Here is a 57671-nt window from a genome sequence, read left to right as displayed (position 1 = left end):
GTGGGCCGCCTACCCCTGGCACTCGGCCTGGTCGCGGGCCTCATCGCCGACCGTCCTCATTGGACTCTGGCCGACCACCTCCTCCGCCTGACCGAGCGGCACGAACACCGGCACCTGGACAGCGGCGTGGAACTGGCCCTCGACCTGTCCTACCGCACCCTGCCCGCCGGACACCAGCGCACGTTCCGGCTGACCGCACTGCACCCCGGCCCGGACTTCGACTCGGGGGCCGCCGCCGCGCTGGCCGACGTGGACTTGGACGTCGCGCAACGCCACCTCGACGACCTGCTGGCCGACCACCTCCTGCAACTGAAGACACCTTCGCGGTACGAACTGCACGACCTCGTGCGCGTCTTCGCCGCCGCCCGCGTGGTCGACGAGGAACCGAAGTCCGCGCAACGTCTGGCGCTGACCCGTCTCTTCGACCACTACTTGGCGTCGGCCGCAGCTGCACGCAACACTCTCAACCCCGCCGAACGGCACGAGTGCGTCCGCGCCGCCTCCGTAGCCGACGCCAGGGCGTGGCTGGAGGCAGAGCACACGAACCTGGTGGCGGTGGCCGACCACACCGCCCGGCACGGCTGGTACAGCCACACCGCGCGGTTGATGACGACGCTGGCGAAGCACCTCGACATGACGGGCCGGCACCACGACGCCATCACCCTCTACCACCACGTGCTCAACACGGCCGACCGCCACAACCAGGGCGTAGCGCTGCACAACCTCGGCCGGGTCTTCTGGCGGCTGGGCGACCACGAAGCCTCACTGCACCACTTCGCGCGAGCTCTGGAGATCCACCGCGACACGGGCAACGGCGCCGGCGAGGCCGCCGCGATCAACAACATGGGCAACGTCCACCAACGCCTGGGCCACTACGACCTGGCCCTGCAGCTCTACCTGCGCGCCCTGGCCCTGCGCCGAGAACTGGGCGACCGCGTCGGCGAAGGCGCAACCCTCGGCAACGTCGGCATCATCTACCACCGCATGGGCCGCTACGACGAAGCCTTCTTCCACTACCGCCCGGCACTGGCGATCCGCCGCGAGGTCGGCGACCGCGAAGGCGAGGGCGCGGTGCTGGCCAACATCGCCGAGACCCACCAGTGCCTCCAGCAGTGGAACGCGGCCCGTACCCACTACGAACAGGCACTCGCGATCTTCGACGAGCTCGACGACCGCTCCAACCGCTCCTACGGCCTCGCCTACCTGGCCCAGGTCCTGCAGAAGCTGGGCTTCACAAAGCTGGCCGTCGACCACCACGAGGAGGCACTGGAACTGGCCAGGGAAGTCGGCGAGCTGAGCGTGGAAACCGAAGCCCTCAACCGCTACGGCGAAACCCTGACCGCCCTGGGCCGCCCCGCCTCAGCCCGCCCGTACCACGAACGCGCCCTCGAACTGGCCGCACAAACCGGCATCCGCTACGAACGCGCCCGCGCCCTCGACGGCCTGGCCGCCGCACTGTCCCGCACGGGCCGCCACAAGGAGTCGCTGCGCCACCGCACCGAGGCGCTGGCCCTGTTCGCCGAGCTGAACGTGCCGGGAGCCTCGGCTCGGCCGGAGCCGGTCCGCGAGCCCGCCCCGCCTGGCGCTGGTGCCGCGCCGCCGACTCGGGCCAGACAGACAGCCCGCTGACACACCCGCCCCCAGCACGAACCACGACCACACCGGGTGCCGGTCCGGCGACGGCGCCGGCTCGGACAAGGCAAGCAGCCCGGCGACACAAACCGCCGCCAGCCACGAACCCGCGACCCCACCGCGCGCCGGTCCCACGCCGGCACCGGGCTCGGGCCAGGCGGGCAGGCAGGCAGGCAGGCAGGCAGCACGGTGTCACGAGCCCGTCTCCAGCCACGAACCCACCCGCACCGGTCGCCACGCCGACGTCAACTCGGACCAGGCAGCCAACCCGGCCACACAAACCCGCCATCAGCCACGAACCCGCGACCCACCCGACACCGGCCCCGAACTCGGCCCCAGGCAGGCTGCCCGGTGACGCGAGCCCGCAATCAGCCGCGAACCAGCAACGCCACCGGATACCGGTCCAGCAACGAAACCAACTCAGGTACCGCGGGCCGCCCGGTCAGCACGTCCGTCCACTCCGGACCGCTCGGCAACGGCAGCACCGTGCCCTGCCAGCCCTGCCGCGCCAGCCCGACCGGCAGCCTGGTCGCCACCGTGATCACGCCGGACCGTTCGAACGCCAGCACGTGCTGCGCGGCCGGCCCCTCGGCACGCAAAGGCCGGTACCCGTGCAGTCCTCGCCTGCGCACCTGCAAGGCTTTCTGCACGACCAGGAGCTTCGCGGCACCCGAGTCGTCGATCTCCGGCAGCCAGCCCGACTCGATGCGGTCCAGCAGCTCGGCGCGGACCTTGTAGTCGACCGGCCGGCGGTTGTCCGGGTCTACCAGCGAGAAGTCCCACAGCTCGGTGCCCTGGTAGACGTCCGGCACGCCCGGCGCGGTGAGCTGGACCAGCTTCTGCCCCAACGCGTTCGAGAAGCCCGGCGCCTTGATCCGTTCGACGAACGCGGCGACTTCCGGCTCGTTCAGCGCCTTGGCCGGCCACGCGGCCACCTCGGCGTCGAACTCGGCGTTGCGGTCGACCCAGGACGTTTTGATCTTGGCTTCCCTGGACGCCTTCTCCAGGTATTGGCCCAGGCGTTCCTCGGTGATCGGGTAGGCGCCGACCAGCGACTGCCACGCGAGGCGGTTCAGCGACGGCTCGGAGATGCCGTGCCGCTCCGACATCTCCGCCTCGAACGCCAGGTAGGAGTCCGGCATCTCGGCCAGCACCGCCAGCCGGGCGCGCACGTCCTCCGACCGCTTGGTGTCGTGCGTCGACAACGCGGTCATGGCGTCCGGGGTCTGCGCTTCCCGCGCTGCCGCACGCTGGTGGAACTCCTCTGGCGCAAGACCGAACCGGTCCGGCGAGCCGCCGACCTCGTTCAGCGCCACGAAGTTCGTGTACCGGTAGAACGCGGTGTCCTCGGTGCCCTTCGCGACGACCATGCCGGACGTCTGCTGGATCCTGGTCGCCAGCTCGCCGTGCGGGTCGGCGCGCACCTGCTCGTCCAACGCGCGCACGGCAGGCGAGCGGCTCAGCCGGACCGCGGTTTCCCAGTGCTGCGAGCCTTCCGGCAGGTACGACCGGTACACCGGGAAGTTGACCATCACCTCGGCGACGGCCCGGCACGCGTCCTCGAACGGCACGCCCTGCACGAGCCGGGCGATCCGGCGCACCTCGGCGACCAGGATCGAGTCCGCGACCTGCCGCCGCGACGCGTGCTCGACCTCGTGGAAGTCGCCGGCGAACTCGCGAGTGGGCGCGATGAACACCCCGCAGATCTCGCGCAACGCGTCGTAGCCCGTAGTGCCGTCGACCGGCCAGCTCTGCGGCAGCGACTCGTCCGGGCCGAGGATCTTCTCCACGACCAGCCAGCCGTCGAAGTGCTCGCGCAGCCGCCGGAAGTAGCCACCCGGATCGGCTAGACCGTCCGGGTGGTCGATGCGCAACCCCGTGACGCCCCACGACAACACCTCGCGGTGGGTCGCCTCGAACACCTCGGGATCCTCGACCCGCACCGCCGCCAGTTCGGTGATGTCGAAGAACCGCCGGTAGTTGAGCTCGGTGTTGCCGCGCCGCCAGTTCACCTTCAGGTAATGCTCGTGAACCTCGTCCTCGGCGTCCTCGGCGAGCACGGGCAGCAGGACCTTGCCGGACGACCAGTCGATGTCGAAGTACCGCGCGTACTTGGACTCCGGGCCGCGCTGCAGGACGTCGTCCCACCAAGGATTCGGCACGACCATGTGGTTCGGCACGATGTCGACGACGAGGCCGAGGTCCTGCTCTGCCAAGCTCTTCTGCAACGCACGGCGTCCGTCGTCACCACCCAGCTCCGCCCGCGCCCGCGTCGGGTCTACGACGTCGTAGCCGTGCGTGGAACCTTCGCGCGCATCGAGCATCGGCGACGCGTACAGCGCCCCAACACCCAGGCGCCGCAGGTAGTCCGCGATACCGGCGGCGTCGGCGAAGGTGAAGCTCGGGGTGAACTGGACGCGGTACGTGGACGAGGGCGCGCCCATCAGCCCACCCGCTGCAGCACGACGAGCGACCGCGCGGTGAGGTTCAGCTGCCCGCCCGCGACGACCGGCTTCTGCCCGTTGCCGATGTGCCCTGTCGTCGTGTCGATCACCACTGTCCACTCAGGACCGTACTCGACGTCGGGCAGTGTCACCTCGATGTCCTCGTGGTGCGCGTTGAACGCCATCAGGAACGAGTCGTCGACCACCCGCATGCCGCGCGCGTCGAGATCGGGGATGCCCTCGCCGTTGAGGAAGATGACGATGCACTTGCCGAAGTCGTCCTCCCAGTTCTGCTCGGTCATCTCCTCGCCGGACGGGGTGAACCACGCGATGTCGCGCAGTTCCTCGCCCTTGCGGATCGGCCGGCCCGCGAAGAACCGCTTGCGCCGGAACACCGGGTGCACCTTGCGGAACCGGGCGAGCGCCGCGGTGAAGTCGACCAGCTCGGCGTTGGTCTCCAGCAACGACCAGTCGACCCACGACACCTCGTTGTCCTGGCAGTAGGCGTTGTTGTTGCCGTGCTGCGTGCGCCCGAACTCGTCGCCGTGCAGGATCATCGGCACACCCTGCGACAACAACATGGTCGCCATCAGGTTCCGCCGCTGCCGCGCCCGCAGCTCGAGGACCTCCTGGTCGTCCGTCGCCCCTTCGACCCCGCAGTTCCAGGACCGGTTGTGGCTCTCGCCGTCCTGGTTGTCCTCGCCGTTGGCCTCGTTGTGCTTCTCGTTGTACGACACCAGGTCGTTGAGCGTGAACCCGTCGTGCGCCGTCACGAAGTTGATCGACGCGTACGGCCGGCGCCCGTCGTCCTGGTAGAGGTCGCTGCTGCCGGTGATCCGCGACGCGAACTCGCCCAGCGTCGCATGCTCACCCCGCCAGAAGTCGCGCACCGTGTCCCGGAACTTGCCGTTCCACTCCGTCCACAGTGGAGGGAAGTTGCCGACCTGGTAGCCACCGGGCCCGACGTCCCACGGCTCCGCGATCAGCTTGACCTGCGACACCACCGGGTCCTGCTGCACGACTTCGAAGAACGTCGCCAGCCGGTCCACGTCGTAGAACTCGCGGGCCAGCGTCGCCGCGAGGTCGAACCGGAACCCGTCGACGTGCATCTCGGTGACCCAGTACCGCAGCGAGTCCATGATGAGCTGCAACGTGTGCGGCGCCCGCACGTTGAGCGAGTTACCGGTGCCCGTGTAGTCCATGTAGAACTTGGGGTCGTCCTCCACGAGCCGGTAGTACGACTCGTTGTCGATCCCGCGCATGGACAACGTCGGCCCGAGGTGGTTGCCCTCCGCCGTGTGGTTGTAGACGACGTCGAGGATGACCTCGATCCCGGCCTGGTGCAGGGCCCGCACCATGCCCTTGAACTCCTGCACCTGGTTCAACGGCAACGCGGAGTAACCGTCGTGTGGCGCGAAGAACCCGATGGTGTTGTAACCCCAGTAGTTGCTGAGCCGGCGCTCAGCCAGCGTGTGATCGCTGATGAACTGGTGCACCGGCATCAACTCGACGGCGGTCACGCCCAGCTTGGCGAGGTGGTCGATCATCACCGGGTGCGCGAGGCCCGCGTAGGTGCCCCGCAGCCGCGGCGGGATCTCCGGGTGGTCGATGGTGAGGCCGCGCACGTGCGCCTCGTAGATGACGCTCTCGTTGTACGGCGTCCTGGGCAACCGGTCGTTCGTCCAGTCGAAGAACGGGTTCACCACCACGGACTTGGGCACGTGCGGCGCGCTGTCCGTGTCGTTGCGCTCGTCCGGCGACCCGAACTTGTAGCCGTACAGCGCCTCGTCCCACGCCAGGCCGTTGGAGATGGCCTTGGCGTACGGGTCGATCAGCAGCTTGTTGGGATTGCAGCGGAGACCCCGTGCGGGGTCGTGCGGGCCGTGCACGCGGTACCCGTACCGCTGTCCAGGTCCGACGCCCAGCAGATAGCCGTGGTGGACGAAGCCGTCCACCTCCGGCAGCCGCACGCGGGTCTCGGTGCCGTCGTCGTCGAAGAGGCAGAGCTCGACGTACTCCGCGACCTCGGAGAACAGGGCGAAATTGGTGCCCACCCCGTCGTACTGTGCACCTAGCGGGTAGGGCCTTCCAGGCCAAGGTCGCACGATGCTCCTCATAGCTAGCGGGCTACCGACAGACCATATCTGGGTAACAACGTTGTGGCAGCACGCTGTTTCCAGTGGTCCGGTCCTCGTCTGACCCGGTTGCCCGGTGCGAGGTGAACGCTTCATCGCCACCAGCCCACGTGCTGTGGGTCTTCCGGTCGGCTCCACGTCCGTTCGAGCCTTGCGGCTCCAGGTCTCCGGCCTCTCCGGTACCTGTTGTGCTTCTCAGGGCAAGCGCGGCGAGGTTGCGAGCGGCGTTCAGATCGCGATCGCTCCGCAGACCGCAAGACTCACACGTGAACACCCGGACGCGCAGCGGCAGCTTGACTTTCACCACACCGCACTCCGAGCAGGTCTTCGACGACGGGAACCAGCGGTCGGCCACGATAAGCCAAGTACCCCTCCACCGCGTCTTGTACGCCAGTTGGCATCGGATCTGAGCGAGTCCGGTGTCGGCGATGGCCCGGGCCAGTCGGCGATTGCGCAGCATCCCGGCAACGTTCAGATCCTCGACCACGATGGTGCCGAACTCGGCCGCCAAGGCGGTGGTGAGTTTGTGCAGGCCGTCACGCCGAAGGTTCGCAATGCGGTGATGGATGCGGTTGCGCCGCTGGTTCGCCCGTTCCCATCGCTTGGAGGGCTGAGTGTCGGTGCGCCGGTCCGGACCGCGTCGACGCGACACGGTCCGGCACGCGCCCCGTAGCGCCGCAGACCCACGCACCAGGTGCTTCGGGTTGGGCACAAACCCCGCCGCGTCTGTGCCACCGGGGAGTGGCTGAGATACAACGGCGAGATGCGCGACGCCAAGATCCACGCCGACTACCGCATCCGGCCGTGCAGGTGGCTGGTCGTTGCGCTCCACCTCGCAGGTGAATGAACAGAACCAGCGGCCGGCCTCGAAGCAGACCGTCGCCGCCATGACGCGGGCGGTGCCGGCCTCGATCCGGCGGGCAAGCTTGCGGGTTGACTCGTGCGTCCGGATTCGGCCGAGCTTGGGAAGCGTCACGTGATGGCGGTCGGGTTCGACACGGATTCCTCCCGTGGTGAATCGGCACGACCGGCGCGCACGGCGCTTCGACTTGAACCTGGGAAACCGGACCACCGGGCCTGCACGTTTGCCGGTACGCGAGTCAGACCAGTTCTTCAACGCACGCGCAAGCCTGTCCAGGCCGCCGCTGTACGCCTCCTTCGAACATTCCGCCCACCAGGGCGCGACCTCGCCCTTGGCCTGGTTCCACCTTCGCCTCAGCGCGGGCAGGGACCAGTGCATCGCCGGGGTGAGGTCCTCGGGCGCGACGCCATAGCTGGCTTCGGCCTCACGCTGGTTCATCACGGCCTTGACCAGCGCCAAGCCCCAGTTGAACGCGAAGCGCGCGGCACCGCAGCGCGCGGACAGTGCCCGCGCCTGTGCCGGGGTCGGGTCCAATGCGAACCGGTAGGCCTGGTGGACGATCACACTCGAACCCTACGAGCGGGCACCGACAAATTTGGGCCCATTACTCGAAGGTTCTCACGAGGGTGGGAGCGGCTTAAGTCGAACGTGTGATCGTCACCGACTGGCGACTACCGGTTGCAGTCATACTCCTTCGTGTGCCAGCACGAGTTGCGCACGTGCGGCCGTGAGCAACGTGCGTGCTTCCTGGATCTCCACGTACTTCAAGTGCTCACAAGCAGCCTCCGCACAAGCCAGCGCGTGCTGCAGGGCGATGTTGTCGTCCACGGGTCCTGCGTCCCGCAGCGCTTCACGCAGGGATTCCTCCGCGCGCCGTGCCCCGACCACCGGGTCGCCGAGTGCGGCCGGTCTCACCGAAGCGAGCACCTGCTCGACGGCCAGTTCAAGCACGCCGGTTGGGTTCCGCGTGCTCACGGCTGAGCTCATCTGGTACGCCACCTCCAAAACGTTCGTCGTCCGCCGTCGGGTGACGGCCTTACAGTACTCCGCAGGTGCGTGACCTGCCGTTACGTGGAAGTTTCATCTATTTCGACCGCGCAGCGGACGGGTGATGTCGCGGACTCGTGGGAAGAAGTCGTCCAACGCCACGGGCAGGGGAATTCGCCAGTTCGGGTGCTCGTCGATCGTGCCCGGCACGTTGGGCTGCCGGGTTTCCCGCAGAGCGTCCTGAGGTGAAGTCAGGACCAACGCGCAGGGTGCCTGCGCGAGCAACTCGTGGGCGCCCGCGACCCGGTCGCCGGGGTTGATGCCCTCTGCGCGCATCAACGCGTCGAAATCCGGGCCGTCCGGACCGGCGAAGAACGTCGCCGCGGTCGGGAGATCGTGGGTGGAGATGCTGGCCATCGCGCGCGGGTTCCACTGCGTCGGCGGGATCAGCGGGTGGCCGGGAGCGTAGTAGTCGCGCTGGAAGTACAGGACGGCGCTGGTGAGCATGCCGTTCTCCTGCAACGTCTTCGTGACGACCGGCTCGACCGTGCCGAGGTCCTCGCCGACCACGACCGCGCCGGCTCGGTAGGCCTCCAGTGCGAGCACGCCGAGCATCGCGTCGGCGTCGTAGTAGACGTAGGTGCCGCGTGACGGCGGCTCGCCCGGCGGGATCCACCAGAGCCGCCACAGGCCCGCGACGTGGTCGATGCGGATGCCGTCGGCGTGCTTCAGGACGCTGCGCAGCACCTGGCGGAACGGCCGGTAGCCGGTCTCGGCGAGCTTGTCGGGGCGCCACGGCGGCAGGCCCCAGCCCTGGCCGTCGGCGCTGAACGCGTCCGGCGGCGCACCGACCGTGACGTCGATGGCGAAGACGTCCGGGTCGGCGAACGTGTCCGCGCCACCCGGCGAGACGCCCACCGGCAGGTCGTGGATGACGCCGACGGCCATGCCGGCCTCGTGCGCGGCGAGCCGGACGTCCTGCAGCTGACGGGTGCAGAGGTGCTGGACCCAGGCGTGGAAGGCGACTCGTTCGGCCGGCGCGTCATCGCGGTCGGCCGGCCACTCGCGCCAGTCCTTGCCATAACGCTCAGCCAGCGCGCAGTAAGTCGCGAACGCGCGGAGATCGGAGTCCATCTCGACGTCGCCGCCGGGGAACAACAGCTCCAGGGCCTGCCGCTTGGCGTCCCAGATCGCGTCGTAGTCGATCAGTTCCTGGTTCTCCGGCCGGAGGTCGCGGATGAGCTGCCGGGTGCGCGGGCAGGCCTGCAGGAACTCCGCGGTGTCGGTGATCCGCAGGTACAGCGGGTTCGCGAACCGGCGGCTGGTCGGCGAGTACGGCGAGCGCTCGACCGGGTGTGTGAGCGACGGCGCCTGCACCGGGTTGACCAGGACCACGCCCGCATCGAGTTCCAGCGCGGAACGCCGGGCGATCGTCGCGAGGTCGGCGAAGTCGCCCATGCCCCACGAGTCCTTCGAGCGCGCCGCGTAGAGCTGCAGCATCCAGCCCCAGGTGTGCGGCACGTCCGGCAACGTCCTGGGCGCGACGGCCAGCGTGATGCTCTGCGACGACGTCTCCACCCGGTGCCAGCCGAGCGGCAGCGAGTCCGGCAGGTGCCGTTCGACGTCGAAGGAGGTGCCGTCCTCCAAAAAGACCGTGGCCGGGCCGCGCAGGTCGTACGTCTCGTACTCGCGGATCACGATCGTGGGCGGGAGGACGCGTTCAGCGCGGCGTTGCTCGACCAACGCGAGCTCGCGGGCGACGGAGTCCTCAGTGGACGCGTCGACGCCGAACTGGGCGAGGACCTCGACGACGACCTCGGTGTCGACGGTGACCTCTTGCTGGTCCGCGTTCTCGTACCGAGTGGCAACGCCCCAGGCGTCCGCCAGCCGCGCCACCAACTCCTCCACGGGTACAAGCTATGTCACAGCTCGGTGCTTATTACCAGAGCAAATGGTCCCTGGTCACCCGAAGGGTGCAGGCCGGTCGAGACACCCGCTCTCGGTGCTTTTGACTAAACATCCGATGCTTCTGCGGGAATCGCCACGACCGCTTCGACCTCGACCAGAAAATCGGGTCCGAACAACGCGGCGACCTGAACCAACGTGCTGGCCGGGTTGTGCACTTCGCCCAGCGCGGGCCGCAAAATCTCGTCCCGGACATCACGAATGGTCTGCACCTCCGACGCATCAAGGACGTACCAGGTGAACTTGATGACATCCGACCAGTCGGCGCCGAGGTTTTTGATCACGTGATGAAGGTTGCCCAGCGCCTGCCGCGTCTGCGCGCCCAGGTCGTCGACCCCGACGACACAGCCCTGGGCGTCGACCGCGACCTGGCCGGAGATGAAGGCGATCTTCCCGGTGACCGCCACCGCGTGGGCGTAGCCAGGGGTCGTGGGCAGCGCGGGCAGTTCGGTCAGGCGATCTTCGGCGGGCATGCGCTGAACCCTACTCAGGCGACCGGACCGCTGGAGTTGCGCACGACCAGCCGCACCGGGTGGTCGGCCGGCTCGATCTCGCCGCCCCTGATCAACGTGAACAGGTCGGCGACCGCCCGCTCCCCCTGCTCCTTCGCCGCGCCCTCGACGGCAGTGAGCCCCACGACGCGAGTGAGCTCCTGCCCGTCCAGCGACACGATCGAGAGATCGTCCGGCACCGTGCGCCCGTCGCGTTGCACTCGGAGGTAGATGCCGAGCGCCGCCGCGCCGTTCGAGCTGATCACGGCCGTGGGCAGACGTTCGCCGTCGAGCAGCACGTCGACCACCTGCTCGCCGCCGTCGACGGTCGGCGAGCACCAGACCGTCCACTCCGGACGCACCTCGAGCCCGGCCTCGATCAGGATCTCGTCGTACGACTCGTCGACGCCGTCGGACAGCACCAGCGCCACGTCGTGATGACCGAGGGCGAGCAGATGCTCGACCGCCGTGCGCAGGGCACGCCGGAGATCGGCGTCGTCGACGGTGATGTGCGGGACCTCGAGCGACTCCAGCGCGGCCTGTTCGCCTTCTGTCAAAGACATGGACAGAAGCAGCACTCCGTCGACCCGGCGCCCCAGCGGCAGCTCGTCGAAGAACTTCTCCCTGGCGCTCTCGTCGGCGAGCACGTAGAGCAGCACGTCGTAACCGGCCTGCCGCAACGCGCCCTCCGCGCCCGCCAGCACCGGGTTGACCTCGGAAGTCAGCACCGCGATCGCATACCGGCGCCCGCCGGCCAACGACGAGGCGTCGCGCGCGATGGCGTACTTCATCCGCCGTGCGACCTCGCTCACGTGCTGCCGCGTCGCCTCGGACACGCCCGGTTCGCCGCGCAGGGCCCGCGATACGGTCGCAGCGGACACCCCTGCAGCCTTGGCCACATCGGACATGCTGGTCACGGTTCCGAGCGTATTGGAGATCCATGAAGCCCGGCGACCTCGCCCCCGACTTCGTCCTGCCCGACCAGGACGGCACCGACCGCAAGCTCTCCGAACTCCTGGAGAACGGCCCGGTCGTGCTCTTCTTCTACCCCGCCGCGATGACGGCCGGCTGCACCGCGCAGAGCTGCCACTTCCGCGACCTCGCCGCGGAGTTCGCCGAGGTCAACGCCCAGCGCGTCGGCATATCGACCGACGACGTGGCGAAGCAGAAGCAGTTCGCGGAGCTGAACAACTTCGACTACCCGCTGCTGTCCGACGTCGACGGCGAGGTGGCCGAGCAGTTCGGCGTGAAGCGCCGGTTCGGGCCGATCCCGGTCAAGCGGCACACGTTCGTCATCGACACGGACCGCGAGATCATCGAGGTGATCAAGAGCGAGTTCTCCATGAACTCGCACGCGGACAAGGCGCTGGCGACCCTCAGGAATCGGTGATCGTCAGCACCCCGTAGGGCCCGGAAGCCTTGCCCTCGCGGACAGTCGTGCCGTCGACCGTGTACTTGCCGTGCACCTCGGTGCCGTCGGGACCGGCGACCACGACCAGCATCACCGACTTGGCGAGCTGGTCGGCCGGCACCTCGACGGTCCTGGCCCACGGCAGTCGCACGCTCGACTCGTTGTGCACGGACGCACCGACGGTCGCGGTGATGTTGAACGCCGTGCCGGTGCCGGTCACCTCGAACACGACCACACGTTTGCCCGGCACCGGCGGCGTCTGCTCGGGCAGCGGGGGCGGCGGAGGTGGGCCGGCGGGCTCCTGCTGCTCGGCGAAGGTCCGCTCGAGCATGCTCGACACGTGGTTGCCGAACGCGAGTCCGCCGACGACCAGCAGCGCCGCGACGAGCAACAGCACCCACGGCCACTTCGGCGACCGCGGCATCTCGTGCAGCGGTGGCGCGACGCCGTACTCGGATGGTTCGTGCGACATGAAGACCCCCTCACCGGGGAGGTCGATCTTCTGTCGCCTGCTGTTACCGGACGGTCGGACCCAGCCCGGCGAGCACGAAGTCCGCGATCTCCCCGGCCAGCTCGGCGGGCGGCTTCGCACCGTCCGGCCGGTACCAGATGGGCAGCTGGTTCACGACGCCCAGCGCGATCCGCACCACGGTGTCCGCGGGCACGGCAGAGCTGAACTCCCCGTCGGCCTGCCCCTTCTCGATCACCGCGCGGAACGTCTCGTGGTATCGGCGGCGCTCGGCGCGGAACTCGGTCATCCGGTCCTCGCCGAGCCGGTGCAGCTCCCGCACGAACACGGCGGTCTCGTCGACCCGTTCGGCCGTCGAGACCACCAGCGAGACCAGGATCTCCCGGACCGTGTCCGCGGCGGACAGCCCGAGCGCGATGATCCGGTCCATGTCGGCCGACTGGGACGTGATCAGCTGCCGGTAGATCTCGAAGAGCAGGTCGTCCTTCGCGCGGAAGTAGTGGTACAGCGCGCCTTTGGTCACCTGCGCGGCCGTGACGATCTCCTGCACGGAGGTCGCGTCGTAGCCCTGCGACGCGAACAGCCGCACGGCCGCGTCGATGATCTTCTGCTCGGTCGCGCCGGCCACGGCTAGGCCTTCGGCGCCAGTGCGCGTACCTGCGCGATCTGGTCGCCACCGGTCGGGAGCAGCGCGATGATCGGGGTGTCGACGCCGGCGTTCTGGTACTCGGCGACGCGGGCGCGGCACTCGTCCAGCGAACCGTGCACGATCAGCGCGTCCACGACCTCGTCCGGGATCGCCTTCGACGCGGCCTTGCGGTCGCCCGCAGCCCACGCCTCGTGCATCGGGCGCAGCGCCTCGCCGCGGCCCAGCCAGTCGTGGAACGCCGCATAGGCGGGCACGGTCAGGTACGTGCTGATCAGCATGCGTCCCAGCGCCCGTGCGGCATCGGCGTCCTCGGTCGGGCACACGAAGATCCGCGCGGCCAGCTCCGAGTCGCCGAGCTCCTCCCGCACCTGCGCCACGTCGGTCGCGGCCAGCCAGTTGGTGATCGCGCCGTCCGCCTCACGGCCCGCCAGCCGCAGCATGTTCGGCCGCAGCGCCGCGAGCATGATCGGCACCTTCTCGGCGGGCGGGCGCTCCAGCTTGAAGCCCGACACCTTGAAGGTGTCGTACTCGGCGGTGACCTTCTCGCCCGCCAGCGCGGCCTTGAGGAAGCGCAGCGTGTCGCGGGTCCGCTTGAACGGCTCCTCGAACGGGATGGCGTTCCAGCGCTGCACGATCGCGGGCGACGACGAGCCGATGCCCAGCACGAACCGGCCGCCGGTCACCTCAGCCAGCGTCGCCGCGGTCATCGCCAGCGTCGCGGGTCCGCGCGTGTAGACGGGCGCGATCGCCGGGCCGAAGCGCAGCTCGGAGGACCACTGGGCGGCCAGGGCGAGCGGCGTGAACGCGTCCGTGCCGGTCGTCTCGGCCGACCACACGTCCGTGTAGCCGAGCCCGGCGAGCTCGGACACCAGCGCGCGGTGCTCCAGCACCGGCACGCCGAGCAGCGGCAGCGTGATTCCCCAACGAGCCATGAGAAGCCTCCAAGTCGACCACTTGGAGGCCACCCTACCGACCGGTCGGTATGCCTGCCAACCGTCGTCACTTCTTCCTGGCGAACGTGAGCCCGTCCGCGATGGGCACCAGCACCGACTCCACCCGCGGGTCACGCTGCACGAACTTGTTGAACGCGTCGATGGCGGCTGCGTTGCCCTCGGGCTGCTCGTCGGCCGCCTCGCCGTAGTAGAGCGTGTTGTCCGCGAGCAGCAGGCCGCCCTGACGCACCCGCGGCACCAGCAGGTCCCAGTAGTGCACGTACCCGACCTTGTCCGCGTCGATGAACACCAGGTCGATGACCGCCTCGTCCGGCAGTTCGGCCAGCGTCTGCGCGGCCGGGCCGAGGCGCAGGTCGACCCGGTCGCGCACGCCGGCTGCCTGCCACGCCTCCTCGGCGATCGCGGTCCACTCGACGGAGATGTCGCAGGTGATGACCTTGCCGTGCGGCGGAAGCGCCTGCGCGAACGCGAGCGTGGAGTACCCGGTGTACGTGCCGACCTCGACGACGGTCTGCGCGCCGGTGAGCTTGACCAGCAGGGACAGCAGCACCGCCTGCTCGTGCGGGATCTGCATCTCCGCCGAGTCACCGAGCTCCAGCGTCCTCGCGATCAGCTTCTCCTGCACCGCAGTCGGCTGGCCTGCCTGCTGGCGCACGTACTGGTAGATCTGCGGGGTCATGACCACGGTCTTGAAGTCGTTCACGCGCGGCCTTCTCTCATAGTCGGGTGGCGAACGTCCTGAGTGTGTCGGTGTACTCGGGCCGCAGCGGGTGTTTCGCGAGGTCGTGGCCGATGGCGGACAGGACGGCGGCGCGGTGCGCGCGGTAGCGGCTCACGCACACGTTCTCCCGGCTGACGAGGAAGAACTCGTCGAACCGGGCGCGCTCGGCGTCGGTGGTGGGCACGCGCGTGCGTCCGGACTCGCGCAGCAGCGAGTTGCCGCCGGGCACGAGCCTGCGCATGACCTCCATGTGCGCCAACAGGTTCGCCTTGCTCGCAGAGGAGAGCGGTGCGGCCGCCACGGGCCCCAGTGCGGTACGGGCCTGGCGCAGCAGGCCGGGCAGGGGCTCGTAGTCACGTGCCCACCGCCCGCTGAACGCCGGGTCGAACGCCACCATCATCGGCCGGATGACGTCCTCGTACACGTCACGGGAACAACTGCCCGAATAGGCGAGCATCACCGAGTACGCGTCATATCCAAGCGCAGTGAGCCGGACTAGTTGCGAATCAGGCTCGCGTATCAACCGATCGAGTGAAGCCGAAAGAAACCTCCAGACCAAAAATGCACCGTGATGGCCCAGAAACCACCGGTGGACGGCACGCTCCACCGGATCTTCGGGGGTCCGGATGTCGACTGGGACCTCATAACAGCTGTTGACGCACGGAATCAATTCCGAGCCGGGCATCGGCAACCGCAGCACGGGCAGGTCGACCCACGTGTGGCCCCAGACGGGCGCGCAGACCGGAGCACTCATCACACACCCTCCACTTCGGACACAACGACGTCGAGCAGGTCGGCGACCCTGCCGAGGGTGGTGTCGAGTGGCCGATCCGCCACGATCGGCGGCACCTCCTCGGCGATCCGGTCGAACACCTCCGCGAGCTTCGGGGCGTGCGGGCGGCGTGCGCCGACGTGCACGGCCTGGCGAAGCCCGATCGCGAGCCCTGCGTGCAGGTAGCGCAGGAGCCCAGCCTGGTCGAGCGCGGCGAACGCGGCCTGGGTGCCGAACGGGACGACGTCCTGGTTGTGCAGGTTTGTCGGCAGGCTCTGCACGGACGCGGGCGTGGCGGCCCTGCGCATCGCGGCGACGGTCGCCGTCGTGCAGAGCTGCACACCTTGCAACGCGTGGTGCTGGCCGGGCAGCGGGCTGAGCATCGGCGGCAACCCGTTGGTGCGGTTGGGATCCACCAGGAGGTCGAGCTGCCGTTCGGCCAGGTTGCCCAGCTGCACCAGGGCGACGTTGAGCTGGTCGGCCGCGAAGGCGCTGGGCTGACCGAAGAAGTTGCCGCCGTGCACGACCTCCCTGCTCTCCGGGAAGAACAACGGGTTGTCGCTCACGCCGTTGAGGTCGCGCCGCACCACCTCGTCCGCGTGCCGCACGCTCGTGCCGGCCGCGCCGATCAACTGCGGTGCGCAGCGAATGCTGTAGGCCTCCTGCAGCGGCCGTTCCCCGGACGGTGTGCTGCCCGCGAGCCAGGTCCGCATCGCCGCGCCGGTCTCCGCGACGTCCGGATGCCCGAACGCGGCCAGCAACCCGACCGAGACGAACTCGGTGCCGCAGCCCAGCACGTCGGTCAGCAAGGCGGACAACAGCTCCGCGGTCCGGTGCGAGCGGTTTGCCTGCGCCACAGCGAGTCCGAGTGCTGCGGCGGTCACCGAAATGCCGTTGACCAACGCGAGCGCGTCCCGCCCGTCGAGCTTCAGTTCACGCAGTCCGGCTTTCGCGAGCGCGTCGCCCGCCGGCATGAGCTGACCTTGGAAGAACGCATTCCCGTTACCGCGCAACGCATGCGCGACGTAGGCCAGCGGCTGGAGATCACCACTCGCGCCGACCGAGCCGAGCCGTGGCACGGCGGGGGCGAATTCCGTGCCCAGCACGGCGATCAGCGCGGTGACGACCTCTTCCGAAACCCCCGATCGGCCCTGCGCCAACGAGAACAACCGCGCCAGCACGGCCGCGCGGGCGACCGCGGGTGGCATCAGCTCGCCGTGGCCGACGATGTGGTGGATGATCGTGTTGTCGCTCTGACCGGCACCGTCCGCGCGGCCCTCGAACTCGACGAGCGGGCCGAAACCCGTTGTCACACCGTAGATCGCGCGCCCAGAGCCGCTGACGTCGAGCACGAACTCGCGGCAGCGCGCGACTCTCGCTCGCACGTCGTCGGGAAGCTCGACGTGCAGCGCGGCACGGGCCAGTTCGAGCTGGGCAGGTTCGAGTGCCGCTGCCAGGTTCAGGGCAGCGGAAGATGTTCCGACAGGCACGACGCCTCCTGTGGACGAATCGGGGGGCCTCTCGCGACGATCCCCGTTGACCTGTCGGCGAGGAAGGGCCTAAACGCACTACCCGAAGAAATATCGGTTGTTGGTTCCTACCCGTGGCGGAAGTTGTTGTCCGTTGACAGTGCAGCCCTTTTCACCCGTCCTGTGCAGTGATGAGCTCGCCAGAGCGGTGATCGAACTCTCCGCTCACGATTCGGACCAAAAGACCGGCCGACTGCTCCACCGGGGTGAACCTGCCGCTGGCACGCTGAGATCTGGCCCACTCCGCCACGCGCTGCTCGTCCGCGCTGCCGTCGCTCATGGTGCGGCCGCGGCGCATCAGGCCGACGTCGACCATGCCGGGGTCGTAGCTCAGCACGGCGATCGGCCGTCGTTTGAGCTCGATCGCGAGGTTCTCGGTCAGCTTGATCACGGCGGCCTTCGACACGGAGTACGCCGTGACGTAAGGCCATCTGTGCACGCCGGCGTTGCTGACCACGTTGATGATCCGCCCGCTCGTCATCGTGCGAATGGCGGCGTTCGCGGCGAACGCGGTGCCGCGCAGGTTCACTTCGAACGTGCGCCACCAGTCGGTCTCGTCGACCTCCCACGTGGGCCCGACCGGCCCGCCGAGCGCGCCGTTGTTGACGAGCACGTCGACCCCGAGGCTCTCGATGAGCTTCGGGGTCGCGTTCGGGTCGGCGAGGTCCGCGACGTGCGCCTCGACGTAGACGCCTTTGGCCCTGAGTTCGGCTGCCGCGGTGTCGAGCGCCCGCTCGTCCCGGCCGGTGATGATGAGCTGGTGCCCTTGTGCGCCAAGGACTTCGCTGAACGCCCTGCCGAGTGCCTTGGCGCCGCCGGTGATCAGGACGCGCACCAGCAGTCCTTCAGGCGACGCAGGACCTTGCCGGAGACCGATCTGGGTATCTCTGCCACGAACTCAACCTGGCGCACCTTCTTGATCGGCGCCACCTTCGCCGCCACGAGCTCGTCGGCCGTGACGTCGCCTTGCGTCACCACGAAGGCCTTGGGGCACCTCGCCGTTAACCCGATCGGGCGCAAGCTCCACCGGCCGTTGTGGACGATCGTGGAAGAACGAGTCTGCTAGAGCTGAACGCCGCGAGCCGCCAACCAGCCCACCGGGTTGACCTTCTGGCCGCCGTCGACCCACACCTCGAAGTGCAGGTGCGGCCCGGTCGACTGACCGCGGTTGCCGATCGTGGCGATCTGCTGCCCGGCCTTGACCTTCGCACCCTGCGGCACGTCGATGGTGTTCATGTGCCCGTAGACGGTGATCGTCCCGTCCTCGTGCTGCACCCGCACCCACAACCCGAACCCGGACGCGGGCCCGGCCTCGATCACCGTGCCGTCCATGACCGACACGATCGGCGTGCCGATGGCGTTGGCGATGTCGACACCGTTGTGGCTGGTACCCCACCGGGCACCGAAGCCGGACGTGAACGACCCCTGCGCGGGTCGCACGCACTTGGGCCTCTTGGCCTCTTCCTCGGCCTTGATGCGAGCCTGCTCGGCCTTGATGGCCTCCTGGCGCTTGACGTACGCGCCCTCCGCGGACTTGAGCGCCTCGCGGACGTGGAACTGCGCCTGAATCTGCTCGGCCTGCAGCAGCTTGCGCATCTCGCCGGTGGTGTCGACCGAGTGGATCGTCTGCGGGCCTGCTGGTTGCTGCTGCCCGGTCATCGCCGCCGCGAGGTCCTTCGTCGCGGCCACGGGGACGATGCGGTCAACGGGGGTGACCGTGGCCATCGCCTGGGTGAAACCTGCGCCGGCCAGGGCGCCTGCGGCGACAACCGCCGCTACGGCCTTCTTGCGGTCCAGGTCCACTCTGGCCAGTACGTCGACCAGCTGGGCCTTCGCTTTCGCGCGATGCCGTGCCAAGACTTGCCTCCATGCACTCGGGGGAGTCCGAGTAACCGCGTGGTGCGTTCGGCTTTCGGAGGCCTGGCGCGGGGTCTTGGCTCTGCTGGCTTCGGGGGCCGGGCGTTGCGCTGTTCTGTCCGGCTTGGGGAAGCCGGACGGGGTGACCCTGGTGCGGGCTCCTGTGGACCACCAGCGGGGTTCGGGGCCTGCTGGCGGGCCTTGGGGCCCTGGTCGGACTGGACCGTTTCGGGGGGTGATCCGTGTCCTTGCGGTTATCGAACCGTGACATGCGGCGGTGAACGTAACCTCGCGTCACCGGCCTGAGCAAGCGATGTGGGCGTTTAGGTGACGAGGACCACGGTTGGTAACTCACCGTAGTCGGTTCGTTGAAGGCTTGATTAAGTCGGTTTGGACCAATCCTCATCTTGGTGTTTGTACTGGTCAGTCGCTTTATCGTGAAAGCCTCACGGGCGTGTTTGAGCGCTGGGATACGCCGGGTTGGTGGTTACGAGGCGTGTGGGCCCGCGCGGTGGTCCGGTTGCGTGGGCGCGGTCACGTTCCAGCGGGGTTGGTCACCGATGCGGTGTGGTCGCCTTGCATTGGCGAATGCTCGCCGTCCCGATCTCGTCCGCCCGCCACCAACTCCCCTGGCGCGCCGAGGCCCCCTCCCACGCCCAGAACAAAGGGCCGCCGGACGCACCTGGCGTCCGACGGCCCTTCGGTCAATCGAGCCCTACTTGTACCGAGCCGCAGCAGGCGGCAGCGGCACGACGGGCAGCCCCTCGTGGATCACCTTCATCGCGTTGAACCACGTGGGTGCGGCGACCTGGCCACCGAACACACCCTGCGAACTGCCGGGGCAGAAGCGGATCGGGTTCGCGCAGATCACCTCGGGGCGGTTGCCGTCCGCGTAGGTCATGACCGCACCCGCGAACTGCGGGGTGGCGGCCATGAAGGCCACGGACTTGTGCTCCTCGGTGGTGCCGGTCTTGCCGATGGCCGGGCGGTTCCAGCCGGAGCCGGACGCGGCGGCCGCTGCGGTGCCCGAACCCGAGGTGTCGTGCGACATGCCCTGGGCCAGCGAGTTGGCCAGTTCCGGGTTCACGGCCTGCTCGCAGGGCTTTTCCTTCAGCGGGACGGGCTTGCCGTAGCGGTCGGTGACCGACTCGACCGGGGTGGGCGGGCACCAGGTGCCGCTGGAGACGATGGTGGCGGCCACGTTGGCCAGCTCCAGGACGCTGGTGGCGCCGGGACCGAGGGTGTACGAGCCCGCGTTGTTCTGCTTCGTCCAGTCGCCCTGGGACGGGCCGTTGGACTTGTCGTCCTTCAGCGGCTCGCCGGCGCGGTTGACGCCCTGGAGGGTTTCGCGCATGCCCAGGCGGTATGCCATGTCCACGACGTTGTTGAGGCCGGCCTTCTCCTGCAGGATCACGAAGCCCGTGTTCGGGGAGGTCGCCAGCGCCTGGGTCAGCGACATCTTGTCGTTGTACTTGCCGGCGTTCTCCACCTTCCACGGCGCGCCGCCGTTCGGGTAGACCTTCGAGAAGTAGGTGGCGGGGACGGCCATCTCCTTGTCGATGCCGATGATGTTCCGCTCCATGGCGGCAGCGGCGGTGAAGACCTTGTTCACCGAGCCGGGACCGAACGGGAGGACCTCGGCCGGAACCGGGCGGGCGACCTGGCCGAGCTCGGCCTTGTTGCCGTAGTCGCGCGAGGCGACCAGGGCGCGGACGCGGTGCTTGTCCTTGCCGGGCTCGACGACCGACATGACGTTCGAGATGCCGTTCTGGGTCTTCGGGACCTGCTGCTCGGCCGCCTGCTTCGCCGCCTTGGTGGCCTTCGGGTCCATCGTGGTCTTGATGGTGAGGCCGCCGCGCTGCAGTTCCTTGTTCGTGACGCCGGACACGCGCAGGTAGTCGAGCAGGTAGTCGCAGAAGAAGCCGTAGATCGGGCCGTCACCGGCGCCGACGCAGCCCTTGGGCAGGATCTGCAGGTCGTCGACCACGCCCAGCGGGGCGGCCTTGTACTCCTCCGCCTTCTTCTGGGCCTCGGTCTGGTCGGTGCCGAACGAGCCGTTCTCGCGCATCTTGTCGATGACGATGTTGCGGCGCTCCAGGGCCTTGTCCGGGGAGGCGCCGGGGTTCAGCGACGACGGGCGGTTCGCGATCGCGGCGAGCAGCGCGGCCTGCGGGACGGTCAGCTTGTCGGCGGTCGTCTTGAAGTACGCCTTCGCGGCCGCGCCGACGCCGTAGGTCTGGTTGCCCAGCGGCACGATGTTCAGGTAGCCGGTGAGGATCTCGTCCTTCGACATCTGCTGCTCGAGCTGCAGGGCGACGCGCGCCTCGCGCATCTTGCGGCCGATGGTCGCCTCGGTGGCCTTCTCCCAGGCCTCCTGCTCGTTGTCGGCGCCGAGCACGAACGCCATGTAGTTCTTGACGTACTGCTGGGTCAACGTCGAGGCGCCCTGCGTCGCGCCACCGTCCACACCGGCCTTGGCGGCGGCACGGGCGATGCCCTGCCAGTCGACGCCGCGGTGCTCGAAGAAGCGCTTGTCCTCGATCGCCAGGATCGCGGCCTTCATGGTGTCCGAGATGTCCCCGGACGCCAGCGGAACCCGGTACTGGTCGTACAGATAGGCGATCGGCTCGCCGTTCATGTCCTGAATGGTGGTGACGAGCGGAAGCTCCGCTTTCGCGAGATCACCGGACGTCTTGTCGACCTCGTTGGCGGCGCGGTTGGACGCGAGCCCGAGACCTCCGACGAACGGGAACACCATCGCAGCGAGGAGCACGCCCGCCGTCAGGCACAACCCCAGCAATTTGACCAAGCCTGACGCGCGTGCGGCGAACAACCCGCAACTCCTTCCGAGCACAACCCCAGAGATTCCCTACGTATAAGTCGCGCGGGAGGCCCGTTAGGTTGCGTCCGCTGATCGACTGTTTTCAACCTACCGGAGCAACCGCAGGCCGATCGTCGGACTAGCCCTTCGCACCTCCACGCCCGCGTGGTCGGGCAGCAGGTCGTCGAGAAACCCGTACCGCGACAGCTCCTCGTCCGGCCTCCTGCTCACAGTCCGCCACCAGACCGCGATGTCACCCCACCCCGGTGCCGACAGCGAGCCGCCGAAATGCTGCACGGACAGCGCGGCGCACAGGTTCGCGAACCGCACCCGGTGCTCCAGCGGCCACCCGGCGAGAGTGCCCATCACGAACCCGGCCCCAAACACGTCACCGGCACCCGTCGCGTCGAGCTGCGCGACGTTCAGCCCCGGCACGTCCACGACCTCGCCGGTAGAGCTGTCGACGGCGACCGCGCCGCCTCCCCCACGTGTGACGACCACCACTGGCACGTGCTCGGCGAGTTTGCGCGCCGCGGCCTCCGGCGAGTCGGTGCGCGTGTACCCCTGCGCCTCCACGTGGTTCGGCAGGAACACGTCATATCCGTCAAGGCGGCGCAACAGCTCCGGCGACCACGCCCCGGTGCGGTCCCAGCCGATGTCGGCGAACAGCAGTGCGCCGTTCTCCTTCGCTGTGCGCACCCACTGTTCGTCCTCGGCCTGGATGTGCACGAAACACGCCTTTGTGGACGGTGGCGGACAAAACAGGTCGTCCGCGATGACCGGCGCCCGATGCCCGTGCGTGACCATGCTGCGGTCGCGGTCCATCGCCATCGAGACGGTCACCGGCGAGTGCCACCCGTAGAACCGACGACAATAAGAAAGGTCGACGCCTTCCTGCTCGGCCAGCACGTCCCAGCAGAAGTCGCCGTACGCGTCCTCACCGAACGCCGCCGCCAGCGCGGTCCGCAACTCCAACCGGCGCAACGCCACCGCGAGGTTCGCGATCCCGCCGGGACACGATCCGAGCCCCTCTGCCCACACCTCGGTCCCCGCGGCCGGTGGGCGGGGCAGGCCGGTGAAGATGATGTCGAGGAAGACCGTGCCGGTGAGCAGCACGTCGAAGTCCGGATCAGCCATGCACAAACCATGCCACCCGGCACCGACAACCATGCGGTAGACAGACCCCCATGGGGGTTCCACTCGGCAAGAACGTTCAGTTCCAGCTGCTCTGGTTCGGCGGCGCCGTCTCACAACTCGGTACGCAGCTGACGACGTACGCGATGCCGCTGCTGATCCTCGCGGTCACCGGTTCCTACTTCTGGGCGGGCGTCATCGCGGGCGTGCGCGCGACGACGCTGATCCTCGCCCAGATGCCCGCGGGCGTGTGGGTGGACCGCTGGGACCGGGGCAAAGTCCTGGTCTGGAGCCAGACGACACAAGCGGTCGCCATCGCGGCGATGGCGGCCAACGTCGTCACCGGCCTCAACTCGATCCCGCTGTTCCTCGCGATGGCCGCGGTGGACGGCGTCTGCACCGCGTTCGCCGGTCCCGCCCGCGCCACCGCGATCAAATCGGTCGTGCCGCCGGAGCAGCTCCGCACCGCCTTCGCTCAGGAAGAGGCCCGTGGCCACGTCGCGTGGCTCGCCGGTCCGCCGCTCGGCGCGCTGCTTTACGGGTTCGGCCGCGCGATCCCCTTCGTCGCGGACGCGATCTCATTCCTCGTCGCCGCCGTCTGCACCTGGTTCGCCAAGATCCCGGCGCGCACACAGCAGCGGCCACGCCAGCGGATGCACCAGGACGTAAAGGAAGCCTGTGCCTGGCTCTGGCACCAGCGCGGGATGCGCAACGCCGTCGTCATCTTCCTGATGCTCAACCTGCTCGGGACGGCGTCGATGATCCCGGTCGTCGCGGTGGTCAAGGAGCGCGGCGGCCCCGACTGGCTCGTCGGCCTGGTGCTCGCCGGCGTCGGTGCCGGCGGTGTGCTCGGGGCACTGATCTCGCCGAAGGTCACCATGAGGTACGACCGGATCATCGTCCTGGCGGTCGTCGTCTTCGGCACGTGCAACCTGGCGATGGCGCTGCCGTTCGGAGCGTGGTGGCCGTTCGTACCGTTGATGGTCACCTCGATCGCGACACCGTTGCTCAACGTCTCGGTGAGCGCGGCCTTCACAGCATTGATCCCCGACGACCTGATGGGACGACTGGACGCGGTCCTGGCCTTCGCCTCGCGAGCGCTCACCCCGCTCGCACCGGTGCTGGGCGCGTTCGCCGCCGACCTCGTGGGTGGCGCGGTCGCGTTGCTCGCGTTCGGCGCGATGATCCTGGTCATGGCGCTGGTGGCGGTGTTCACCGACCTCAGGACGCCTCAGCTGTCCGCTTGAGGTGCTCATTGCGCATGCGGATGAGCCGAGGCGCGCGCAGCGAAGTCGACGTCGACTTCGACGTCGCGCATGACGTTCCGCCGTCGAACGCGAAGATGCGAGAGGTCATCCGCCACTCATCCAGGTGGCCGCGTTCCATGGCCTGATGGGCACCGCGACCGAACGCCTTGATGCAGGACACTCCCCGTTCCAGTCCTGCCGGCAAGACCTCGCCGCGATCAGCCTGAAAGTCAGCCTTCTTCGGCGATCATCTCCCGCATCCGGGTGAGCGCGCGGTGCTGCGCCACCCGCACGGCCCCGGGCGTCGACTCCACCGCCAGCGCCACCTCCTCCGCGGACAGCCCCACCGCCACCCGCAGCACGAGGATCTCCCGCTGCCGGGCCGGCAGCTTGTGCAGCAGCCGTGTGACCTGGGCCAGCATCTCGCCGTTGACCGCGTGCTGCTCGGGCCCGTCGTCCAAAGAAGGGCAGTCCGGCAGCTCCGGCACGACCTCCGCGCGGTTGCGGACGGCGCGGCGGCGGGCGTCGGCGACCTTGTGCGCGGCGATGCCGTACACGAAGGCGAGGAACGAGCCTGGCTCGTAGCGGTACTTGGACAGGGCGCCGAGGACCGCCACGCAGACCTCCTGCGCGATGTCCTCCGCCGAGACCAGGGTGCGCTCGCGGCCGCCGACGCGGGCGCGGCAGTAGCGCACGATCAGCGGCTGGATGCGGCCGAGCAGGTGCTCGACCGCCCGTCTGTCTCCGTCTAAGGCGGCGTCGACGAGGTCCGTGAACTCGGCTTCGGCGAGCCACTGGTTGGAGACCGGTGCCTGGCGCACCCTCCGGCGCGTGGGCACCGTTGGCTGGTTCCAGGCCTCTGCGCCGTCAGTGGGCGAGAGGACCGCGACACCGCCACCGGTCCGCACGGCTGTGGGTTGGACCATCCCGGCGACCTCCTCCACTACAGCGACACTAGGGGCTTCACTGAGAAAGAGACCGCAGCCAGCCGTTTGATACCGCCTGTCTCCAAGAGGACCACGAAGTCCAGTCGGGTGGGGAAAGCAGCACCCAATTGGGGCAGAAGGTGGTCCTAATGGCCCAGTCTTTCGGCCATGGCAAATTGTTGTACGCCCAGGTACTCGACCCGGAAACCGGCCTCCGAGTAGGCCAGGTAGAACTCCCACATCCGGCGGAACGTGTCGTCGAAGCCGAGCCGTTGCACCTGGTCCCAACGGGTGAGGAAGGTGTCGCGCCAGCGCCGGAGGGTCTCGGCGTAGTCGTGGCCGAACGAGCGGGTCTCGACGATCCGCAGGCGCGTGTGGTCGCGCACCGACTGCTCGATCGAGCGGACCGACGGGATGAGCCCGCCGGGGAAGACGTACTTGTGAACCCAGCTGTAGGTGGCCTTGCTCGCGATCATGCGGTCGTGCGGCATGGTGATCGCCTGCAGCCCCACCCGGCCGCCCGGAGCGAGCACCCGGTCGAGCATCGAGAAGTACGCGGGCCAGTATTCGGCACCGACTGCCTCGATCATCTCGACGCTGACGACGGCGTCGTACTGACCGTGCTCCTCTCGGTAGTCCCGCAGCTCGACCTTCACTCGATCGTGGAGCCCCGCGTCCCTCACCCGGTCCAGCGCCAGCTTCTGCTGCTGCGCTGAGATCGTCAGCGACGTGACGGTCGCGCCCCGCTCGGCCGCACGGATCGCCAGCGCGCCCCAGCCGGTGCCGATCTCCAGCACGCGCGAGCCCGCCCGCACGCCCGCGTAGTCGAGCACGCCGTCGATCTTGCGCAGCTGGGCCGTGCGCAGGTCGACGTCGCGGTTCTCGAACAACGCCGACGAGTACGTCATCGTCTCGTCCAGGAACGCCGCGAACAGTTCGTTCGACAGGTCGTAGTGCCGGTGGATGTTCTGCCGCGAGCCCGCGACGTCGTTGAACTCGTGCTGACGCCGCTCCGCCATCCGCCGCAGCCGCTGCAGGCCAGGCGGGATCAACGTCGTCAACCGCGCCGCGAACGCCGCCAGCACGTCCGGGAGCTCGTCGGACACCCAGTCGCCCACCATGTACGCCTCGCCGAAGCCGATCTTGGCGTCGGCACCGAGCCGGTGGAAGAACGCCGCCGGCCGCACCAGCCGCATGACCGGTCCGCCCGCGCCCCACGTGCGACCGTTCGGCAGCTGCACCGTCACCGGCAGCGTGCGCACGGCGTTGCGGAACAGCGACTCGGCGATCCGCGCGCGCAACGGTGACCGCGGCGTCGTGAACAACCCCGGCCACAGGCCCTGGCCTGGGCGGGGCAAGGACAACGTGCTCATCCATCACTCCTGGGGATGATCGGTACGCGCCTCAGGTAGAGCGCAACGCCATGACGGCGGATCAACGCGGACACGCGCTGGGGCATCAGCGGCCGTCGGAAGAGCATCCGCAGCCCCGTGCTGCGCGTGCCCTTCATCGTGGCGCTGAACGTCGTCTTCCCGTTCTGCCGCAACGCGATCGTCACGGACAGCTGGTCGCCCGGCTTCGGCAGCCTCATCACGTAGTGGCCGTCGACCTCGAGGAACGGGGAGACGTAGAACTCCTTGCCGACCGACGCCCTGCCCTGGTCGTCGGTGCGCAGCAGATAGCAGTGCCGCCCGCCGTAGGTGTTGTGCACCTCCGCGACCACACACACGAGCACTCCGGACGCGTCGTGGCACCAGTAGACGGTCAGCGGATTGAAGACGTAGCCGAGCACGCGGGCGTTGGCGAGCATCAGGACCTGCCCACCGTCCAGCGCGATCCCGCGATCGGCCAGCCACTCCTCCAGGTTCTCCCGGATGGAATTCGAAGGCGCCCCGAGGTGGTCGCGGGCCTCGAAGCGGGCGAACGGCCGGACCCACCACGGCAGGCGCGGCAGCTCGTCGAGGTCCACCAGCCACATGTAGGCACGGTGGCTGAACGCCCGATCGATCAGTTCACGCCGGGAGTGGGTGATGAGGACGTCGTAGATCACCAGTCCACTCCGAAGTGCTTCGCCGCACGCACCCCGGACGCGCAGCCGTCCTCGTGGAAGCCCCAGCCGTGGTACGCGCCGGCGTACGCGGTTGAAGCAGAGTTGAGTTCGGGCAGACGCCGTTGTGCCGCAACGGATTCCGGCGTGTAGACCGGGTGCTCGTACACCATCCGGGCGAGCACGCGCGCAGGGTCCACGTCGTGCGGGTTCAACGTGACCACGAAGTCGCGCGGTTCGTCGAGCCGCATCAGCCGGTTCATGTGGTAGCTGACGAGCACCTGGTCGCTGGCCTCGACGCACGTTCGCTTGTAGAGGTTCCAGGACGCCTTCGCACCGCTCGTGCGCGGCAGGATCGACGCGTCGGTGTGCAGCCAGGTCTCGTTCCGCGAGTACTGGAACGCGGCCAGCACCTCCTTCTCCTCGCCCGTCGGATCAGCGAGGAGCCCCAACGCCTGGTCGGGGTGCGTGGCGATGACGACGTGGTCCGCGGTGTGCAGCACGTTGTTGTCGTCGCGGATCTCCACGCCGCTGCCGGTCCTGGTCACCGCCCTGATGGGAGTGGAGACGTGGACGGCGTGCAGGTTCCGCACCGCGCGGGCGACGTACGTGCGGGACCCGCCGACGACGGTCTTCCACTGCGGCGTGCCACCGATCGACAGCATTCCGTGGTTGGCGAGGAACTCGAACAGGTACCAGGCCGGGTACCTCATGCTCAGCGCCGCTCCCGCCGACCACACCGCGCTGACCAGCGGAATGATGAAGTGGTCCACGAAATACCGGGAGTACCCGCCGATCACCAGGAACGCGCCGAGCGTGACGTCGTGCGCCTCCTCGTGGTTCAGCACGCGCTGCGCGTGCCGGTAGAAGCGCGTGATCTCGGCGAGCATCCGGAGGTACCGGCCGTTGGCGCCGTTCTTCGGTTGCGCGAACAGGCCCGGCAGCTTCTTCGCGCCCGCGTACTCGAGCCCGCACCCGTCGCACCGGACGCTCATCGACATCTCGGAGTCCTGAGTGGACACCTGCAGTTCGCGGAACAGCCGGATCAGGTTCGGGTAGGTCCGTTCGTTGTGGACGATGAACCCGCTGTCGACGGCCACGCCGTTCAGATCATGGGTGTGCGCGTGCCCGCCGAGCCGCTCGTCGGCCTCGAACAGCGTCACGTCGTGCTTGCGTTGCAACACATAGGCGGCGGTGAGCCCGGCAACCCCCGCTCCGATGACGGCGACCTCAGCCACGCGAACCTCCCAACGGCACGTCGAGGCCACGCGGCGAGGCCTCCCGCATGGCATTCGCGATGTCCGGCGCCATCGGTTCGAGCCCGAGCTCACCGTGCACGAAATCGACGACGAGCTTCGTCCAGTCGCGCGCCCTCCTGAGCATCGCGTGGCCGTCCCCCTCGACGTTGAACCGCGCGACCTGCTCCGTGACCGTCTTGGCCTGCCTGGCGAACGACAGCGACCTGGCCGGGTCGGTCATCCGCTCCTGATCACCGTGCGCGATCAGCAACGACCTGCCGGCGAGCTGCTGGAACGGCTCCCCCGGCTCGATCCACGGCGCCAACGCGCACACCGCCTTGACGGCTGAATGCCCGGCGACCCTGAGCGCGGTCCGCGCGCCCATCGAATGCCCGACGAGCACGACCGGCTTGCCCGGATGGAGTCGGCTGATCTTGTCGAGCGCCCACCCGGCGTCCTTGACGGGATCGAGGCTCGGCGCGTTCCAGCCCCGCTTCCGATACCGCAGCACCCAGACCTCGACGCCCGGCGCACGCAGCGCTCGAGCCAGCGGCACCATCCTCAAATAGGCGAGGTTGTGCCGTCGGACAGGTTCCTGGCCGTGTTCGCGGCCGCCGTGCAGCACGAGCACGACGGCATTCGTACCGGCTGGGGACGTCAGCACGTCGACATGCGGATGCACACCCGTTGTTCGTACGACCACGTCTTTCGGCTCGCGGGTTGAGACCCAGGTCACACGCGTACTGTTCGAACCTGTGATCGAGCACATCAGCATCGAGACCGAGGCAGGCACCTTCGACGCCATCGCGTCCGGCCCCGAGGACGGCCGGCCCGTCCTGCTGCTGCACGGCTTCCCCGAGGCCGCCGTCGAGTGGGAGCACCAGGTCGCGGTGCTGGGCGTGAACGGCTACCGCGCGGTCGCCCCCGACCAGCGCGGCTACTCACCCGGCGTGCGCCCGGAGCAGGTGTCCGAGTACACGGTCACGCACCTGGTCGGCGACGTGATCGCCATGGCCGACGCGCTCGGCTGGGGCACGTTCGACCTGGTCGGCCACGACTGGGGCGGCGCCGTCGCCTGGTGGACGGCCATCGAGCACCCCGACCGCCTGCGCACCCTCAGCGTCTTCTCCACCCCGCACCCCGGTGCGCTCAAGACCGCGCTGCAGACCGACGAGGACCAGCGGCTGCGGTCTCAGTACATGCTGGACTGGCGCGAGCGCAGCACCGAGAAGCGCATGCTCGAGAACAACGCCCAGGCGCTCAAGAAGATGTTCGACTGGAAGATCCGCCCCTCGCACCTGGACGAGTACCTGCAGCGGCTGAGCGAACCGGGCGCGCTCACCGCCGCGCTGAACTGGTACCGCGCCGGCAAACCGCACGGCGCCGCGGACAAGGTCAGCGTCAAGACGATGTACGTCTGGAGCACCGAGGACGTCGCGTTCGGGTCGGCCGCCGCGTTCGAGACCGAGAAGTGGTGCACCGGCGGCTACCGGTTCGAGATGGTCGAGGAAGTGAGCCACTGGATCCCGGAGGAGATCCCCGAGGCGGCGAGCTCCCTGCTCCTCGAACACCTCTCCTGATCCTGGTTTCGCCGCGAAACCGAAGTCATCGGACTTCTGCTGGACGACGCCACCGATCACCAGGCCGCCTCCAGCTCGGACGCACCAATTAGGTCTAGACATCGGAGTTCTGACTCGGTTAGGTCGTGGGTGCCGCCGCCTCGGCATGTCCCTTGGAGGAGCACGCATGACCACGTCCAGGCGCGACTTCGTCAGACTCGGCGGCGCCGCACTCGCCGGCGGCAGCACGCTCGGAGCAACCGGCACGGCGTCGGCGAAGGAGCGCGTCGACTGGTCCGTCGAGGTCGTCGAGTCGACGATGAAGCAGTTCACGCCGGAGACGCTCGGCGGCTGGGGCTACACGCGCGGACTGTACCTGTGGGGACAGTGGCTCGTCTTCGAGCGCACTCGCAACAAGAAGTACTTCGACTACATCAAGGCGTGGGTGGACCGCTTCGTCGGACCCAACGGCTTCACCCGCACCTTCACGCACCTCGACTCCATGCGCGCGGGCCAGCTGCTGCCGTTGCTCTACAACGCGACCGGCGACGTGCGGTACCGGGTCGCCTCGACGCAGATCCGCGAGCGCCTCAACACCTACTCGCGCACCGAGGAAGGCGGCTTCTGGCACGCCGAGGGCGGCACGCGCGACTGGCAGAACTGGTCGGACGGCGTCTACATGGTCGTGCCGTTCATCATGCGGCACGGCTACACCTTCGGGGAGAAGGAGTGGGCGACCGCCGAGGCCCTCAAGCAACTCCTGGTCTACGCGAAGAACCTGCAGCACGAGGACGGCCTGTTCCACCACGCCTACGACGAGTCGCGCAAGGTGTCCTGGGCCAATCCCGCCACGGGCGTGTCGCCGGAGTTCTGGGGCCGCGCGATGGGCTGGTACGCGATCACGTGCTGCGACGTGCTGGAGGACCTGCCCCGCACCCACCCCGACCGGCCGAAGCTGATCTCGATCCTCGGCCGGCTGATCGCGGCGCTCGCCCAGCACCAGGACCGCAGGACGGGACGCTGGTTCCAGGTCGTGGACAAGGGGTCCAACCCGGAGAACTGGACCGAGACGTCGTGCTCGTCCATGTACTCGATGGCCATCTCACGGGCCGTTGAGCGCGGTTATGTGTCGCGCACGTACGACGTCGTGGCGCGGCGGGGCTATCGCGGTGTGCTGGACCGCGTGTCGATCAACGCGCAGGGCTCCACCGAGATCGCCGAGATCTGCATCGGCACCAACGTCGGTGACCTGCCGTTCTACCTGGCCCGGCCGCGGGCGGTGAACGACCTGCACGGCATCGGAGCGTTCCTGATCATGAGCGAGCAGTTCCAGAGGCGCTAAGTTGGAACCATGCACGTGGCCGGCCTCTTGCTAGCTGCGGGGGCCGGCCGCCGGTTCGGCGCCCCGAAAGCCCTCGTTTCCTTGGGCGGCAAGCTCTTCGTCGACTCGGCGGCCGAACTGCTGAAGGCTGCCGGCTGCGACCCGGTGGTCGTCGTCCTCGGCGCCAAAGCGGACGAGGTGCGCGCACTGGCGTGTTTGGACGGCGTCACGGTCGTCGACAACCCGCACTGGGAATCCGGCATGGGCTCGTCGCTGCGCACCGGCCTGCACGCCATCGGCATCGCCGACGCCGTCCTGGTGCTCCCCGTCGACACACCGGGAGTCACCGTCGCCGCCCTGCACCGGTTGATGAACCTCGCCGAGCCGGAAGCGTTGGCACGAGCGGTGTACGACGGCGTCGTGGGCCATCCGGTGCTGATCGGCTCCGACCACTTCGCGGGCGTCATCGCGTCAGCGGCAGGCGATCAGGGCGCGCGCGACTACCTGAAAGCCAACACCGTCCACCACGTCGAGTGCGCCGACGTGGCGGACGGTGCCGATGTGGACCGGCCTGAGGACCTCAGGCCCGGAAATCAGGCGACGTAACGGCGGAGCTTGATGCCCGACGACACGTTGGACGCGCTCAGCCAGTGCAGGCGCCCGCCCGCGTAGGCCGGGTCGGCCACGGCGAACTCGTTGCCACCGGCGCGGTAGCCGACGACCGTGGCGTAGTGGCCGCCGGAGTAGTTGCGGCCGTTCAGCCGGATCACGTTGATCACGACGGCGTGGCCGCGGTTGGCGTTGTAGACCACGTCGGCCTTGAGCTTCTGCAGCAGCTGCGCGTCCGTCGACCACTGCTTGACCTGGTAGTAGGTCGAGCCGGTGTAGTGGTCGAGCGCGTTCTCGAGGTTCTTGATGTTCGGCAGGCCGTTGGTCGTGACCTTCATGTACGAGGCCAACGTGGACTGCGCGACGTACTTGCCGCGCGCCGTCAGTGCGATGCGGGCGGCGGCAGCGGAGCACCAGTACCCGGTCTGCTGGACCTGGAACTCGTGCGGCAGCACACCTTCGCCCTGGATGCCGAGCTCGGCGGCGGCCGGGATGACGGTCTCGCCGGGCGCGGCCAGTGCGGCCGGCGCGGTGAGGATGGTCATCGCGACACCGACCGCGGCGACGGCCCCGGTGATCTTCGCAAGCTTCATCGTTCGGATCCCCTCAGTGGTGGCGCCGGACCCCTGGCGCGGCGCTCGGCGAAAGCTTGGCGGCTGGCCGCGAACACCCGCCACCACATTCGGTCAAGTCCTAAAAAGCCAGGTAGAAGTACGTACGACCACGTCAGCACCCACTCTGGGTGTGCCGTTTGGACCGTTCGGCTGAGTCGTCTCGAATCCGGTACAAGCCCTGAGACGCTGTGCCACTCTGCTTGCCGTGTTGCGTGTCCACTTCACGGCGGAGGACCTGGCGAGGGTGCGGGTCGCGCCCGGTCCCGACCCGATGTGGGAGATCCTGCTGAGCCTGCACGTGCTGCGGCAACGCTCGGCGACGCCCGTGTTCGGCACGTGGCGCGCGAACGTGCGGACGACGCTGCCCGACGACGCCCGCTGGCTCATGCAGCTGGCGCCGCCCGTCGGTTACTCCCCCGACTTCCTGACGCCCACCGCGGGTTACTCCGCCCTCGACGCGGGCATCGACGCCGTCCTGGCGACGCCCGTTGAGTCCTTACGGGCAGACCTCGCGCAACTGGGCTCCCAGCAACGCCTCGACCCGCGTACGCACCTGCTGGCCACCGGCGACGTGGCCACTTTGGACTCCCTCGGCGCGGCCCTGCGCGCCTATCATCGGCACGCGCTCGCCCCGATCTGGGACGAGGTGCGCGCCACCGTCGACGCCGACCGCGCGGTGCGGGCACGATCCTTCCTGGACAACGGCTGCGAGGGCATGCTCTCGGCCCTGCACCCGACCGTCTCCTGGTCACCGCCCGTGCTCTCGATCGAGTCCCGCTTCCCCCAGCGCGACGTCCACCTGCACGGCCAGGGTCTCGTGCTCGTCCCGTCCTACTTCTGCTGGGAACGCCCGATCATGCTCCGCGACCAGCGCCACGCACCGGTCCTCGTCTACCCGATCGCCCACGACCTGCACGTCGCCAGCACCGGCAAACGCTCGCTCGAAGCCCTCCTCGGCCGCACCCGCGCCGCCGCGCTGGAGGTCATCGCGGGCGGCTGCACCACCACCGAACTGGCCCGCCGCCTGGGCATCTCCGCCGCGTCGGCCAGCGCCCACGCCTCGGTCCTGCGCGACGCGGGCCTCGCCGTGGCCCAACGCCACCGCAACTCGGTCCTGCATTCCGCGTCCGCGTTGGGCGTCGAACTACTCGCCTAAGGCCGGGCCTGCACCGCCGCCCGCGCGCACCCGCCTGCGACCACGAGCTGCGCCAACGCCACCCACACCGGCCATAACACGGAGTTGGTGATCGCCAGTGCTATGTGCGTAGCCCCCGCAGCCGTGAAGACGGCCGCCAGCCCGACCCAGAAGTAGAAGTACCGTCTGATCCGACCCACCTCCGTCCGCCACGAGCCCCGTCATCGCACGTATCGAGGTTTGTGGTGCTCGGGTTACTGGTGAGGCCACCGCACATCCGGTACTACTGACCCGCATGACGACCGACACCGTGACCGGCTCCGACTACGGCAACCTCGTGCGCACGCACCTGACGCGCGTCGAACAGCACAACGCGTCCGCGCTCGACGACGTGGCCGAGCTCGTGCTCGCCGCAGTGCAGGCGGACGGCATGATCCTCACCGCAGGCGCAGGCCACTCCCTGGCGGCGGTCGCCGAAACGTTCTACCGGGCAGGCGGCCTGGCCTGCGTCCGCCCGATCTACCACCCGGAACTGCTCCCGATGCACGGCGCCATCAGCAGCACCTCGGCCGAACGCCGCTCGGGCCTCGCCGGCGAGGTCTTGCGCGAAGCAGGCCTGGCCCCGCACGACGTCCTCTTCGTCTTCTCGACGTCCGGCGTGAACTACTACCCGGTCGAACTCGCCCAGGAAGCCGCGAACGCAGGCTGCCCGGTAGTGGCCGTCACCTCGGTCGCCGCGAGCGCCCAGGCCCCCCGCCGAGCCGGCGCCACCCTCGCCGAGGTCGCCACCGTCGTCCTGGACAACCTCGTCCCGCCAGGCGACTCCACGTACCCGGAGCAGGCCCCGGTCACCGCAGCCGTCTCAACCCTGGCCACCACGTTCCTCTGGAACCTGCTGATGGTCCGCCTGGTCGACAAGGCCACGGAAACCGGTGTGCAACTGCCGCTCTGGCGCAGCGCCAACGTGGAGGGCGGCGACGCGGCCAACGCCGACCTGCTCAGGCACTACCAGACCCGCATCCCGCAGCTCGGCTGAGTAGCCCTACTCAATGCTCACGACTTCTGCACTGTTTCTCCACAAGCTCGGGTTAGTCTCCCACCGGGGAAAGCACTTACCTGGGGGGACTTGACCAGTGCAGCCGAAAACGCGCAGATGGATCCTGATCAGCGGCGCCGTCGCCACCGCCACCGTCATCGGCGTGGCGGGCGCCCTGCTCTGGAGCCCGGACCCGAGCATCTCGGACACCAAGAAGGCACCGGCCGAGAGACCGTCCGACGTCGCCCAATCCTTCGTGAACAAGCTGTTCAGCTCAGACGGCGGCACCGCGGCAGCCCAGCTGACCGACAAGCCGGACGTGGCCACCACCGCGATCACCGCGACCAAAACGGGCATGGGCTCCTCCGCCTACCAAGCCCGTCTCACGTCGGCAGCAACACCACCGCCGGCAGACGCCACCACCGCCGAGATCGCGGCCTCCGTGACGTGGACGATGCCGAACTCGGCCCTGCTGAAGTACGACATCAAGATCCCGCTGCAGAAGTCCGGCGAGTCGTGGAAGGTCCAGTGGACCCCGGCGATCATCCACCCACAACTCACAGACGGCGCCTCCCTGACGTACCGAACGGCCCTGGCCGACGGCGCCCTGCTGGGCCGAGACGGCAAGCCCCTGGTAGCGGGCACCGTCCCGGACGGCCTCTACAAAACGATCACCGGCCAGGTCGGCGACCTCAAGGGCACCGACGGCTGGGAAGTGGGCATCTCGTCCGGCGCGACCTTCACCGCCCTGGACGGCAAGAAGGCCACCGCAGGTGAAAAGATCACCGTGACGATCGACCCGGCCCGCCAAGCAGCAGCCCAAGCCGCAGTGGACGGCCTCCCCCAAGGCGCGGCCATCGTGGCCATCGAAGCCTCGACCAGCGAAATCCTGGCCGTGGCCCAAAACAAAACCCTCGCGGGCACCAACCCGTTCGTAGGCCGCTACGCCCCAGGCTCAACGATGAAAATCGTGACCGCAGCAGCCGCCATGAACGCAGGCCTGGTCCAAGCCAACACCGCAGTCCCCTGCCCGGCCACCGCCACCATCGGCACGCGCCGAATCAAAAACGCCGACTTCGGCCACGACTCCTTGCCCTTCCACACGTCGTTCGCCTACTCGTGCAACACCACCTTCGGCGACCTGGGCTCCAAACTCCCGCCAAACGCCCTCCCGGACATGGCCAAACGCTTCGGCCTGGGCGCCGACTGGACCATCCAGGGCGCCGACACGAACACGGGCAAGGTCCCACCAGCCTCCGGCGACCAGCAGGTGGAAAACAGCTTCGGCCAGGGCAACGTGGTAGCCAGCCCCTTCGGCATGGCCCTGGTAGCCGCCACAGTCGTCTCCGGCAAAACCCCAACGCCCACTTTGATGCGCGGCAAACCCCCAGTGGCGAACGACGTGGCCGCCGGACCTCCTGCCTCCGTACTCCAGCCGCTGCGCGCCATGATGCGCGAGGTGGTCACCGCCGGAACCGCAAAGCAACTGGCGGGAATCCCAGGCCTGGCAGGCAAAACCGGCACGGCCGAAGCGGGCGGCGGCACGGCCCACGGCTGGTTCGTGGGCTACCAGGGCAACGTGGCCTTCGCAGTCTTCGTGGAAAACGCGGGCTCCTCACAGAGCGCGCTGAACGCCACCGCCGCCTTCCTGAAGGGCTAAGCCCAGGGCCTAGATGTGGGCGCTCGGCTTGGCCGACGAGCAAGAGCGACGGGCACGGCACGGGCGAAGGGCGATGGGCAAGGGCGATCGGCATGGCCACGCGCTAGGCACGGGTGAGCGGCTCGGGCTCGGGCGAGACCCTGCACGCCGAAGGCCGCCCCTCAACCGCGAGGCCGGAGGCGAGCCGACCCGATGGCGCAGCCGAGGCAAGGCGAAGGTGAAGCCGAGTTGCCTTGGCGACGCCGCAGGCGAGCTGCTTCTGGCGAAGGCGAAGCCGAGCTGCCCTTGCGCTTGAAACGCGGTTCGGGCGGGCCTCACCACCCACGCAACAGCAAGCCGCCCAAAGCAACAGGCGTGCCATCAACCCGAGAGCGGCGTGGTACCCCCAGATCAGATTGGTGGGGGTTTGGGGGCGGCGCCTCCCAAGGGGAAGCACGCAACAGCAACCCAACGCACGCAACAGGGGAACGCTACGAAACCGGAACCCCACCACAGCAAGGCGACCCCGCACGGACAACAACCCGCCACCCGCCAACGAAACAGGGGGACGACCTACGGACCCCTGCGCAGCACGCCGGAACGGCGGTCGCTCAATACCGATGCCCAACCTCAGCCCGCTCACTGAACCGAGGCGTAGGAGAAACCCCAACCACCGGCGGCTCAGCAAACTGAGTGTTGTAAAGATCGGCGTAACGCCCCTCAGCAGCCATCAACTCACCATGGGTCCCCCGCTCAACGATCTCCCCATGCTCCACCACCAAAATCTGATCAGCAGCACGGATAGTCGACAACCGGTGAGCGATCACCAACGAGGTCCGCCCAACCAACGCCTCAGTCAACGCCTCCTGCACAGCAGCCTCAGACTCAGAATCCAAATGAGCAGTGGCCTCATCCAAGATCACAACCCGAGGCCGGGCCAGCAACAACCGAGCGATGGTCAACCGCTGCCGCTCCCCACCAGACAACCGGTACCCGCGCTCCCCGACCACGGTGTCCAACTGATCAGGCAACGAAGCCACCAACTCGAGCAACCGAGCCCGCCGCAACGAATCCCACAACTCGTCATCAGAAGCCCCAGGAGCCGCATACTCCAGGTTCGCCCGAATCGTGTCGTGGAACAGATGCCCGTCCTGCGTAACAACACCAACAGTCGACCGCAACGACTCAAAGGTCAGATCCCGAACGTCCACACCAGACAGACGCACAGACCCGGAGTCGACGTCATATAACCGTGGCACCAACGAGGCAAGCGTCGACTTCCCAGCCCCGGACGACCCCACGACCGCAACCAACTGCCCAGCCTCAGCCTTGAAACTGATGCCGTGCAACACTTCCTCGCCGCCACGAGTGTCCAAAGTGGCCACAGACTCCAGCGAGGCCAGTGACACCTTGTCAGCAGACGGGTACGCGAACCGCACGTCGTCGAACTCGACCGACACCGGACCGGAAGGCACCGCACGGGCGCCAGAACGCTCCTGAATCATCGGCTTGAGGTCCAACACCTCGAAGACCCGCTCGAACGACACCAACGCCGTCATCACATCGACCCGAGCGTTGGCCAAAGCAGTCAGCGGCGCATACAACCGGGTGAGCAACAGCGCCAAAGACACGACCGTGCCCGCCGCCAGATGCCCGGTCAGAGCCAGGTACCCACCCAGCCCGTAGACCAGCGCCTGCGCCAGAGCCGACACCAACGTCAGCCCGGTCATGAACCACCGCGTGGCCATGGCCGTCCGGATGCCGATGTCCCGGACCTTCGCAGCCTTGTCCGAGAACTCGGACTCCTCGCGCTCAGGCCGCCCGAACAGCTTCACCAACGTGGCCCCAGGCGCGGAGAACCGCTCCGTCGACTGCGTGACCATCGAGGCGTTCAGGGCGGAGGCCTCGCGTTGCATGTCCGCCATCCGCCGCCCCATCCGCTTGGCGGGCAGCACGAACGCCGGCAGCAACACCAGCGCCAAAGCAGTGACCTGCCAGGACAGCGTGAACATGACACCCAGCGAGAGCACCAGCTGGATGATGTTCGTGACGAAGCCGGACAGCGTGGACGTGAACGCGCGCTGGGCCCCGATCACGTCGTTGTTCAGCCGCGAGACCAGCGCGCCGGTGCGGGTGCGGGTGAAGAACGCGACGGGCATCTTCTGCACGTGCCCGAACACGGCGCGGCGCAGGTCGTAGATCAACCCCTCACCGATGCGAGTGGACTGCCACCGCTCCACCACGCCCAGGCCGGCGTCCACGACAGCCACCAGCGCGATGACCAGGGCCAGCCACACCACCACCGATGGCGCGGACCCGCGGACGATCGCGTCGACCACGCGGCCGGCCAGCAGCGGCGTCGTCACCGCCAGCACCGACGAGATCACCGTCAGCAGCAAGAAGAACACGAGCTTCGCCCGATGCGGCCGGGCGAAGACGAGCACGCGCCGGAAAGTGCCTCGGCGCACCTTCGACGGCGCGTCCGAGGTCACCCCCATCATGAATCGCCAGGAGCTGTAACCGTCCACGTCCTATAGAACAGCACATGGGTCTGACAATTCCCTGACCTGGGCAGATTCAGCCCTGGGCGGACAGCGCGGCCAGCGACGAGATGCGGCGCAGCTGGGCGGCGCGCTCGACGGCGAGCTGCGTCTCCAAGGACGGCCCGGCAGCCGCGGAAGCGATCAGGGCCAGCGTCTCGGAAACGGCACCCGGCAGCGGCTTCAGGACAGCAGCCACCAGCGTCTCGACGGCGGCGTCCAAACCGTCCAACGGCACGACGGAGTTCGCGAGGCCGAGCTGCAGCGCCTCCGCAGCCGGAACACGGCGGGAGGTCACGCACATCTCGGCCGCGCGCGAGTACCCCACGAGACGCACCAGAGGCAGAGTCCCGCCGAGATCGGGCACCAGACCCAGCCCGGTCTCGGCCATGCAGAACTGCGCGTCCTCGGCGAGCACGCGGAAGTCGCACGCCAGCGCCAACTGGAAACCCGCGCCGATGGCATGCCCCTGCACCGCGGCGATCGTCACCCGTGCCGGGTCGCTCAACCACGTGAACCCGGCCTGGTAGGACGCGATGCGCGCGTCCGCCTCCGCAGCGGACAACGACAACATCGCGGTCAGGCCACCGGGTTCGCCGTCGACGGGCTCACCGGTGAACATGCGCCGGTCCAGTCCCGCCGAGAAGGCGCGACCGGAGCCCCGGACGACCACGACTCGGACGTCCGGGTCCAGCTGTTCGCCGATGTGCCGCAACGCCGCCCAAGTGGCCGGCGTCTGTGCGTTGAGCACGTCAGGACGATCGAGCGTGATGGTGGCGAGCGGTCCGGCAAGAGCGAGCCGAACGCCACCGCGCTCGAGCACGCCAGCGTCGATAGCAGGCACTGGCATGTCCATTACCTCCGGCGAACTAGAAGCTAGTTACCGGAGAGTAGCAGCCTGGGTTGCAGCTACTTCTTCTTCGTCCGGGTGGCGCCACCGCGACCGCGCAGCGTGACGCCGGATTCCGACAGAACCCGGTGCACGAAGCCGTAGGAACGCCCGGTGCTTTCGGCCAAAGCCCGGATGCTCGCGCCCTTTTCGTACTTCTTCTTCAGGTCAGCGGCCAGCTTGTCCCGCGTGGCGCCGGTGATCCGGGCACCCTTCTTCAGGTCAGCCACCTTGTCCCGCCTTCCGTACGAGCAGGTCGGGCCGTTCTACGGCCCCTGTCGTCGCAATGATCGAACAGGAACCGGCAGAACGCCAGGTGATCAAGCAAAGAGATCGCCGAACGGTCGATTCGATCACACTCAGTTGATCACAGGGTGCGCTCGGTAATCCTTTGACGGGTGGAGATCACGCAAGTTGCACGAGTTCGAGGTAATCCTCGGACCAGTGATCCTCCGTGCCGTCGGGCAGCAGGATCACTCGCTCGGGCTCCAGCGCCTCGACGGCACCGGGGTCGTGCGTGACCAACACGACCGCCCCCTCGTACCGCCGCAGCGCGTCGAGCACCTGCTCGCGCGAGGCCGGGTCGAGGTTGTTGGTCGGCTCGTCGAGCAGCAGCACGTTCGCGGCCGACGACACCAGACCGGCCAGCGCCAGTCGCGTCTTCTCGCCACCGGACAACGTGCCGGCGGGCTGGTCGAGCTGCTCGCCGGAGAACAGGAACGTGCCGAGCAACGACCGCAGCCGCTGCTCCTGCTCGTCCGGCGCCATGTGCCGGATGTTCTCCCACACCGACGCGTCGTGGTCGAGCGTCTCGTGCTCCTGCGCGAAGTAGCCGATCTTCAGGCCGTGACCGGGCACGATCTTGCCCGCGTCCATCTTCTCGCTGCCGCCGAGCAACCGCAGCAGCGTGGTCTTGCCGGCACCGTTGAACCCGAGCACGACGACGCGGGAACCCTTGTCGATGGCCAGGTCCACGCCGGTGAAGATCTCCAGCGAACCGTAGGACTTGCTCAGACCCTCTGCCATCAAAGGGGTTTTGCCGCACGCGGCGGGCGCGGGGAAGCTGATCTTCGCGACCTTGTCGCTCTGGCGGACCTCGTCGAGACCGTCGAGCAGCTTCTGGGCGCGCTTCGCCATGTTCTGCGCCGCAACGGCCTTCGTTGCCTTCGCACCCATCTTGGCGGCCTGCGTCATCAACGCGCCGGCCTTCTTCTCGGCGTTGGCGCGCTCGCGGCGACGGCGCTTCTCGTCCGTCGCACGGGCTTCGAGGTACTTCTTCCAGCCGAGGTTGTAGATGTCGACCTCGCCGCGGATCGCGTCGAGGAACCACACCTTGTTCACGACGTCGTCGAGCAGCTCGACGTCGTGGGAGATCACGACGAGGCCGCCGTCGTGCGACTTGAGGAAGCCGCGCAGCCACGTGATCGAGTCGGCGTCGAGGTGGTTCGTCGGCTCGTCGATCAACAGGATCGTGCTCGACTTCGCGCCGATGCCCGCCTCGGACGCGGCGAACAGGATGCGTGCCAGCTCGACGCGGCGGCGCTGCCCACCGGACAGCGTGCTCAGCGGCTGCGCGAGCACCCGGTCCGGCAGACCGAGGTTCGAGCAGATGCGGGCGGCCTCGGACTCGGCGGCGTAGCCACCCAGCGCGGCGAAGCGCTCCTCGAGCTTGCCGTACTTGGTGACGGCGACGTCGAGCTCGTCCGGGTCGACCAGCTCGGCCATCTTCGACTGAGCCTTCTCCATGTCGCGGAGCAGCTGGTCGAGGCCGCGCGCGGACAGCACGCGGTCCTTTGCGATGACGGACAGGTCGCCCTCGCGCGGGTCCTGCGGCAGGTAGCCGAGCTCGCCCTTGCGCGTGATGGCACCGCCGTACGGCTGGCCCTCACCGGCGAGGACGCGCAGCGAGGTGGTCTTGCCGGCACCGTTGCGGCCCACGAGGCCGATCCGGTCGCCGGGCTGAACGCGCAGGTTGGCGCCACTCACGAGAATGCGTGAGCCCGCGCGCAACTCCATGTCAGTTGCGGTGATCAAGAGAAACTCCGAGTAGAAAATGGTCCGGGCACGGCAGAGGTCGGCACGTCCGGTTCGGCCTACTCCAGGAGGATCACGTGACCCAGTCTACGGGGTCGCGACCATCGAATTTCCCACCTGTGGCCAGACGCATAGATTGCCGGCCATGAGCGAAGACTTCTCCGGCAAGACGGCGCTGGTCACCGGCGCGTCCCGCGGCATCGGCCTCGGCATCGCCCGCGAACTGCTCTCCCGCGGCGCCTCGGTCACGATCACCGGCCGCAAGGCCGACCAACTGGCCGAGGCGGCGAAGCAGCTCGGCGGCAAAGTGCTCACGGTCCAGGGCAACGCGGGCGACGACGCGTCCCGCGAGGAGGTCGTGGCGCGCACGGTCGAGGAGTTCGGCAGCCTCGACGTGCTCGTGAACAACACCGGCATCAACCCGCAGTTCGGGTTCCTGATGGACGCCGACCTCAACGCCGTCCGCAAGATCTTCGACGTGAACGTGGTGGCAGCGCTCGGTTTCACGCAGCTCGCGTGGAAGGCGTGGATGGGCGAGCACGGCGGCGCGGTCGTGAACGTCGCGTCGGTCGGCGGGATCCGGTCCACCGGCGTGATCGGCGCGTACGGGGCGTCCAAGGCGGCGCTGATCCGGCTCACCGAGGAACTGGCGTGGCAGCTCGGCCCGAAGGTGCGGGTGAACGCCGTCGCGCCGGCCGTGGTGAAGACGAAGTTCGCCGAGGCGCTGTGGAGCGGCCGCGAGGAGGAAGGCGTCCAGGCGTACCCGATGAAGCGTTTCGGCACGCCGGAGGACGTCGCCTCGCTCGTGGCATTCCTCTGCTCGGACGGCGCTTCCTGGATCACCGGCGAGACGGTGCGCGTCGACGGCGGCCTTCTCGCCACGGGTACCGCCGGCTAACGACGTTCCGCGGGCCACGCGGCGAGTGCGAGTTCAGCGGTTTCCGTCAGCTCGGCCGCGGTGGCCCCGTCACGGGCACGTTGCGACATGCCCTGGATGACCGCGCCGAAGTAGGCGGCCAGCGCACGGGTGCCCGCCGCCTCCGGCAGTTCTCCTGCCCGCTGTGCCGTCCGCAGGCGGGCCTCGAAGACGGCCAGGTTGGCGTTGCGCAGATCGCGCAGGAACGCCTGCATGTCGGCGTCCTGCGTGGTGACGTTGGTGGCCGCGCTGATCGTCAGGCAGCCGGCAGGGTGGGCCGGGTCTGGATAGATGACCGCCGCTTCGCGCAGGATGCGGGCGAACGCGGCGAAGGCGGTGGGCTCCTCTTCGAGCGCAACGCGAACGAAAGCACCCACGGGTGAGCGCCCGTAGTTGTCCACCACTTCCTTGAACAAGGACTTCTTGTCCCCGAAGGCCGCGTACAGGCTGCCGGGCCTGATGCCCATCGCCTCCGTCAGCTCGCCGACCGAGGTGGCTTCGTAACCGCGTTCCCAGAACAGCCTGGTGGCCGCGGTCAGTGCCGCGGCGCGGTCGAACGCCCTCGGCCGACCCCGCTTGGCGCGCGTGTCAGTCACGCCTCAATTTTAGAGCGCTCGTTCAAGAAGCCGTGCTAGCTTATTTGTTGAGTGTTCGTTCAACAAATTGAGGAGACATGGCCACACCTGCGCTCGAAGGAAAGATCGCCCTGGTCACCGGTGGCAGCCGCGGTATCGGCAGTGCTATCGCGCGGCGTCTCGGCCGGGACGGTGCGACCGTCGCCGTCGCCTACGCCCGCGACGAGACGGCGGCGAGCGAAGTCGTCACACGCATCCGCGGGGACGGCGGCCAGGCCTTCGCCCTGCGCGCGGAGCTGGGACGGCACGGTGACGCGGCCGCGCTGTGGGCCGCCTTCGACGCCCACGCACCCGGCGAAGGCGTCGACATCATCGTCAACAACGCCGGCATCGGCCGCAGCTCCGCACTGGACTCGCTGACCGAGGACGACTTCGACGAGGTCTTCGCGGTGAACGTGCGCGCGCCGTTCTTCATCGTGCAGCAAGGGTTGAAGCGGCTGCGCGACGGCGGCCGGATCATCAACATCTCCAGCGGCGCGGCCCGCCTCGCCATGCCGGAGATCATCGCTTACGGCGCCACCAAGGGCGCGCTCGACACGTTCACCCTCAACCTCGCCAAGGAGCTGGGGCCGCGGGGCATCACCGCGAACTCGGTGGCGCCCGGCATCATCGACACGGACGTCAACGCGGGGTGGTTGCGCGGAAATCCGGAGGCGCAGGCCCAGGCGGCGTCCGTGGCCGCGCTGGGCCGGGTCGGGCAGCCGGAGGACGTGGCCGACATCGTGGCGTTTCTCGCCTCCGACGACGCACGCTGGGTGACCGGCCGGGTGATCGACGCGACCGGCGGTTCCGGGCTGTGAGCCGCTAGTCCGCGGGAACGCCGAGCACGTCGAGGAACGCGGCGGCGGCCGGGGTAAGCCCGGCCGTGCTCCACACCAGGTGCTCCACCCGCGACGGCCCACCCGCGACCGGCACCGTCACCACACCGCTCAACCGGGGTGCGTACCGCGACGGCAGCACGGCGACCCCGAGCCCTTCCCGGATCAGCCCCGCCATCAGCTCGGCGGTCGTCACCTCGAACGCCACCTCGCGCTCCAGCCCCGCCGCCGCGAACGCCTGATCGGACTGCAGTCGTCCCGGCGACCCCGCCGGAAAGTCGACGAACAGCTCCTCCGCGAGCGTCGGCAGATCCGTCGAGGCGCGGCCAGCCAGCGGATGCGACGGCGCCACCACGGCAACGTGCTCATCGCGCGCCAGCTCGCGCCCCCGGACCCCCTCGGCCCGCGCACCCGGAGGCAACCCGAGGAACGCCAGATCGACGACGCCCTGCCGCACCTGCTCGATCAGCTCGTGGCTCGGCGACATCCGCAACGCGACCCGCACCTGCGGATACCTCTCCCGGAACACCTTCAGCGCGGCGGGGAGGTCCACGGCGGCCACGGTCGGGATCACCCCGACCACGACCCGTCCGCGCACCTCCCCCACGGCCGCCGCGACCTCGGCCGCCGCCCGTTCCGCGAAGTCGAGGCACTGCCTGGCCGACGGCAGGAACGCCGCACCCGCCGGGGTCAGCCGGACGCTGCGGCTCGTGCGCTCGAACAGCCGGGCGCCCAGCTCTCGTTCGAGACGCGCGACCTGGTGGCTCAACGCCGACTGCACGACCAGGCACCGCCGGGCCGCCTTGGTGAAGCTGCCGGTCTCGGCGACCGCCACCACGTACCGCAGCTGTTGAAGCTCCACCGATCTATCTTGAATCACGATGGATCGGATGAAAAGCATGTGTTGGACTCATCGATCGATCGGCCGAACACTGGAAACGTGAGAAACCAACTCCGCATCGCGCTCGCAGCATTCGCACCGGTCGTCTGGGGCTCGACCTACGTCGTCACGACCGAACTGCTGCCCGCAGGCCACCCGCTCTTCGCCGGACTGCTCCGCTCGTTGCCCGCCGGCCTCGTCGCGCTGGCGCTGACCCGCACCCTGCCGCGCGGTTCCTGGTGGGCCAAGGCCGCCGCCCTCGGCGTGCTCAACATCGGCCTGTTCTTCCCGTTCCTGTTCATCGCGGCCGAGCGCCTGCCGGGCGGCGTCGCGGCCACCCTCGGCGCCGCGCAACCACTCGTGGTGGCACTGCTCGCGGTCGGCGTGCTCAAGGAAAGCCCGTCGGCGTGGCGGCTCGCGTGGGGCGTGCTCGGCATGATCGGCGTCGGCCTGGTGGTGCTGGGTCCGGCGGCCGGGTTCGACCTGGTCGGCGTGCTGGCCGGACTGGGCGGCGCCGCGACCATGGCGCTCGGCGTGACGCTGACGAAGAAGTGGGGCAGGCCTGAAGGAGCGAGCCCGACCGCGTTCGCCGGTTGGCAGCTGACCGCGGGCGGGCTGTTCCTGGTGCCGGTGACGTTCCTGTTCGAGGGCGCACCGCCGGCGATCGGCCTCACCGCCGTGCTCGGCTACCTGTGGCTCGGCGGCATCGGCGGCCTGCTCGCGTACGTGCTGTGGTTCCGCGCGATCACGACCCTGCCGGTCACCTCGGTCTCGATGCTCGGCCTGCTCTCCCCGATGGTCGCCGCACTGCTCGGGGTCGCCGTGCTCGGCCAGACGCTGGACCCGGTGCAGCTCACCGGTTTCGCCCTCGCACTGGCCGCGATCGTCGCGAGCCAGCGTCCCGCACCCGTGCTCGCCAGAGGAGTTCTCCAGTGAAGATCGCAGTCGTCGGCGCCGCGGGCATGCTCGGGTCCCGCGTGGTGGCTGAAGCCAGGCACCGCGGCCACGACGTGACGGAGGTGTTCCGCGGCACCGCGCTGGGCGGTCTCATGTCCGAAGTGGACGCTGTGGTCGCCGCCACCCGGCCACGACCGGGCGAGGAGTCCACCGCCGGCCCGACGACGAAAACGTTGCTGGACGCCGCACTGGCCGCTCGAAAACGGATCCTCGTGGTGGGCGGCGCCGCGCCGCTGCGTTCCCCGAACGGCGGTCTCGTCCTCGACGACAACCGTTACGTGCCAACGCACATCCGCCCCATCGCCGCGGCCAGCGTGCGACAACTGGAGGTGTGCCGCGAACACGCGGCGAACTGGGTCTACCTCAGCCCGCCCGCGCTGCTCGAACCCGGTGAGCGCACCGGCACCTACCGGCGGGGCACCGACGAACTGCTCACGGACCCGTCGGCGATCTCGGCGGAGGACCTGGCCGTGGCGGTGCTCGACGAGCTCGAACAGCCGGGCACCGACCGGCACTTCACGGTCGGCTGCTGAGGTCCAGGCTCAGGATGATCTCGCCGTCCTCGTCGACCTCACCGGTCGGCACGAACCCGTAGCCGCGGTAGAACGGCTCGGGTGACCCGTCCTTCGGCACATAGCTGGTGAGCAGTTCCCGAGCACCCTCGGCCCGAATCAGCGCCACCACCTCGTCGAGGATCGCCTTGCCGTAGCCACGACCCTGGTGCTCGGCGCCGACGAGCAGCCGCCACAGGAAGTACGGCCCGCGAATGCCGGGCTGCGGTGTCACGTCCCAGCTGAGCATGACGAAGCCAACGGGCTCGTCGCCGTCGTAGACCGCGCGGAACCACGGGTGGCCCTCCGGCTGCTCCTTCGCGTGCCGGAAGGACGTCTCGACGGACGCGACGAACTGCTCCTGGTCAGGACGCACGCGCACGGCGATCACCGCGTCGCGGTTGGCATCGGTCACTTCGACGAGCTGGATCTGCGCGGTCATGCCCGGATTGTGCCGGTCAGCGGGACGTCGCCGGCACCGAATTTGGCGTGGTGCTGGACGACGAGGCCGAGTTGGTCGTCGTCTCGGGCGTGGACGCCGGCGGCGTGCCCGGCGGCGACGATGTGGTGCGAGTGGTCGTCGTCCGGACCGGTGGCGAATCCGGCCTGCTCGAGTTCGGCGGCTGTGTCGGCGTCGGCTCGACGGCGGTCGGGGACGTCGGCGGCGTGGTCGACGGAACCTGCGACGTGGTCGAGGAAGGCCCCGGCGGCGTCGCCGGATCGGAAGGAGTCGCGGCCGGCAGCACCGCCAGCGCCACGGCCACGACCCCCACGGTCGCGAGCCCGGTGCCGACCACCGCGATGGCACGCCGCCGGGAGCGCACGGCCTGGCCGCGCTGGATCAGGTCGGCTGCCGTGACGGCACGCGGCGGCGCCCCCTCCCCGTGCAGAGCGGAGAAAGTCGCCCGCAAGTCGTCTTCGCGAACCATCACACCTCCAGCCTCAAGTGGTCGAACTCCGGGCCCAGTTTTCGCCGCAACGTTTCCAGGCCCTTGCTGCTCTGGGACTTCACCGTGCCGGTCGAGCAGTTCAGCGCCGTCGCGGTGTCCTCGACGCTGAGATCGTGCCAATAGCGCAGCACGAGCACAGCGCGTTGCCGTGCGGGCACGGCGGTGAGCGCCTGCCACACCACGAGCCTGTCCTCCGCCCCTGCGACGGAGGACAGGCTCTCTGGGGGTGCGTCAGTCAGCTTCTCCCTGCGCCAGCGCACCTTGCGGCGTTCGGCGAGGAACGTCCGCACGATGATCTGACGCAGGTACGGTTCGAGCCCCGACCGGTCCGCGAGCTTGGGACCGGCCAGGTAGAGCTTCAAGAACGCCGACTGCATCACGTCTTCTGCTTCATGCCAGTTGCCGCACAACAAGAACGCCGTGAAGCGCATCGAGTCGGCACACCGGTCGAAGCAGTCGGTGAACTCGGCCTCCCAGTTCAGTGGTGACTCCCTACCGCGACGGGGTCGTCGGGATCGGCGACGTCGTCGCCCGCGTGGTCGACGGGTGCGACGGCTTCGAGGTCGTCGACGGGTGCGACGGGGTGGTGGGCAGCGGGGTCGGCCGGATCGACGTGGTCTGCGGCGGCTGCGGCCGCGAGGACGTCGGCTCGTGCCCCGGCGACGTCGTCACCGTGCTCGACACGGGCGGGGTGGTCGCCGGCGGCGTGGGCTGCGGGTTGGTCACCGACGACGACACGGGAGGCGTCGTCGCGGGCGGCGTCGTCGCCGGGGTCGAGCTCGTCGACGTGGGTTGGGGCGTGCCGCCGCCGCTCAGCGCCAGGGCGGGCACCGCGATGCCGACAGCACCCAGTGCCACGGCTCCCGCCACGATCACCATTCGTTTGCGCACTTGCGACTCCAGCAGGTCAGTGGTGCCCTCGTCAGGCACCCTCACCCGTATCCATGCGGTCGGCGCCGGCTTCGGTTGCCCGTGTGTCCTGGATCACGATCTCCACGCACCGGGCTCGTTCCGCGGCCTCGTCCAAGATCGCACGCCGCGGTTCGGGAACGTCCAGCACCCGGTCCTCGGCCTTGCGGAAGACGTCCCGCAGCCTGCGGTCGTTGCGCAGGACGTCGAGCGCCTGCCAGTCGCCGCCGAGCACGACGCTGTCCAGTTGGGCAAGCCTCGGGACGAGCACGCGGAACACGTCGTCCGCGGCCGCCTGCAGCGCGACGCGGGCTTGGCCCTCACGCCGCCGGGCGAACCGCTGCTGCGACCACCCGCCGGCCCTGATGCGGCCGTGCACCTGTTTGCGGTCGGTCGCGGAGACCTCGACCTTGCCGCCGAACGCCACCCCGACGCTGTGCCCGCCGAGCCGCACGAGGACCAGGCCGATCCGGCGCGGTGTGGTCAGAATTTCAATCACCTCTCCAATAGAGGTGCCGCCGCGCGCGGCGAACGTGGCCGTCGCGCCATCCGCTGCGGTGATGACCACCTGGTCGCCGATCTGGACGTCGACGGCGCCGTGCCGGTCGGCGAACCTGCCGATCCACCCCTCGACGCGTTCCGGCTCGACCTCCACGGCCCGTCCGCCGGGAACCGGCCGCACCCGGCTCACGCGACCGCCACCCACACCGGCACGCGGTAGCCGCTCTCCCCCGGCGCGAGTCGCTGAACGCTCATGAACCCGGCCGCGTTCAGCGCCGTCTCCATCTCAGCGGCGGAGAGGACCCTGTGGCGCGTGGACGCCGTTGCGGAGATTTCCCACCCCGAGGTACCCCGGAGCAGCGTTACGACCTCCAGGCCGTACGACAGGCCGTCGGGAGCCCAGTCCCAGAGCTGCACGGTGACCCGGTCGCCGTTCACCTTGGGCGGCGGCGCAGTGGGTCTGAGTGCGCCGAGCCGGTCGAGTTCCGGCACGGCGGCCACCAGCACACCGCCCGGCCGCAGCGAGGCGTGGGCGAGTGTGAGGATGTTCGCAAGGGACTCCTCGTGCGCGAGCCGGGGCAGCAGGTCGTCCGTCGCCCGCACCGCGTCCACCTGGACGCCGGGCACCACGTCGAGCAGGTCGACCACCGCGTGCGAGCCTGGTCCGAGCACCGCCCCGGCCACTGAGGTCAGCACGTCGAGGTCGTTCACCGGACACACACTAGAACCATCTCGATACGAGGCGTGAACTGCACAGGTATGTTACTGATCGGTTCGGATCGCTTGACAGATGAGCCTCGAAAGCGTGAACTCGTCAACCGTATGGATTAACCATTGACTCCATCCGGTCCCGACCAGCGGTGTTCACGGGCGGGTAGGGTCACTGGGGCGTGATCTTATGACAGCGGGGAGTCACCATGACCACTGCTGCCGGTCGACCAACACTGACCGTTGACGACACAGACTCAACGGGCCACGGCAGCCTTACGCAGCTCTTGACGACGGGACCGTTCCCGGAGGCGTTGAGGGCGGCGATCAAGGCGAGCCGACTCAGCCTCGACCGCATCCAGCACCGGTTGGCACTGCGCGGCGTGACCATCAGCGTCGCGACGCTCAGCTACTGGCAGTCAGGACGGCGAAGGCCGGAACGCCCTGAATCGCTGGAGGCGCTGCGGCACCTCGAGTCGGTCCTGGGCGTGCCTCAGTCGGGTCTGTCGGCGCTGCTCGGACCGCCTCGTCCGCGAGGCCGCCGATGCCGCCCGACGACGATGATGCCGATCGACGCCCTTTGGGCGCGTCGTGAGCGGGTCGCGAACCTGCTCTCGAAGGTCGACACGTCCTCCGATCTGAAGCTCGGCCGGATCAGCCAGCACGACCGCATCGAGATCTCTGCCGACGGCGGGCAGAAATCCGTGTGGGTGCGGCAGATCCTCCGTGCGGAGCAGGACGGCCCCGACCGGTGGGCGCTCGTGTTCGAGACCGAGGAGAGCGACGTTCTCCCCGAGATCGTGAACGTGCGCAACTGCCACCTGGGCCGGATCGCCCGCGACCACGAGGCCAACATCATGGTCGCGGAGATGATGTTCGAACGTCCGCTGACCCGCGGCGAGACCCTCATCATGGAATACCAGCTGGTGTTCCCGGAGGGCCACGCGCCGAAGGGCAACAACACGTTCGCGCGCAAGTTCCGGCTGCCGGTTCGCGAGTACGTCATCGAGGTCCGCTTCGACGAGGCGAACCTGCCGTCGCGCGTGCAGCAGTACAGCGTGCCCGCCGGCGACGAGACGCCTTCGCGGCGGCGCAACCTGACCCTGGACTCGGGTGGCGGCGTGCACGCCGTTGCGCTCGGGTTCGGTCCTGGTGTGTTCGGCATCCGCTGGGAGTGGCCGAACCGCTAGCGGTTCACCTGGCTTGAACGAGGGGCGCTTCCCGATCTTCGGGGAGCGCCCCTCGTAGCGTCGTGGCCGCGAAACGCGATCCAGGGAGCATGAGCGGCGATCAAGAACGCGACACCAGGTCTGCCGACCACCGCTGGAACCAGGTCACGACCCTGGTCACCGCGTTCACCGCGGTGGGAGCGCTGGTGTTCACGGGATTGTCCCTGCGTGCCACGCAGGATCAGATCGACGTCACCCAGCAGGGACAGCTCACCGACCGCTACACCAAGGCGGTCGACCAGATCGGCGCGGCCGGCCCCGACCGCCTGTGGGTGCGCGTCGGCGGCGTCTTCGCACTGGAACGCATCGCGATGGACTCCCCGCGTGATCAGCGCACCGTCGTGGAGGTGCTGAGTGCGTTCATCCGCACCAGCAGCCCGCGGCAGACACCGGCCACCGTCTGTCCCGACACCCCCGCCGACGTGAAAGCCGCGTTCGTCGTGCTCACCAGGCGCGCGCTCGACCGGGAGAAGGACCAGCCGATCGTGATCGACCTGCGCGACACCTGCCTTGCGGGCGTCCGGGCGCAGAAGGCCGATCTGACCGCTGTCTCGCTCGTCGGCTCGGACCTGCACGGCGCCGACTTCGCCCACGCCCACGGTGACCTGGTCGGGCTCAACAAGGTCAACCTGAGCGGTGCCGACCTCTACAGCGCCGACTTCTCAGGATTCACCAACCTGACCGGCACGGATCTGACCGGCGCCCGGCTGGACAGCGCGAAGATCGCCCGAAAGTCCCTCACCGACGTCAAGCTGGTCAACGCCGACCTCCAGGGCGTGGATCTGAGCAACGTCAAGCTCACCGGCGTGGATCTCACCGGTGCCAAGCACGACTCCCGCACCAACACCACCGGCGCCACCTACGACGCCACGACGAAGGGCGCCTGGTGGTGAAAGAGGCCCCGGCGCTCACGAGCCGGGGCCTCTTCCTCGCTAGCTCATCAGACCCAGCCGGCGATGTGCAGCGTCACGTTGCGGATCGAGCCCTTGTCCGAGCCGACGACGTCCTGGACCTTGAACGTCCAGTTGCCGTCCGCCGAGTCGGCGAGCAGCGACGACAACGTGCCGGACGCGGGCGTCCACGAGCCGGTGAACGGCGCATCCGCTGCCAGCACGGAGGAGAACGACCGCGTGGCCGAGTCGTCGAACACGGCCTGGCAGATGTTCGCGCCGGTACCGCCGGACCGCGCGAACAGCGTCACGGACTTGCCGGACGGCGAGGTGAGCGTGCCCACCAGGTCACCGACGAAGGTGTGGTCGATGCCCACCGTCGTCGAGCCCTCGGTCGCCGAGCAGGTCGCACCGTCGACGGAGAACTTCAGGTTCGACGCGCCGCCGACACCCGTGACGGGCAACGAGATCGACACACCGGTCTGGTCGTTGTCCGGGATCGCCACCGGCGCACCGGTGTACGCGAACGCCTTGAACTCGCGGGACGGCTCACCGACGCGGTAGCTGAACGACGCCGCCGTCGGCGAGGTCGAACCCGCGTAGGTCACCCGAGCGTCCAGCCTGACCGCGGAACCGAGCGCGGCGTTCGCCGGCACGGTCACCTTGAAGGTGTTGGACACGGTCTGACCGACGTCGATGTTGCCGTAGTACTTCGAACGCGGCGCGATGGTCACACCAGCGGTCGGGGTCGACAGCACCACGGAAGTCGAAGCGGCAGAACCGTCTCCGCCGTTCGTCACCGGCACCGTCACCGTGGCCGTGGTGCCCGGCTTGAGGTACTGGCTGCCGTCGGCGTCGTTGACGATCGTCGGCTTCTGCGCGCGGGCCAGGGCCTGCGGCGACGCGCCCGTGTAGGCCAACGCCTTGTCCGCCATCACGATGCCGGCACCGGTGCGGTTGTCCACACCGGACTCGACGATGTCGATCGCCGTGGTGACAAGGGCTTCCTTGACCTCGGCGGGGCTGAGCGTCGGGTTGCCGGACAGGATCAGACCCGCGATCGCGGCCGCGTTCGGCGCCGAGGCCGACGTGCCGTAGAACGTCGTGAAGCCCGGAACCGAGGTGGTCACACCGTCAGCCGCGGTGATGTCCGGCTTCTGCCGGGTCTCGGCGAGCGGCGTGCCGTCGGGCGCGAAGAACGTCTTGCGCGGCCCGTCGGAGGTGAAGCGCTCCGGCTTCTGCGTGCCGTCGAAGGCGTTGGGGTACGGGCCCTTCGGGTTCGCCGGGTCGCCGGGGTGCAGGTCGAACGGCAGTGCCGCGGCGGCAGGAGCGGCCGCGACCGAGATCGCGCCCTTGGCCGCCGAGTGCCCGCGGGTCATGCCGGGCGTGACGAACTTCTTGAGGCCGTCGTTGGAGTCGGCGAAGCGTCCGCCGAACAGCGACAGCGCGAAGTACTTGTCCTCACCGCGGAACTTCACGACCGCGAGGCGCGTGCCGGTCGAGGTGCTCGGGGTGTTGAGGCGCTCGTACGGGTCCTGGGCGCCGTCCTGGTTGTTCTGGCTGAACGTGACGACGTTGCCCTGCGCGTTGACCAGGTAGAGGTCGTAGTCGTTGAACGACTGGCCGAGCGGGTCGGCCCAGTGCAGCGTCACAGGGCTGTCGCCCGAGCTGTTCGACAGCGGGTTGAACAGCTGCTTGGCGTTCGGGTCCGGGTTGAAGTCGTGCGCGGAACCGGCGAACTTGCCGACGCCCACGCCCGAGTCGACGAACTGGCCCTCGTAGTGGCCGGCGGTGCCGTCCGCGACGTTGCCCTGGTTGCCGGCGCTGGAGAAGAAGACCGCGCCGTCCGCGGCGACCGCGTCCACGGCGCGCGCGATGATGCCGTCCTGGAACGGCGACTCGTTGAAGTAGATGACGTCGTCGACGATGACGTCGCAGCCGAGCTGGAAGCGCAGCTTCTTGATGTTGTCGGCGAAGCTCGCGTCACCGTTGAACGCCGTGGCGAAGCCGAGCTCGGCGTTGGGCGCGAGGTCGTGCAGGATCTCGAGCATCGCCGTGCCCTCGTCGCCGGAGCCCTGCTGGCCCGGCACGACGTCGACGGCCGGCAGCTCGCCCGCGGCCTGCGACACGGCCACGGAGTTGATGCCGTCCGACAGCGCACAGAGCTTCACGCCGACACCGGTCACGTGGAAGCTGTTGCGAGCAGCCTCGGCCGCGTGCGCCTTGTCGCTCTCCGCGACCTTGGCGGCCTGCACCGACATCTGCTTCTCGGCGAGCCTGCGCTCGATCTCTTTCGCTTTGTCCTCTTTGGACGGCGCTTGCTTGCGGCTCTTGTTGTCCCGCTTGTTCTTCACGTCCTGCGTCGTCGCGTCACTGCCCGGCTCGACGCGGGCGACGTCCTCGCGGCCGGCGATCTCGGCGATCTTCGCGACGGGCACCTCGGCGCGCACGGTTCGGTGTTCCTCGGACACTGCCCTGATCTGTCCGCCCACCGCGCGGACAGCGTTGACCAGGTCCTCGGAGTACCGCTTGGCGCGGATGTCGACCAGGGTGGTGGACTGCGGCGTCACGGCAACGCCGGTCTGCACCTGCGGCAGGGCGCTCATCGTCCCCAACTGGGCGCGCTTGCGCGCCTCCACGACGAGCGTGCTGTCTACTTTGGACTCAGCGGGGCTGAGCGACTTCTTGATGCTCTGCAGCGCGGCGATCTGGGCCGCGGCGCGGTCGTTGATGGTCTTGGAAGCCTTGATCGGATCTGCACTCGCCGGTGCGACCGCGGTGAGCGCGGCCAGCAGAACTGCGGTTCCCGCGGTGACTAACGTCGTGCCTCTTCGAGATCGGCGCACAGGGCTTCTCCCCCGAACGTTGGCGTGCCCCCGAGCACGCGGCCTACGACCGGAGATCCCCGGTCGAGGCGCCAACGTATGGTGCTTGCCTGATCACAGTCAGCATCCGATTGGGCTACTTCCCACTTAGCAGACACAATCACACTTCACAGAACAAATGCGTCAGTCCACAACTGACCGGTTCGCCCGGAAAGGGCTTCCAGCAGCGCCGCTGCCTGGTTGTCGGTCAGCGAGGCGATGAAGTCGACGACGGCCCGCCCCCGCGCCAGACCGCGAATCGCGTCCGGCCCGACCGGCAGCTCACCGGCGGGACCGACCAATGTGGACGGCTCCGTCCGGGCGAGCGCCGCGTACTCCGTTTCGGCCAGCTCGACGAGGTCGTGCAGCCTGCGCGGCAACCGATCCGCCTCGGTCCGGTCCGTCACCCACTGCTCCAATGCGTCGACGAGGCTGCTCAGCAAGCGAGCCTGACCTCGTTGGTGCAGCGCCAGATCCGGCCTCAGGAGGACGAACCTGCGGTGCACGAACTTCAGCACCTGCACCTCGTGCCACTGCTGGACGGCCAGCACCACGTGCCCGGACCGCGGCGTCGGCTCCTCGATGACCCCGACCGCGTCGACGAGCCGGCGCGTCCACCGCGCGCTGAACCCGGCGACCGCCTGCTCCGCCTCGACCGACCCGTCGAACGGCACCGACAGCAGCCCGTCCACGAGTTCCTTGCTGACCTTCCGCACCGCGAGCGCGAACGCCTCGTCGCTCATCACCCAGGAGTCCTTGAGGTGCATGCGCCTCCGCAGCGTCTCCAGCGACCTGCCGGGCATCCGGATCTCCGCGCTCAGCTCGGCATCGCTCAACCCGGCGAGGTTCAACGCCTGCGCCTGCCACGTCCCGAACTCCGCCGCGACCGTCGCGTGCTGCAACACCCCGACCCGGTGGAAGTCCTCGAGGTCGTGGATCGCGTAGGCGATGTCGTCCGCGGTGTCCATGACGCTCGCCTCGACGGTCTGCTGCCACGCCTCGATCCGCCCCTCGAACGGCTCCCGCGACTGCCTGAGGTCGTTGATCTCCGTGACGTACGCCGAGAACTTCGAACTACCGGTGCCCGGCATGTCCTCCGGCTCGGCCGCACCACGCGGCGCGACCTCGAGGTTCAGGGCTTGGTGCCGCGTCCACGGGTACTTCAGCATCGCCGCCCGCACCGCGACGGTGAGGTCGAGCCCGAGCGCCTTGGGCCCGCGCACATCCGTCGTCGTCACGATCCGAAACGACTGCGCGTTCCCCTCGAACCCGTCCGGCAACCCGAACCGGTGCCGCGCCAGCCGATCCAACACCTGCTCGCCCAGATGCCCGAACGGAGGATGCCCCAGGTCGTGCGCCAGCGCCGCCGCCTCGACCACGTCCGGGTCGCACCCGCCGAGCTTCTCGAGCACCGCGGTCAGCTCGGGCCGGCTCGTCAGCCGTTCCGCGATGGCGCGCGCGGCCTGCGCGACCTTCAGGCTGTGCGTGAGCCGGTTGTGCACGAGCAGCCCGGACCCCGTCGAGCTGACCACCTGCGTCACGCCACCGAGCCTCGCGAAGAACGGCGAGCTCGCCACGCGGTCGCGGTCGACCCGAAACGGGTTCGTGGCCAGGTCGGCGGTCCTGCCCACGCCGGCTGACCGACGGGCGGTGCGGTGCTCGTTGTGCATGGTGCAGAAGGTACCGGGGCAACGCCTGGCCTCCGGCGCCCCACGCGTCTTCCTCATTGCGCGGCGAAGATGACCATGGTTTTGGGACACCTCCTGGGGATGAACTTCTGTGACACCTCCTGGGGAAGGGAGTTTGTGGCACCTCCTGGGGACGGAGTTCGTGGCGGCTCCTGAGGAGAGCGGTTTGGTGATACCTCCCAGGGAGGGTGTGCTCGCGACACCTCGCGGGGAGCTCGGTTCGTGACACCTCCCAGGGAGGGTGAGCTCGCGGCACATCTCAGGGAGGGTGAGCTCGCGGCACCTCCTGAGGAGCGCGGTTCGTGGCACCTCCTGGGGGAAGGCGGTTCGCGGCACCCCAGGCAGCGCGGCTCGTGGCACCTCCCGGGGATGGAAATGACTACTAGAGGGAGCAGGACCTAAATCAGGCCATCGTTCACCCGATCGAATGACGCCAGGGACTGCCAGAGCAGGAGGGCGTCCCAGCAGCCGGCCTCGACCGGGGTCAGCGGGCGTGCGGACTGGTAGCCGGCGAGGAACTCCGCGTGGACCTCGGGCGACACCGGGCCCCAGTCGTGGAAGCGGGTGCCGAGCAGGACCGCGGATCGCGCGAGCTCGACGACCCGGTGGTCGAGCCTGACCTCCTCGAAGTCGATGACCGCGGCGACCTCGGTGCCGGCGCACAGGACGTTGGCGGAGCGGAAGTCGTAGTGAGCGAGCTGGATCGGCAAGTCGTCGGACGGCAGGTCGGTGAGCAACCGGCGGAGAGCGTCGCCGGCCTTTGCGGGTACGTGTTGTGCGTCGTCGGAGTCGAGCCAGCCCGTGATCCGAGCCGGCAGCGGTGTCGGCGGTTGCGACGGCGCGGCGATGCGATCGGCTTCGGGGTATGCCGCCAGCGCGTCTTGCAGCTGGGCGAGGATTGCGCCGGCCGCGCGGACCTGGTGCGGATCATCGGTGTCCAGCAGGTCACCTTTGATCTCGCGTTGCAGGGACATCGAGGTGTTGTCGACCTCGACCTGGAGACGGCCGTCCAGCGCGGGCAGAGGTACCGACACGGGTAGGCCCTGGTCGTTCAACCAGTGCGTCAGGCGGGCGATCTCCGCCAGGCGTTCGAAGAGCCACGGCGCGACCGACCACTTCGCCAGCAGTCGGCCGGACTGCGTGTCCACCCAGGCCAGCGCGTTGTGGTCGCTGATCACGATGCGTTCGCAGGCGCGGATTCGCACACCCCAGTGCTCGTCCAGCGTGGCGGCTACCCAGTCTGCGGCCGACTTCTCGTCGGTGAAGCCGAATCGTTTGTCGAGCGCGCTCAGGGGGTCGTCTGCTTCCCACAGCATCTCCACCGCCGGCGCATGTGAATTGGTCACACGTCCTTTATGCCAGAAAACCAGCAGCCCCTGAGAGGAGCGCTTGTGGCGCTCAACCCTCAGGGGCTGCTGTACGTAAGTTCGGCGGCGACCTACTCTCCCACACCGTAACCAGTGCAGTACCATCGGCGCAGAAGGGCTTAACTACCGGGTTCGGAATGGG

Annotated in this window: 55 protein-coding genes and 1 rRNA gene (1 of these 56 running past the window's edge); 15 read left to right on the top strand and 41 right to left on the bottom strand. The window is 68.8% G+C overall.

The features are described from left to right. Positions 1 to 1629, top strand: the 3' portion of a protein-coding gene (locus DI276_RS29905) for a tetratricopeptide repeat protein (protein ID WP_198680989.1). 705 nt of this gene lie to the left of the window's left edge; 1629 of the gene's 2334 nt are visible here — the last part of the coding sequence; its start codon lies off the left edge, out of view; it ends in the stop codon at positions 1627 to 1629. Between the two features lie 371 nt (positions 1630 to 2000). Here DI276_RS29905 and treY read toward each other — a convergent pair whose 3' ends face one another. From treY to DI276_RS29870, 7 genes are all read right to left on the bottom strand, one after another. Then, positions 2001 to 4076, bottom strand: a complete 2076-nt coding sequence (gene treY / locus DI276_RS29900; RefSeq protein ID WP_112269418.1) for a malto-oligosyltrehalose synthase — start codon at positions 4074 to 4076, stop codon at positions 2001 to 2003. Continuing rightward, positions 4076 to 6181, bottom strand: coding sequence for a glycogen debranching protein GlgX (gene glgX, locus DI276_RS29895; protein WP_112269969.1), 2106 nt, complete (start codon positions 6179 to 6181; stop codon positions 4076 to 4078). Before glgX ends, treY begins: the two co-directional genes overlap by 1 nt. A gap of 22 nt (positions 6182 to 6203) precedes the next feature. Continuing rightward, the gene (gene tnpB / locus DI276_RS29890) at positions 6204 to 7637 is read right to left on the bottom strand and encodes an IS607 family element RNA-guided endonuclease TnpB (protein ID WP_198680988.1); all 1434 of its coding nucleotides are present in this window, start codon (positions 7635 to 7637) and stop codon (positions 6204 to 6206) included. Positions 7638 to 7757: 120 nt separating this feature from the next. Continuing rightward, complete coding sequence (locus DI276_RS29885; RefSeq protein ID WP_112269958.1) at positions 7758 to 8060, bottom strand: hypothetical protein; 303 nt, start codon at positions 8058 to 8060, stop codon at positions 7758 to 7760. 93 nt (positions 8061 to 8153) lie between these two features. Further along, positions 8154 to 9968 (bottom strand): 4-alpha-glucanotransferase, encoded by a 1815-nt coding sequence (locus DI276_RS29880; protein WP_112269416.1) that lies wholly within the window; start codon positions 9966 to 9968, stop codon positions 8154 to 8156. 104 nt (positions 9969 to 10072) lie between these two features. After that, complete coding sequence (locus tag DI276_RS29875) at positions 10073 to 10498, bottom strand: RidA family protein (RefSeq protein WP_112269414.1); 426 nt, start codon at positions 10496 to 10498, stop codon at positions 10073 to 10075. Positions 10499 to 10512: 14 nt separating this feature from the next. Then, the gene (locus DI276_RS29870) at positions 10513 to 11424 is read right to left on the bottom strand and encodes a LacI family DNA-binding transcriptional regulator (RefSeq protein ID WP_112269956.1); all 912 of its coding nucleotides are present in this window, start codon (positions 11422 to 11424) and stop codon (positions 10513 to 10515) included. Positions 11425 to 11456: 32 nt separating this feature from the next. Here DI276_RS29870 and DI276_RS29865 point away from each other — a divergent pair, with 32 nt between their 5' ends. After that, complete coding sequence (locus DI276_RS29865; protein WP_112269412.1) at positions 11457 to 11906, top strand: peroxiredoxin; 450 nt, start codon at positions 11457 to 11459, stop codon at positions 11904 to 11906. Here DI276_RS29865 and DI276_RS29860 read toward each other — a convergent pair. The 11 genes from DI276_RS29860 to DI276_RS29810 form a co-directional block, all read right to left on the bottom strand. After that, the gene (locus DI276_RS29860; RefSeq protein ID WP_112269410.1) at positions 11893 to 12399 is read right to left on the bottom strand and encodes an MmpS family transport accessory protein; all 507 of its coding nucleotides are present in this window, start codon (positions 12397 to 12399) and stop codon (positions 11893 to 11895) included. The genes DI276_RS29865 and DI276_RS29860 overlap by 14 nt on opposite strands. A gap of 43 nt (positions 12400 to 12442) precedes the next feature. Next, positions 12443 to 13024 carry a TetR/AcrR family transcriptional regulator gene (locus tag DI276_RS29855; protein ID WP_112269408.1) on the bottom strand — a complete coding sequence of 194 codons (582 nt, stop codon included), beginning with the start codon at positions 13022 to 13024 and terminating at the stop codon, positions 12443 to 12445. Positions 13025 to 13026: 2 nt separating this feature from the next. Continuing rightward, on the bottom strand, positions 13027 to 13977 hold the full coding sequence (locus tag DI276_RS29850; RefSeq protein ID WP_112269406.1) for an LLM class F420-dependent oxidoreductase: 951 nt from the start codon (positions 13975 to 13977) through the stop codon (positions 13027 to 13029). A 67-nt stretch (positions 13978 to 14044) separates the two neighbouring features. Further along, positions 14045 to 14701, bottom strand: a complete 657-nt coding sequence (locus DI276_RS29845) for an O-methyltransferase (protein ID WP_232837012.1) — start codon at positions 14699 to 14701, stop codon at positions 14045 to 14047. A 13-nt stretch (positions 14702 to 14714) separates the two neighbouring features. Further along, positions 14715 to 15176, bottom strand: a complete 462-nt coding sequence (locus DI276_RS29840) for a hypothetical protein (protein ID WP_157985027.1) — start codon at positions 15174 to 15176, stop codon at positions 14715 to 14717. Positions 15177 to 15472: 296 nt separating this feature from the next. After that, the gene (locus DI276_RS29835; protein WP_112269402.1) at positions 15473 to 16981 is read right to left on the bottom strand and encodes an HAL/PAL/TAL family ammonia-lyase; all 1509 of its coding nucleotides are present in this window, start codon (positions 16979 to 16981) and stop codon (positions 15473 to 15475) included. Between the two features lie 151 nt (positions 16982 to 17132). Continuing rightward, the gene (locus tag DI276_RS29830) at positions 17133 to 17855 is read right to left on the bottom strand and encodes an SDR family NAD(P)-dependent oxidoreductase (RefSeq protein ID WP_157985026.1); all 723 of its coding nucleotides are present in this window, start codon (positions 17853 to 17855) and stop codon (positions 17133 to 17135) included. Then, positions 17843 to 18040, bottom strand: a complete 198-nt coding sequence (locus DI276_RS29825) for an AMP-binding enzyme (protein WP_157985025.1) — start codon at positions 18038 to 18040, stop codon at positions 17843 to 17845. The genes DI276_RS29830 and DI276_RS29825 overlap by 13 nt, the downstream gene beginning before the upstream one ends. A gap of 42 nt (positions 18041 to 18082) precedes the next feature. After that, entirely contained in the window at positions 18083 to 18877 is a 795-nt protein-coding gene (locus DI276_RS29820) for a M23 family metallopeptidase (protein WP_232837011.1), read from the bottom strand. A 715-nt stretch (positions 18878 to 19592) separates the two neighbouring features. Continuing rightward, complete coding sequence (locus DI276_RS29815; RefSeq protein WP_232837010.1) at positions 19593 to 21710, bottom strand: transglycosylase domain-containing protein; 2118 nt, start codon at positions 21708 to 21710, stop codon at positions 19593 to 19595. Positions 21711 to 21806: 96 nt separating this feature from the next. Further along, positions 21807 to 22835, bottom strand: coding sequence for a carbohydrate kinase family protein (locus tag DI276_RS29810; protein WP_232837009.1), 1029 nt, complete (start codon positions 22833 to 22835; stop codon positions 21807 to 21809). A gap of 50 nt (positions 22836 to 22885) precedes the next feature. Between DI276_RS29810 and DI276_RS29805 the strand changes: the two genes are divergently transcribed. Beyond that, positions 22886 to 24079: an MFS transporter gene (locus DI276_RS29805; RefSeq protein ID WP_112269396.1), complete on the top strand. Its 1194-nt coding sequence runs from the start codon at positions 22886 to 22888 to the stop codon at positions 24077 to 24079. A 230-nt stretch (positions 24080 to 24309) separates the two neighbouring features. On the opposite strand, the gene shbA is transcribed toward DI276_RS29805, so the two are convergent. The 5 genes from shbA to DI276_RS29775 form a co-directional block, all read right to left on the bottom strand. Further along, complete coding sequence (gene shbA, locus DI276_RS29795) at positions 24310 to 25005, bottom strand: RNA polymerase sigma factor ShbA (RefSeq protein ID WP_112269946.1); 696 nt, start codon at positions 25003 to 25005, stop codon at positions 24310 to 24312. A gap of 146 nt (positions 25006 to 25151) precedes the next feature. After that, on the bottom strand, positions 25152 to 26378 hold the full coding sequence (locus tag DI276_RS29790) for an SAM-dependent methyltransferase (RefSeq protein ID WP_112269392.1): 1227 nt from the start codon (positions 26376 to 26378) through the stop codon (positions 25152 to 25154). Beyond that, a complete protein-coding gene (locus tag DI276_RS29785; RefSeq protein WP_232837008.1) occupies positions 26375 to 27055 on the bottom strand; it encodes a DUF1365 domain-containing protein in 681 nt (226 codons plus the stop codon). Before DI276_RS29785 ends, DI276_RS29790 begins: the two co-directional genes overlap by 4 nt. Then, entirely contained in the window at positions 27052 to 28344 is a 1293-nt protein-coding gene (locus DI276_RS29780; RefSeq protein ID WP_112269390.1) for an NAD(P)/FAD-dependent oxidoreductase, read from the bottom strand. Before DI276_RS29780 ends, DI276_RS29785 begins: the two co-directional genes overlap by 4 nt. Further along, positions 28283 to 28972 (bottom strand): alpha/beta hydrolase, encoded by a 690-nt coding sequence (locus DI276_RS29775; protein WP_232837006.1) that lies wholly within the window; start codon positions 28970 to 28972, stop codon positions 28283 to 28285. The genes DI276_RS29780 and DI276_RS29775 overlap by 62 nt, the downstream gene beginning before the upstream one ends. Before the next feature lie 73 nt (positions 28973 to 29045). On the opposite strand from DI276_RS29775, the gene DI276_RS29770 reads away from it, so the two are divergent. From DI276_RS29770 to DI276_RS29760, 3 genes are all read left to right on the top strand, one after another. Then, positions 29046 to 29870 (top strand): alpha/beta fold hydrolase, encoded by an 825-nt coding sequence (locus tag DI276_RS29770; RefSeq protein ID WP_112269386.1) that lies wholly within the window; start codon positions 29046 to 29048, stop codon positions 29868 to 29870. A gap of 166 nt (positions 29871 to 30036) precedes the next feature. Beyond that, entirely contained in the window at positions 30037 to 31191 is a 1155-nt protein-coding gene (locus tag DI276_RS29765) for a glycoside hydrolase family 88/105 protein (protein WP_232837005.1), read from the top strand. A 9-nt stretch (positions 31192 to 31200) separates the two neighbouring features. Beyond that, positions 31201 to 31776 (top strand): nucleotidyltransferase family protein, encoded by a 576-nt coding sequence (locus DI276_RS29760; protein WP_112269382.1) that lies wholly within the window; start codon positions 31201 to 31203, stop codon positions 31774 to 31776. Here DI276_RS29760 and DI276_RS29755 read toward each other — a convergent pair. Then, a complete protein-coding gene (locus DI276_RS29755; protein WP_112269380.1) occupies positions 31764 to 32372 on the bottom strand; it encodes a C39 family peptidase in 609 nt (202 codons plus the stop codon). The genes DI276_RS29760 and DI276_RS29755 overlap by 13 nt on opposite strands. 226 nt (positions 32373 to 32598) lie before the next feature. Here DI276_RS29755 and DI276_RS29750 point away from each other — a divergent pair, with 226 nt between their 5' ends. After that, entirely contained in the window at positions 32599 to 33549 is a 951-nt protein-coding gene (locus DI276_RS29750) for a helix-turn-helix domain-containing protein (RefSeq protein ID WP_112269378.1), read from the top strand. Here the strand turns inward: DI276_RS29750 and DI276_RS29745 are convergent. Then, positions 33546 to 33728: a hypothetical protein gene (locus DI276_RS29745; RefSeq protein WP_112269376.1), complete on the bottom strand. Its 183-nt coding sequence runs from the start codon at positions 33726 to 33728 to the stop codon at positions 33546 to 33548. The genes DI276_RS29750 and DI276_RS29745 overlap by 4 nt on opposite strands. 95 nt (positions 33729 to 33823) lie before the next feature. Here DI276_RS29745 and DI276_RS29740 point away from each other — a divergent pair, with 95 nt between their 5' ends. After that, positions 33824 to 34564, top strand: coding sequence for an SIS domain-containing protein (locus DI276_RS29740; RefSeq protein WP_112269374.1), 741 nt, complete (start codon positions 33824 to 33826; stop codon positions 34562 to 34564). A 97-nt stretch (positions 34565 to 34661) separates the two neighbouring features. Continuing rightward, positions 34662 to 36224: a penicillin-binding transpeptidase domain-containing protein gene (locus DI276_RS29735; protein WP_112269372.1), complete on the top strand. Its 1563-nt coding sequence runs from the start codon at positions 34662 to 34664 to the stop codon at positions 36222 to 36224. 590 nt (positions 36225 to 36814) lie between these two features. Here the strand turns inward: DI276_RS29735 and DI276_RS29730 are convergent. The 4 genes from DI276_RS29730 to DI276_RS29715 all read right to left on the bottom strand — a co-directional run bounded on the left by DI276_RS29730 (position 36815) and on the right by DI276_RS29715 (position 41666). After that, positions 36815 to 38704, bottom strand: a complete 1890-nt coding sequence (locus DI276_RS29730; protein WP_112269942.1) for an ABC transporter ATP-binding protein — start codon at positions 38702 to 38704, stop codon at positions 36815 to 36817. A 76-nt stretch (positions 38705 to 38780) separates the two neighbouring features. After that, entirely contained in the window at positions 38781 to 39593 is an 813-nt protein-coding gene (locus DI276_RS29725) for an enoyl-CoA hydratase/isomerase family protein (protein ID WP_112269940.1), read from the bottom strand. Between the two features lie 59 nt (positions 39594 to 39652). After that, a complete protein-coding gene (locus tag DI276_RS29720) occupies positions 39653 to 39862 on the bottom strand; it encodes a helix-turn-helix domain-containing protein (protein ID WP_030473247.1) in 210 nt (69 codons plus the stop codon). A 175-nt stretch (positions 39863 to 40037) separates the two neighbouring features. Further along, positions 40038 to 41666, bottom strand: coding sequence for an ABC-F family ATP-binding cassette domain-containing protein (locus DI276_RS29715; RefSeq protein WP_112269370.1), 1629 nt, complete (start codon positions 41664 to 41666; stop codon positions 40038 to 40040). 145 nt (positions 41667 to 41811) lie between these two features. On the opposite strand from DI276_RS29715, the gene DI276_RS29710 reads away from it, so the two are divergent. After that, positions 41812 to 42564, top strand: a complete 753-nt coding sequence (locus DI276_RS29710) for an SDR family oxidoreductase (RefSeq protein ID WP_112269938.1) — start codon at positions 41812 to 41814, stop codon at positions 42562 to 42564. Here the strand turns inward: DI276_RS29710 and DI276_RS29705 are convergent. Next, positions 42561 to 43178 carry a TetR/AcrR family transcriptional regulator gene (locus DI276_RS29705; RefSeq protein ID WP_112269368.1) on the bottom strand — a complete coding sequence of 206 codons (618 nt, stop codon included), beginning with the start codon at positions 43176 to 43178 and terminating at the stop codon, positions 42561 to 42563. The two genes, DI276_RS29710 and DI276_RS29705, sit on opposite strands and share 4 nt — an antisense overlap. 77 nt (positions 43179 to 43255) lie before the next feature. On the opposite strand from DI276_RS29705, the gene DI276_RS29700 reads away from it, so the two are divergent. Beyond that, positions 43256 to 44017, top strand: a complete 762-nt coding sequence (locus DI276_RS29700; protein ID WP_112269366.1) for an SDR family oxidoreductase — start codon at positions 43256 to 43258, stop codon at positions 44015 to 44017. Between the two features lie 4 nt (positions 44018 to 44021). On the opposite strand, the gene DI276_RS29695 is transcribed toward DI276_RS29700, so the two are convergent. Then, positions 44022 to 44897 carry a LysR family transcriptional regulator gene (locus DI276_RS29695; protein ID WP_112269364.1) on the bottom strand — a complete coding sequence of 292 codons (876 nt, stop codon included), beginning with the start codon at positions 44895 to 44897 and terminating at the stop codon, positions 44022 to 44024. 78 nt (positions 44898 to 44975) lie between these two features. On the opposite strand from DI276_RS29695, the gene DI276_RS29690 reads away from it, so the two are divergent. Both DI276_RS29690 and DI276_RS29685 read left to right on the top strand, forming a co-directional pair. Further along, complete coding sequence (locus tag DI276_RS29690) at positions 44976 to 45851, top strand: EamA family transporter (RefSeq protein ID WP_232837004.1); 876 nt, start codon at positions 44976 to 44978, stop codon at positions 45849 to 45851. Further along, positions 45848 to 46405, top strand: a complete 558-nt coding sequence (locus DI276_RS29685; protein WP_112269362.1) for an NAD(P)-dependent oxidoreductase — start codon at positions 45848 to 45850, stop codon at positions 46403 to 46405. Before DI276_RS29690 ends, DI276_RS29685 begins: the two co-directional genes overlap by 4 nt. Here DI276_RS29685 and DI276_RS29680 read toward each other — a convergent pair. Genes DI276_RS29680 through DI276_RS29655 form a run of 6 tightly spaced genes read right to left on the bottom strand, consistent with a single transcriptional unit; the run spans position 46389 to position 49494 of the window. Further along, complete coding sequence (locus DI276_RS29680; protein ID WP_198680985.1) at positions 46389 to 46865, bottom strand: GNAT family N-acetyltransferase; 477 nt, start codon at positions 46863 to 46865, stop codon at positions 46389 to 46391. The two genes, DI276_RS29685 and DI276_RS29680, sit on opposite strands and share 17 nt — an antisense overlap. A 16-nt stretch (positions 46866 to 46881) precedes the next feature. After that, positions 46882 to 47352 (bottom strand): hypothetical protein, encoded by a 471-nt coding sequence (locus DI276_RS29675; RefSeq protein WP_112269360.1) that lies wholly within the window; start codon positions 47350 to 47352, stop codon positions 46882 to 46884. Beyond that, positions 47352 to 47855, bottom strand: coding sequence for a SigE family RNA polymerase sigma factor (locus DI276_RS29670; RefSeq protein ID WP_119724490.1), 504 nt, complete (start codon positions 47853 to 47855; stop codon positions 47352 to 47354). Before DI276_RS29670 ends, DI276_RS29675 begins: the two co-directional genes overlap by 1 nt. 10 nt (positions 47856 to 47865) lie before the next feature. Further along, positions 47866 to 48309, bottom strand: a complete 444-nt coding sequence (locus DI276_RS29665) for a superantigen-like protein SSL4 (protein WP_198680984.1) — start codon at positions 48307 to 48309, stop codon at positions 47866 to 47868. Then, on the bottom strand, positions 48296 to 48973 hold the full coding sequence (locus tag DI276_RS29660; protein WP_112269932.1) for an acVLRF1 family peptidyl-tRNA hydrolase: 678 nt from the start codon (positions 48971 to 48973) through the stop codon (positions 48296 to 48298). The genes DI276_RS29665 and DI276_RS29660 overlap by 14 nt, the downstream gene beginning before the upstream one ends. After that, complete coding sequence (locus DI276_RS29655; RefSeq protein WP_232837003.1) at positions 48970 to 49494, bottom strand: hypothetical protein; 525 nt, start codon at positions 49492 to 49494, stop codon at positions 48970 to 48972. The genes DI276_RS29660 and DI276_RS29655 overlap by 4 nt, the downstream gene beginning before the upstream one ends. Positions 49495 to 49778: 284 nt before the next feature. On the opposite strand from DI276_RS29655, the gene DI276_RS29650 reads away from it, so the two are divergent. Further along, positions 49779 to 50681 (top strand): hypothetical protein, encoded by a 903-nt coding sequence (locus DI276_RS29650; RefSeq protein ID WP_232837002.1) that lies wholly within the window; start codon positions 49779 to 49781, stop codon positions 50679 to 50681. An 89-nt stretch (positions 50682 to 50770) separates the two neighbouring features. After that, positions 50771 to 51613 carry a pentapeptide repeat-containing protein gene (locus DI276_RS29645; protein ID WP_112269352.1) on the top strand — a complete coding sequence of 281 codons (843 nt, stop codon included), beginning with the start codon at positions 50771 to 50773 and terminating at the stop codon, positions 51611 to 51613. 47 nt (positions 51614 to 51660) lie between these two features. On the opposite strand, the gene DI276_RS29640 is transcribed toward DI276_RS29645, so the two are convergent. The 4 genes from DI276_RS29640 to rrf all read right to left on the bottom strand — a co-directional run. After that, a complete protein-coding gene (locus DI276_RS29640) occupies positions 51661 to 54456 on the bottom strand; it encodes a S8 family serine peptidase (protein WP_198680983.1) in 2796 nt (931 codons plus the stop codon). Between the two features lie 146 nt (positions 54457 to 54602). Further along, complete coding sequence (locus DI276_RS29635) at positions 54603 to 56144, bottom strand: deoxyguanosinetriphosphate triphosphohydrolase family protein (RefSeq protein ID WP_112269350.1); 1542 nt, start codon at positions 56142 to 56144, stop codon at positions 54603 to 54605. A 416-nt stretch (positions 56145 to 56560) separates the two neighbouring features. Beyond that, on the bottom strand, positions 56561 to 57508 hold the full coding sequence (locus DI276_RS29630; RefSeq protein WP_112269348.1) for a phosphotransferase: 948 nt from the start codon (positions 57506 to 57508) through the stop codon (positions 56561 to 56563). A gap of 79 nt (positions 57509 to 57587) precedes the next feature. Next, positions 57588 to 57671 (bottom strand): 5S ribosomal RNA (gene rrf / locus DI276_RS29625); the annotation flags it as partial.

This window comes from Lentzea terrae (assembly GCF_003265345.1).
Taxonomy (GTDB): domain Bacteria; phylum Actinomycetota; class Actinomycetes; order Mycobacteriales; family Pseudonocardiaceae; genus Lentzea; species Lentzea terrae.
The sequence above is the reverse complement of the archived record's forward strand: the minus strand, read 5'-3'. Positions and strand labels throughout refer to the sequence as shown.

What these genes read in the sequence shown, in the direction of transcription:
- treY (WP_112269418.1), bottom strand. Translation starts at nt 4,076, where the DNA reads ATGGGCGCGCCCTCGTCCACGTACCGCGTCCAGTTCACCCCGAGCTTC.
- DI276_RS29885 (WP_112269958.1), bottom strand. Translation starts at nt 8,060, where the DNA reads ATGAGCTCAGCCGTGAGCACGCGGAACCCAACCGGCGTGCTTGAACTG.
- DI276_RS29875 (WP_112269414.1), bottom strand. Translation starts at nt 10,498, where the DNA reads ATGCCCGCCGAAGATCGCCTGACCGAACTGCCCGCGCTGCCCACGACC.
- DI276_RS29870 (WP_112269956.1), bottom strand. Translation starts at nt 11,424, where the DNA reads ATGTCCGATGTGGCCAAGGCTGCAGGGGTGTCCGCTGCGACCGTATCG.
- DI276_RS29865 (WP_112269412.1), top strand. Translation starts at nt 11,457, where the DNA reads ATGAAGCCCGGCGACCTCGCCCCCGACTTCGTCCTGCCCGACCAGGAC.
- DI276_RS29860 (WP_112269410.1), bottom strand. Translation starts at nt 12,399, where the DNA reads ATGTCGCACGAACCATCCGAGTACGGCGTCGCGCCACCGCTGCACGAG.
- DI276_RS29850 (WP_112269406.1), bottom strand. Translation starts at nt 13,977, where the DNA reads ATGGCTCGTTGGGGAATCACGCTGCCGCTGCTCGGCGTGCCGGTGCTG.
- DI276_RS29840 (WP_157985027.1), bottom strand. Translation starts at nt 15,176, where the DNA reads ATGCTCGCCTATTCGGGCAGTTGTTCCCGTGACGTGTACGAGGACGTC.
- DI276_RS29810 (WP_232837009.1), bottom strand. Translation starts at nt 22,835, where the DNA reads ATGGCTGATCCGGACTTCGACGTGCTGCTCACCGGCACGGTCTTCCTC.
- DI276_RS29805 (WP_112269396.1), top strand. Translation starts at nt 22,886, where the DNA reads ATGGGGGTTCCACTCGGCAAGAACGTTCAGTTCCAGCTGCTCTGGTTC.
- shbA (WP_112269946.1), bottom strand. Translation starts at nt 25,005, where the DNA reads ATGGTCCAACCCACAGCCGTGCGGACCGGTGGCGGTGTCGCGGTCCTC.
- DI276_RS29790 (WP_112269392.1), bottom strand. Translation starts at nt 26,378, where the DNA reads ATGAGCACGTTGTCCTTGCCCCGCCCAGGCCAGGGCCTGTGGCCGGGG.
- DI276_RS29780 (WP_112269390.1), bottom strand. Translation starts at nt 28,344, where the DNA reads ATGCCATGCGGGAGGCCTCGCCGCGTGGCCTCGACGTGCCGTTGGGAG.
- DI276_RS29765 (WP_232837005.1), top strand. Translation starts at nt 30,037, where the DNA reads ATGACCACGTCCAGGCGCGACTTCGTCAGACTCGGCGGCGCCGCACTC.
- DI276_RS29760 (WP_112269382.1), top strand. Translation starts at nt 31,201, where the DNA reads ATGCACGTGGCCGGCCTCTTGCTAGCTGCGGGGGCCGGCCGCCGGTTC.
- DI276_RS29755 (WP_112269380.1), bottom strand. Translation starts at nt 32,372, where the DNA reads ATGAAGCTTGCGAAGATCACCGGGGCCGTCGCCGCGGTCGGTGTCGCG.
- DI276_RS29740 (WP_112269374.1), top strand. Translation starts at nt 33,824, where the DNA reads ATGACGACCGACACCGTGACCGGCTCCGACTACGGCAACCTCGTGCGC.
- DI276_RS29730 (WP_112269942.1), bottom strand. Translation starts at nt 38,704, where the DNA reads ATGATGGGGGTGACCTCGGACGCGCCGTCGAAGGTGCGCCGAGGCACT.
- DI276_RS29725 (WP_112269940.1), bottom strand. Translation starts at nt 39,593, where the DNA reads ATGCCAGTGCCTGCTATCGACGCTGGCGTGCTCGAGCGCGGTGGCGTT.
- DI276_RS29710 (WP_112269938.1), top strand. Translation starts at nt 41,812, where the DNA reads ATGAGCGAAGACTTCTCCGGCAAGACGGCGCTGGTCACCGGCGCGTCC.
- DI276_RS29700 (WP_112269366.1), top strand. Translation starts at nt 43,256, where the DNA reads ATGGCCACACCTGCGCTCGAAGGAAAGATCGCCCTGGTCACCGGTGGC.
- DI276_RS29680 (WP_198680985.1), bottom strand. Translation starts at nt 46,865, where the DNA reads ATGACCGCGCAGATCCAGCTCGTCGAAGTGACCGATGCCAACCGCGAC.
- DI276_RS29675 (WP_112269360.1), bottom strand. Translation starts at nt 47,352, where the DNA reads ATGGTTCGCGAAGACGACTTGCGGGCGACTTTCTCCGCTCTGCACGGG.
- DI276_RS29645 (WP_112269352.1), top strand. Translation starts at nt 50,771, where the DNA reads ATGAGCGGCGATCAAGAACGCGACACCAGGTCTGCCGACCACCGCTGG.
- DI276_RS29635 (WP_112269350.1), bottom strand. Translation starts at nt 56,144, where the DNA reads ATGCACAACGAGCACCGCACCGCCCGTCGGTCAGCCGGCGTGGGCAGG.